Annotated in this window: 49 protein-coding genes, 2 tRNA genes, 2 rRNA genes and 1 riboswitch (2 of these 54 running past the window's edge); of the genes, 26 read left to right on the forward strand and 27 right to left on the reverse strand. The window is 59.4% G+C overall.

What is annotated here, in order from left to right:
- Both gpsA and cysE read left to right on the forward strand, forming a co-directional pair.
- Positions 1-55: the final stretch of an NAD(P)H-dependent glycerol-3-phosphate dehydrogenase gene (gene gpsA, locus J0X03_RS00285; RefSeq protein WP_033645202.1), read on the forward strand. The gene continues 965 nt to the left of window position 1, outside the view; only the last 55 of its 1,020 coding nucleotides appear in the window; its start codon lies off the left edge, out of view; it ends in the stop codon at positions 53-55.
- Positions 56-161: 106 nt separating this feature from the next.
- The gene (gene cysE / locus J0X03_RS00290; RefSeq protein WP_025304676.1) at positions 162-983 is read left to right on the forward strand and encodes a serine O-acetyltransferase; all 822 of its coding nucleotides are present in this window, start codon (positions 162-164) and stop codon (positions 981-983) included.
- 61 nt (positions 984-1,044) lie between these two features.
- On the opposite strand, the gene J0X03_RS00295 is transcribed toward cysE, so the two are convergent.
- From J0X03_RS00295 to cpxR, 5 genes are all read right to left on the reverse strand, one after another.
- A complete protein-coding gene (locus J0X03_RS00295; RefSeq protein ID WP_033645203.1) occupies positions 1,045-1,716 on the reverse strand; it encodes a DUF3313 domain-containing protein in 672 nt (223 codons plus the stop codon).
- A gap of 104 nt (positions 1,717-1,820) precedes the next feature.
- Positions 1,821-2,594 (reverse strand): CHAD domain-containing protein, encoded by a 774-nt coding sequence (locus J0X03_RS00300; protein WP_103101909.1) that lies wholly within the window; start codon positions 2,592-2,594, stop codon positions 1,821-1,823.
- 61 nt (positions 2,595-2,655) lie between these two features.
- Positions 2,656-3,129 carry a tRNA (uridine(34)/cytosine(34)/5-carboxymethylaminomethyluridine(34)-2'-O)-methyltransferase TrmL gene (gene trmL, locus J0X03_RS00305; RefSeq protein ID WP_033645205.1) on the reverse strand — a complete coding sequence of 158 codons (474 nt, stop codon included), beginning with the start codon at positions 3,127-3,129 and terminating at the stop codon, positions 2,656-2,658.
- A gap of 43 nt (positions 3,130-3,172) precedes the next feature.
- On the reverse strand, positions 3,173-4,567 hold the full coding sequence (cpxA, locus tag J0X03_RS00310) for an envelope stress sensor histidine kinase CpxA (protein WP_015379421.1): 1,395 nt from the start codon (positions 4,565-4,567) through the stop codon (positions 3,173-3,175).
- Positions 4,564-5,262, reverse strand: a complete 699-nt coding sequence (gene cpxR, locus J0X03_RS00315; protein WP_004931124.1) for an envelope stress response regulator transcription factor CpxR — start codon at positions 5,260-5,262, stop codon at positions 4,564-4,566. The genes cpxA and cpxR overlap by 4 nt, the downstream gene beginning before the upstream one ends.
- A gap of 148 nt (positions 5,263-5,410) precedes the next feature.
- Here cpxR and cpxP point away from each other — a divergent pair, with 148 nt between their 5' ends.
- The 4 genes from cpxP to J0X03_RS00335 all read left to right on the forward strand — a co-directional run bounded on the left by cpxP (position 5,411) and on the right by J0X03_RS00335 (position 9,291).
- A complete protein-coding gene (gene cpxP, locus J0X03_RS00320) occupies positions 5,411-5,890 on the forward strand; it encodes a cell-envelope stress modulator CpxP (protein ID WP_004931122.1) in 480 nt (159 codons plus the stop codon).
- 131 nt (positions 5,891-6,021) lie between these two features.
- Positions 6,022-6,924, forward strand: a complete 903-nt coding sequence (gene fieF / locus J0X03_RS00325) for a CDF family cation-efflux transporter FieF (protein ID WP_033631333.1) — start codon at positions 6,022-6,024, stop codon at positions 6,922-6,924.
- Positions 6,925-7,155: 231 nt separating this feature from the next.
- A complete protein-coding gene (pfkA, locus tag J0X03_RS00330) occupies positions 7,156-8,118 on the forward strand; it encodes a 6-phosphofructokinase (RefSeq protein ID WP_004931116.1) in 963 nt (320 codons plus the stop codon).
- 183 nt (positions 8,119-8,301) lie between these two features.
- Positions 8,302-9,291, forward strand: coding sequence for a sulfate ABC transporter substrate-binding protein (locus J0X03_RS00335; RefSeq protein ID WP_033645235.1), 990 nt, complete (start codon positions 8,302-8,304; stop codon positions 9,289-9,291).
- 65 nt (positions 9,292-9,356) lie between these two features.
- On the opposite strand, the gene tpiA is transcribed toward J0X03_RS00335, so the two are convergent.
- Together tpiA and J0X03_RS00345 are read right to left on the reverse strand one after the other, a co-directional pair.
- Positions 9,357-10,124 carry a triose-phosphate isomerase gene (gene tpiA, locus J0X03_RS00340; protein WP_033652212.1) on the reverse strand — a complete coding sequence of 256 codons (768 nt, stop codon included), beginning with the start codon at positions 10,122-10,124 and terminating at the stop codon, positions 9,357-9,359.
- 127 nt (positions 10,125-10,251) lie between these two features.
- Positions 10,252-10,836, reverse strand: a complete 585-nt coding sequence (locus tag J0X03_RS00345) for a DUF1454 family protein (protein ID WP_033645207.1) — start codon at positions 10,834-10,836, stop codon at positions 10,252-10,254.
- A 199-nt stretch (positions 10,837-11,035) separates the two neighbouring features.
- On the opposite strand from J0X03_RS00345, the gene J0X03_RS00350 reads away from it, so the two are divergent.
- On the forward strand, positions 11,036-11,455 hold the full coding sequence (locus J0X03_RS00350; protein ID WP_016929710.1) for a DUF805 domain-containing protein: 420 nt from the start codon (positions 11,036-11,038) through the stop codon (positions 11,453-11,455).
- 11 nt (positions 11,456-11,466) lie between these two features.
- Here the strand turns inward: J0X03_RS00350 and fpr are convergent, their stop codons facing one another.
- The gene (gene fpr, locus J0X03_RS00355; protein ID WP_033645208.1) at positions 11,467-12,213 is read right to left on the reverse strand and encodes a ferredoxin--NADP(+) reductase; all 747 of its coding nucleotides are present in this window, start codon (positions 12,211-12,213) and stop codon (positions 11,467-11,469) included.
- Positions 12,214-12,216: 3 nt separating this feature from the next.
- Complete coding sequence (locus J0X03_RS00360; RefSeq protein WP_033631328.1) at positions 12,217-12,828, reverse strand: helix-turn-helix transcriptional regulator; 612 nt, start codon at positions 12,826-12,828, stop codon at positions 12,217-12,219.
- A gap of 298 nt (positions 12,829-13,126) precedes the next feature.
- Between J0X03_RS00360 and emrD the strand changes: the two genes are divergently transcribed.
- Positions 13,127-14,311 carry a multidrug efflux MFS transporter EmrD gene (gene emrD, locus J0X03_RS00365; protein ID WP_096242678.1) on the forward strand — a complete coding sequence of 395 codons (1,185 nt, stop codon included), beginning with the start codon at positions 13,127-13,129 and terminating at the stop codon, positions 14,309-14,311.
- 195 nt (positions 14,312-14,506) lie between these two features.
- On the opposite strand, the gene glpX is transcribed toward emrD, so the two are convergent.
- The 3 genes from glpX to J0X03_RS00380 all read right to left on the reverse strand — a co-directional run bounded on the left by glpX (position 14,507) and on the right by J0X03_RS00380 (position 18,043).
- Positions 14,507-15,517, reverse strand: coding sequence for a class II fructose-bisphosphatase (gene glpX / locus J0X03_RS00370; protein WP_160204685.1), 1,011 nt, complete (start codon positions 15,515-15,517; stop codon positions 14,507-14,509).
- A gap of 129 nt (positions 15,518-15,646) precedes the next feature.
- Positions 15,647-17,155: a glycerol kinase GlpK gene (gene glpK / locus J0X03_RS00375; protein ID WP_103101915.1), complete on the reverse strand. Its 1,509-nt coding sequence runs from the start codon at positions 17,153-17,155 to the stop codon at positions 15,647-15,649.
- A gap of 42 nt (positions 17,156-17,197) precedes the next feature.
- On the reverse strand, positions 17,198-18,043 hold the full coding sequence (locus J0X03_RS00380) for an MIP/aquaporin family protein (protein WP_004931095.1): 846 nt from the start codon (positions 18,041-18,043) through the stop codon (positions 17,198-17,200).
- Positions 18,044-18,567: 524 nt separating this feature from the next.
- On the opposite strand from J0X03_RS00380, the gene zapB reads away from it, so the two are divergent.
- Positions 18,568-18,807, forward strand: coding sequence for a septal ring assembly protein ZapB (zapB, locus tag J0X03_RS00385; RefSeq protein ID WP_004931092.1), 240 nt, complete (start codon positions 18,568-18,570; stop codon positions 18,805-18,807).
- A 60-nt stretch (positions 18,808-18,867) separates the two neighbouring features.
- On the opposite strand, the gene rraA is transcribed toward zapB, so the two are convergent.
- From rraA to priA, 7 genes are all read right to left on the reverse strand, one after another.
- Positions 18,868-19,353: a ribonuclease E activity regulator RraA gene (rraA, locus tag J0X03_RS00390; protein WP_004931090.1), complete on the reverse strand. Its 486-nt coding sequence runs from the start codon at positions 19,351-19,353 to the stop codon at positions 18,868-18,870.
- A gap of 75 nt (positions 19,354-19,428) precedes the next feature.
- Positions 19,429-20,346, reverse strand: a complete 918-nt coding sequence (locus J0X03_RS00395; RefSeq protein WP_033645211.1) for a 1,4-dihydroxy-2-naphthoate polyprenyltransferase — start codon at positions 20,344-20,346, stop codon at positions 19,429-19,431.
- 96 nt (positions 20,347-20,442) lie between these two features.
- Complete coding sequence (gene hslU / locus J0X03_RS00400; RefSeq protein ID WP_033645212.1) at positions 20,443-21,777, reverse strand: HslU--HslV peptidase ATPase subunit; 1,335 nt, start codon at positions 21,775-21,777, stop codon at positions 20,443-20,445.
- 12 nt (positions 21,778-21,789) lie between these two features.
- Positions 21,790-22,320, reverse strand: coding sequence for an ATP-dependent protease subunit HslV (hslV, locus tag J0X03_RS00405; RefSeq protein ID WP_004931085.1), 531 nt, complete (start codon positions 22,318-22,320; stop codon positions 21,790-21,792).
- A 102-nt stretch (positions 22,321-22,422) separates the two neighbouring features.
- Positions 22,423-23,355, reverse strand: coding sequence for a cell division protein FtsN (gene ftsN, locus J0X03_RS00410; RefSeq protein WP_033645213.1), 933 nt, complete (start codon positions 23,353-23,355; stop codon positions 22,423-22,425).
- A 65-nt stretch (positions 23,356-23,420) separates the two neighbouring features.
- Positions 23,421-24,449, reverse strand: coding sequence for a DNA-binding transcriptional regulator CytR (gene cytR, locus J0X03_RS00415; protein WP_025304661.1), 1,029 nt, complete (start codon positions 24,447-24,449; stop codon positions 23,421-23,423).
- A 291-nt stretch (positions 24,450-24,740) separates the two neighbouring features.
- A complete protein-coding gene (gene priA / locus J0X03_RS00420; protein ID WP_160204684.1) occupies positions 24,741-26,936 on the reverse strand; it encodes a primosomal protein N' in 2,196 nt (731 codons plus the stop codon).
- 200 nt (positions 26,937-27,136) lie between these two features.
- On the opposite strand from priA, the gene rpmE reads away from it, so the two are divergent.
- Positions 27,137-27,352: a 50S ribosomal protein L31 gene (gene rpmE, locus J0X03_RS00425; RefSeq protein WP_004931078.1), complete on the forward strand. Its 216-nt coding sequence runs from the start codon at positions 27,137-27,139 to the stop codon at positions 27,350-27,352.
- Between the two features lie 77 nt (positions 27,353-27,429).
- Here rpmE and metJ read toward each other — a convergent pair whose 3' ends face one another.
- Positions 27,430-27,747, reverse strand: coding sequence for a met regulon transcriptional regulator MetJ (gene metJ / locus J0X03_RS00430; protein WP_004931076.1), 318 nt, complete (start codon positions 27,745-27,747; stop codon positions 27,430-27,432).
- Between the two features lie 304 nt (positions 27,748-28,051).
- Here metJ and metB point away from each other — a divergent pair, with 304 nt between their 5' ends.
- The 3 genes from metB to metF all read left to right on the forward strand — a co-directional run bounded on the left by metB (position 28,052) and on the right by metF (position 32,775).
- Complete coding sequence (gene metB, locus J0X03_RS00435; protein ID WP_033645215.1) at positions 28,052-29,212, forward strand: cystathionine gamma-synthase; 1,161 nt, start codon at positions 28,052-28,054, stop codon at positions 29,210-29,212.
- A 2-nt stretch (positions 29,213-29,214) separates the two neighbouring features.
- On the forward strand, positions 29,215-31,650 hold the full coding sequence (locus J0X03_RS00440; RefSeq protein ID WP_033645216.1) for a bifunctional aspartate kinase/homoserine dehydrogenase II: 2,436 nt from the start codon (positions 29,215-29,217) through the stop codon (positions 31,648-31,650).
- Positions 31,651-31,878: 228 nt separating this feature from the next.
- On the forward strand, positions 31,879-32,775 hold the full coding sequence (metF, locus tag J0X03_RS00445; protein ID WP_033645217.1) for a methylenetetrahydrofolate reductase: 897 nt from the start codon (positions 31,879-31,881) through the stop codon (positions 32,773-32,775).
- 106 nt (positions 32,776-32,881) lie between these two features.
- Here the strand turns inward: metF and ppc are convergent, their stop codons facing one another.
- Positions 32,882-35,518: a phosphoenolpyruvate carboxylase gene (gene ppc / locus J0X03_RS00450; protein ID WP_004931070.1), complete on the reverse strand. Its 2,637-nt coding sequence runs from the start codon at positions 35,516-35,518 to the stop codon at positions 32,882-32,884.
- Positions 35,519-35,779: 261 nt separating this feature from the next.
- Positions 35,780-36,925 carry an acetylornithine deacetylase gene (gene argE, locus J0X03_RS00455; RefSeq protein ID WP_015379410.1) on the reverse strand — a complete coding sequence of 382 codons (1,146 nt, stop codon included), beginning with the start codon at positions 36,923-36,925 and terminating at the stop codon, positions 35,780-35,782.
- A gap of 216 nt (positions 36,926-37,141) precedes the next feature.
- Between argE and argC the strand changes: the two genes are divergently transcribed.
- From argC to argH, 4 genes are all read left to right on the forward strand, one after another.
- A complete protein-coding gene (argC, locus tag J0X03_RS00460; protein ID WP_047025846.1) occupies positions 37,142-38,146 on the forward strand; it encodes an N-acetyl-gamma-glutamyl-phosphate reductase in 1,005 nt (334 codons plus the stop codon).
- A 20-nt stretch (positions 38,147-38,166) separates the two neighbouring features.
- Entirely contained in the window at positions 38,167-38,940 is a 774-nt protein-coding gene (argB, locus tag J0X03_RS00465) for an acetylglutamate kinase (protein WP_033645219.1), read from the forward strand.
- A 25-nt stretch (positions 38,941-38,965) separates the two neighbouring features.
- A complete protein-coding gene (locus J0X03_RS00470) occupies positions 38,966-40,186 on the forward strand; it encodes an argininosuccinate synthase (RefSeq protein WP_004931061.1) in 1,221 nt (406 codons plus the stop codon).
- A gap of 69 nt (positions 40,187-40,255) precedes the next feature.
- Positions 40,256-41,629: an argininosuccinate lyase gene (argH, locus tag J0X03_RS00475; RefSeq protein WP_004931059.1), complete on the forward strand. Its 1,374-nt coding sequence runs from the start codon at positions 40,256-40,258 to the stop codon at positions 41,627-41,629.
- 33 nt (positions 41,630-41,662) lie between these two features.
- Here the strand turns inward: argH and J0X03_RS24320 are convergent, their stop codons facing one another.
- From J0X03_RS24320 to J0X03_RS00490, 3 genes are all read right to left on the reverse strand, one after another.
- Positions 41,663-41,731, reverse strand: a complete 69-nt coding sequence (locus tag J0X03_RS24320) for a hypothetical protein (RefSeq protein WP_227711501.1) — start codon at positions 41,729-41,731, stop codon at positions 41,663-41,665.
- Between the two features lie 220 nt (positions 41,732-41,951).
- Positions 41,952-43,400 carry a dihydrolipoyl dehydrogenase gene (locus J0X03_RS00485; protein WP_033645220.1) on the reverse strand — a complete coding sequence of 483 codons (1,449 nt, stop codon included), beginning with the start codon at positions 43,398-43,400 and terminating at the stop codon, positions 41,952-41,954.
- Positions 43,401-43,472: 72 nt separating this feature from the next.
- On the reverse strand, positions 43,473-44,204 hold the full coding sequence (locus J0X03_RS00490) for a glutathione peroxidase (protein ID WP_015379403.1): 732 nt from the start codon (positions 44,202-44,204) through the stop codon (positions 43,473-43,475).
- 151 nt (positions 44,205-44,355) lie between these two features.
- Between J0X03_RS00490 and oxyR the strand changes: the two genes are divergently transcribed.
- Entirely contained in the window at positions 44,356-45,273 is a 918-nt protein-coding gene (gene oxyR / locus J0X03_RS00495; RefSeq protein WP_033652202.1) for a DNA-binding transcriptional regulator OxyR, read from the forward strand.
- Here the strand turns inward: oxyR and sthA are convergent.
- On the reverse strand, positions 45,256-46,653 hold the full coding sequence (sthA, locus tag J0X03_RS00500; protein WP_004931047.1) for a Si-specific NAD(P)(+) transhydrogenase: 1,398 nt from the start codon (positions 46,651-46,653) through the stop codon (positions 45,256-45,258). The genes oxyR and sthA overlap by 18 nt on opposite strands.
- Before the next feature lie 218 nt (positions 46,654-46,871).
- Here sthA and fabR point away from each other — a divergent pair, with 218 nt between their 5' ends.
- Entirely contained in the window at positions 46,872-47,504 is a 633-nt protein-coding gene (gene fabR / locus J0X03_RS00505; RefSeq protein ID WP_004931044.1) for an HTH-type transcriptional repressor FabR, read from the forward strand.
- Positions 47,505-47,519: 15 nt separating this feature from the next.
- On the forward strand, positions 47,520-47,891 hold the full coding sequence (locus J0X03_RS00510) for a YijD family membrane protein (RefSeq protein ID WP_025304650.1): 372 nt from the start codon (positions 47,520-47,522) through the stop codon (positions 47,889-47,891).
- Positions 47,892-47,925: 34 nt separating this feature from the next.
- Here J0X03_RS00510 and trmA read toward each other — a convergent pair whose 3' ends face one another.
- Positions 47,926-49,029 carry a tRNA (uridine(54)-C5)-methyltransferase TrmA gene (gene trmA, locus J0X03_RS00515; protein WP_033645222.1) on the reverse strand — a complete coding sequence of 368 codons (1,104 nt, stop codon included), beginning with the start codon at positions 49,027-49,029 and terminating at the stop codon, positions 47,926-47,928.
- Positions 49,030-49,151: 122 nt separating this feature from the next.
- A riboswitch (cobalamin riboswitch) is annotated at positions 49,152-49,364 on the forward strand.
- Positions 49,365-49,433: 69 nt separating this feature from the next.
- Between trmA and btuB the strand changes: the two genes are divergently transcribed.
- From btuB to J0X03_RS00545, 6 genes are all read left to right on the forward strand, one after another.
- A complete protein-coding gene (gene btuB / locus J0X03_RS00520) occupies positions 49,434-51,305 on the forward strand; it encodes a TonB-dependent vitamin B12 receptor BtuB (RefSeq protein ID WP_089197547.1) in 1,872 nt (623 codons plus the stop codon).
- On the forward strand, positions 51,250-52,113 hold the full coding sequence (gene murI, locus J0X03_RS00525; protein ID WP_025921004.1) for a glutamate racemase: 864 nt from the start codon (positions 51,250-51,252) through the stop codon (positions 52,111-52,113). The genes btuB and murI overlap by 56 nt, the downstream gene beginning before the upstream one ends.
- Positions 52,114-52,486: 373 nt before the next feature.
- Positions 52,487-54,028: ribosomal RNA gene (locus J0X03_RS00530) — 16S ribosomal RNA — on the forward strand.
- Positions 54,029-54,102: 74 nt separating this feature from the next.
- Positions 54,103-54,179 (forward strand) — tRNA-Ile (locus tag J0X03_RS00535).
- A gap of 38 nt (positions 54,180-54,217) precedes the next feature.
- Positions 54,218-54,293: transfer RNA gene (locus tag J0X03_RS00540), tRNA-Ala, on the forward strand.
- Between the two features lie 206 nt (positions 54,294-54,499).
- Positions 54,500-57,216 (forward strand): 23S ribosomal RNA (locus tag J0X03_RS00545); it runs 190 nt beyond the window's last position.
- Together the 16S and 23S rRNA genes with 2 tRNA genes alongside form the textbook arrangement of a ribosomal RNA operon.

The following is a 57,216-nucleotide window of genomic DNA, read 5'->3' on the forward strand; positions in this document are numbered from 1 at the left end:
AGCGGCGCTGAGCCTGCTGGGGCGAGCCCGAAAGGACGAAAAACCCAGCGCGTGACATAAAACGATATGTCGGGGCAGCGGAATGCTGACCCCGCAAATGACCTGGGCCGCTCCGCGCCACCGTGTGAAGCGGCCCGTTTGGCAAGGTAAAGGGGTATGTGATGTCGTCAGAAGAGTTGGAGCAGGTCTGGAACAGCATTAAATCAGAAGCGCGAGCACTGGCTGATTGTGAACCGATGCTGGCCAGCTTTTTCCATGCGACGTTGCTCAAGCATGAGAACCTGGGCAGCGCGCTCAGCTATATGTTGGCCAACAAGCTGGCGACGCCGATCATGCCCGCCATCGCGGTGCGCGAGGTGGTGGAAGAGGCCTACAAGTCCGACAATCAGATGATCGTTTCGGCGGCGCGCGATATTCTCGCGGTGCGGCTGCGCGACCCGGCGGTCGATAAATACTCCACGCCGCTGCTTTACCTGAAAGGGTTCCACGCGCTGCAGGCTTACCGCATCGGCCACTGGCTGTGGCAGCAAGGGCGGCAAGCGCTGGCGATCTACCTGCAAAATCAAATTTCCGTCGCCTTCGGCGTAGACATCCACCCGGCGGCGACCATCGGCTGCGGCATCATGCTCGACCACGCCACCGGCATCGTGATTGGTGAAACGGCGGTGGTGGAAAACAACGTCTCTATTCTGCAGTCGGTCACCCTGGGCGGTACCGGGAAAACCAGCGGTGACCGTCACCCGAAAATTCGCGAAGGGGTGATGATTGGCGCCGGCGCCAAAATTCTCGGCAATATCGAAGTGGGCAAGGGCGCCAAGATCGGCGCGGGCTCGGTGGTCTTGCAGGCGGTGCCGCCGCACACCACCGCCGCCGGCGTACCGGCGCGTATCGTCGGGCGCCCGGAGAGCGATACGCCGTCGATGGATATGGATCAATACTTCAACGGCACCAACCACGGATTCGAGTACGGCGACGGCATCTAAGCCGTGCCTGCGGGTCCATTCAGGGGGAGCTTCGGCTCCCCCTGTGTTTTTCAAGCGGCGGTCAGCCCTGTTTCGGGAACTGGGTGATATCGGTAACGATATCGTCGATCGCCGCCTTGACGTCATCCGCCGTGACCGGCGTGCTGTCGTTGTTGACGGTTTTACCGTAGGCCTTGCGCACCACTTCCATCACCGTTTTACCGGTATCCTGGTCGATCAACTCGCCTTCGATATACAGCGCGGTATTTTGCGTCCGGTGCCCGGTAGCCGCCATGGTGCTGGCAACCACCGCAGCGACCGGCACCACCTCATAGAACTTCATGTCTTCGTTTTCGGCCGAAACGGCGGTGATGGCGAGTTTGGCCACCAGCACGCGCGAGCCCGCCGGGCTTGGCAGAATGGTAAAGCGGTTCTGCAGCGCGGTTTTGATCCGCTGGGTCGCGTAGGCCTTAATCTTGTTCAACGTGTCCTGGCTGACGCGCGCCGTGGGTTTCTCCGCCGGGAAATAGACCACCGGTTGGAAATAGATGCCGCGATAGTTGGATTCCTTGTAGCTCGGATCTACCCAGCGCAGCGTTTTATGACCGCTTGGCGAGGTGGTTTCCTGCAGTTTGCTGTAATCGGACAAGAAGCCCGAATATTGCGACGTTTGGGTGACTTTGGACGAACAGCCCGCCAGCAACAGGCCCGCTGCCAGAACGGCCATGGCAACGCTCAAGCGTTGTTTTTTCATGTGGTTTCCTATGATGAGTGGTGATTACCCTTACAAAACATAGCGCATTATCTGCGGCGTAGCGGGCATTTTCGGGGCCGGGCGTGCCCTGTCGCGGCCTTTTTTCAGGATCGTGATGCGCCGCCGGTTTTTGTCGCCAGCGTCGGTGATAAGGCGGCGAGTGAGGCATCCGCTCTGGCCAGCGTCAGGCGTAGCTCAGCTTGCCACTGTGGCAACAATGGCCAGAGATCCGCCTGATGTTCGGCTTGCAGGCACCAAACCTCCCGGTCGTGCCAATCACCGAGGGCATTTTGCGCCGCTTTCAGGCTCGCCATCGCGGCGGGAGAAAGGGGAAGGCGTTGCGGGTAGGCTTCGGCCGCGTAACGCAGGCGTTTAACCAGCAGCCGCAGACGGTGGCGATCGTAGCCGGTATCAGCCAATGCCCGGCGCAATTGCCGCTGCTGGCGCTGCAGGCGTCGGTTCACACGGTGTTTGGCGGCGCGTTGCGCGGTGCGGCGAAAGCGGTGCGGCCAGGCGTGCAATAGCGAAGGGAAGCTGATGAGCTGCGGGTTGGCGAGCAGTTGGCGGCAGCGGGCCTGAAAATCGCTCTGGCGCACGTTGGCCTGCCAATCCAGATGATGGTGCGCCAGTTCGGCGATCAGCACCTCGAGATCGCGCAGCGGCGTCGTGAGCCTGCCCAACTGGGCGGCGGCCCGATCGAGCCGCGTTGCGCCGGGGCAACCGTGCAACGGGCGCAGCAGGCTGCGGATACGGCGCAGACTGACGCGCAAATCGTGCAGCGCTTCGCTGTCCGGCGCCTGTTGCAGCCGCTGTAGCGCCTCGTTCAGCGCCGACTCGAGCCGGCGAAGCGGGGTGACAATATCCTCGACGAAAGCCATGTGCCGTTCCTGGAGAGAGCATCGCAACGATGCCTCCTTCAGTATGGCGCGTCGTTGTGGATTACGCCTTGATCAGCGCGCCGGCATAGTCCAACTGCCGCCAGGCTTCATAAACCACCACCGCGACGGCATTCGACAGGTTCATGCTGCGGCTTTGCGCCTGCATCGGGATGCGGATTTTTTGCTGCGCGGGCAGCGCATCGAGGATGTCGGCGGGCAACCCGCGCGTTTCCGGGCCGAACAGCAGGTAGTCGCCGGCCTGATAGCTGACGGCGCTGTGCGCCGGCGTGCCTTTGGTCGTGAGAGCAAACAGCCGTTGCGGATCCTCGGCGGCGAGAAAAGCGGCGTAGTCGGCATGACGGTGGACGCGGGTGAACTCATGGTAATCCAGCCCGGCGCGGCGCAGACGCTTGTCGTCCCACGGAAAACCCAGCGGTTCGATCAGATGCAGATTAAAGCCGGTATTGGCGCACAGGCGGATGATATTGCCGGTATTGGGTGGAATTTCGGGTTCAAATAAAACGATGTTCAGCATGTTGCAGGCCCCTCGTGAACGAGGGGCGCAGGATAGCAAACTCTTACTGTTCTGTCTTAGACGATAGGCGTTGATGATGCAGCGGCAGCCACAGCACCAGCCGCAGGCCGCCAAGCGGGCTGTCTTCGGCCTTCACCCAGCCGCGATGCTGATTGACCGCCGCCTCGACGATAGCCAGGCCAAGGCCGGTGCCGCCGGACTCACGGTCGCGCGCCTCATCGGTGCGGTAGAACGGGCGGAAAATCTGCTCGCGATCTTCGGCGCTGACGCCGGGGCCGTCGTCGTCAACCTGGATGGTCACGCCCTGATTGTCGGCGCTGAACGCCACGGCGATGCGGGTGTGCGAATAACGCAGGGCGTTGCGCACGATGTTTTCCAACGCGCTGTCCAGCGCGCTCGCGTTGCCGAACAGCGTCCACGGGCCGGGCGGCGCAGCGATCTCCAGCTGCTTGCCCATCTGTTCCGCTTCGAAACGGGCGTTGTCCAGCACGTCGGCCCACAGTTCGTTGGCCTTCAGCTGCTCGCGCGCCAGCTCGCCCTTCTGCTGCCCGCGCGACAGCGCCAGCAGATCGTTGATCATCGAATCCAGCCGCTGCGCTTCGGTTTCGATGCGCGCCAGTTCGTGGCCTTCGCCGTGGCGGCGGCGCATCAGCGCGGTGGCCAGCTGCAGGCGAGTCAGCGGCGTGCGCAGCTCGTGCGAGATGTCCGAGATCAGCCGCTGCTGCGCGTTCATCATGCGCTCCAGCGCGCTGACCATTTGGTTGAAGCTGGCGCCGGTGGCCAGGAACTCCTGCGGACCGGCCTCCAGCTCCGGATGCTGCTTCAGGTTGCCGCGCGCCACGTCATCGGCGGCGTTCTTCAGCTTGCGCGCCGGCTTCGCCAGGCTCCAGGCCAGCCACAGCAGCAGCGGGGCGCTGATCAGCATGGTGACGATCAGCAGCAGCAGCGGCCGGTCGAACATCAGGTTGATGAAATCGGATTGCGGGCTGTTGGCGGGACGGATCAGGTACAGCTGGTAGTTGTCTTCGCCGTCGCGTACCGCGAACGGCCCGACCAGCTCGACGCGGCCGTATTTTTTCTTCTTCGGATGATCCGAGTTATCGGATTGGCCGATGAAGTTGCGGACGATCTGCATTTCGTTGCGCTGCGCGCCGATCACCCGGCCTTCGCTGGTGACCAGCAGCAGGCGTTGGCCCGGCGGCGCCCATTTATCGATGGCGCGGAACAGGCGGCGCCACCACATCAGATCGTTGGCCGGATCGTTTTGCAGCTCGGCCTCGACGTGCTGTTCCAGCATCAACCCCTGCCGCTGCTCGCTGTCGAGCAGCGAGGTCATTTGGCGGGAGTCGAGCTTGGGCACCATCAGCACCAGCATTAGCACCAGGGCTAACGTGAACCAGAAAATGGCGAAGATGCGTGCCGTCAAACTGTTGATCATGTTGCAGATACCATCAAATAACCACGCCCGCGCAGGGTTTTGAACCACGGATGCCCGTCTTTGCGATCCGGCAGCTTACGCCGCAGGTTGGAGATGTGCATGTCGATAGCGCGATCGAACGGAGTCAGGCGTTTGCCCAGCACTTCCTGGCTCAGCAGTTCGCGCGACACCACCTGGCCGAGATGCTGCGCCAGCAGATACAGCAGGGTGAACTCGGTGCCGGTCAGATCCAGCACCTGGCCGTCGAAGCTGGCCTCCTGGCGGCCGGGGTTCAGCTGCAGGCCATCGACATCCAGCGTCGGGGCGCCGCTGTCGACCTGTTGCTGCTGTTCGCTCCAGTTAGAACGGCGCAGAATGGCGCGAATGCGCGCGACCAGCTCGCGATCGTTGAAGGGTTTCGGCAGGTAATCATCGGCGCCCAGCTCCAGGCCCAGCACGCGGTCCAGCTCGCTGCCGCGCGCGGTCAGCATGATGACCGGCGTTTGGTGATGTTGGCGCAGTTCTTTCAGCGTATCGATGCCGTTTTTCTTCGGCATCATGATGTCGAGCAGCAGCAGATCGACGGAGCTGTCCAGCAGCGACAACGCCTGCTCGCCATCGTGCGCGACGACGATATTAAAACCTTCCATTTCAAGCAGTTCTTTTAACAGCGAGGTCAACTCGCGGTCGTCGTCAACTAACAGAATCTTGTTCATTATGATTTACCTCCAGACGCAAAATACGTCATCAACTGTTGCCATTCCATGACTTTACGTAGTTTTACATGCACTGACGCAGGTTTTCAGGTGTGGCGGTACACTGCTCCTCGTTGATTCGCAAAGTGAGAAAGCTTGAGGAGTTGAAATGCGTAAGGTGACCGCATTAGTTATGGCATCACTGCTGGCAATTGGTTCGACCGCTGCCTTCGCTGCCGACACTATACCGGACACAGCCCAACCTCCCGGCAACGACGCGATGACCCGAATACCCGGCCAGCACCATATGTTCGACGGTGTCAGCCTCAGCGAACAGCAGCGCCAGCAAATGCGCGATTTGATGCGCCAGGCCCGGCACGATTTGCCTGGTGTCAATGTAGCTGAAATGGAAGCCATGCATAAACTGGTGACCGCAGAGAAATTTGACGAAGCCGCCGTGTACGCCCAGGCGGAAAAGATGGCCCAACAGCAGGTCAAGCGCCAGGTCGAAATGGCCCGGGTGCGCAACCAAATGTATAACCTGCTGACGCCAGAGCAAAAAAGTGTTTTAGACCAGAAACATCAGCAGCGCATGCAGCAGATGGAGCAACAAATTTCTGGTTTGCAGCAAGCTTCTGCCCAGAAGTGAAGTACGACTGAGTAGTCCCCTGTTTTTCCTTGCCATAGACACCATCCCTGTCTTCCCCGCCATGATGGCGGGGTTTTTTTTATCCGACATTTCGCTATATTGAGCGCCACACCTTTTGGCCGGGACCCCTTATGGAACAGCGCTATGCACGCCTGGTAAAGTCCGCCGCGTTGGCCGCAACCGCGCTGGCGTCGTCGCTGCTGTTGATTAAAATCGTCGCCTGGTACCACACCGGTTCGGTCAGCCTGTTGGCGGCGCTGGTGGATTCGTTGGTCGATATCGCCGCCTCGCTGACCAACCTTCTGGTGGTGCGCTATTCGCTACAGCCGGCCGATGCCGAGCACACCTTCGGCCACGGCAAAGCGGAATCGCTGGCGGCGCTGGCGCAAAGCATGTTTATTTCCGGCTCCGCCCTGTTTTTGTTCCTCACCGGCTTCCAGCACCTGTATGCGCCGCAAACGCTGCGCGATCCCGGCGTCGGGGTCGTGGTGACGGTGATCGCGTTGGTCAGCACGCTGATTCTGGTCACCTATCAACGCTGGGTGGTCAGAAAAACGCGCAGTCAGGCCGTACGCGCAGATATGCTGCATTATCAGTCAGATGTCATGATGAATGGTGCTATTCTTATCGCTCTTGGGCTAAGCTGGTACGGCTTCCAACGGGCGGATGCGTTGTTCGCGCTGGGCATCGGCGTTTACATCCTCTATAGCGCGTTGCGCATGGGCTATGAAGCGGTGCAGTCGCTGTTGGATCGGGCGTTGCCGGATGACGAACGCCAGGCGATTATCGCCGTGGTTTCCTCCTGGCCCGGCGTGAAAGGCGCACACGATCTGCGCACGCGTCAGTCGGGGCCGACGCGTTTCATCCAGCTGCATCTGGAGATGGAGGACACGCTGCCGCTGCGCGAGGCGCACCGGTTGGCCGATCAGGTGGAACAAGCCCTGCGGCAACGTTTTGCAGGGGCGGACGTCATCATTCACCTGGATCCGTGCTCCGTGGTGCCGCCGGGTAGGCAGGGGCATTGGGAGCTATAATCATATAGAGGCATAGCGCAACGTATTATCATGAATATCTGAGTTAGCTCAGCGTGCCATGCGGTGTTTTAACCGTTATATTGCGTGACTTGAATCAATTCAGCTGGGTGTTTTTGATATAATATCCAGCAATAAGCCGTAAAGCTGGTTTTCTGCAGCCGGAGAGGTTTCAAGACGATCGGCGGAGACAGAATTCTTAAGAAATTGCATCTACACAGTTCAGAGGTAGTCATGATCAAGAAAATCGGTGTACTGACGAGCGGCGGTGATTCGCCGGGTATGAACGCTGCAATCCGCGGCGTTGTGCGTTCTGCGCTTTCAGAAGGTCTGGAAGTTTTTGGTATTTACGATGGCTACCTTGGCTTGTACGAAGATCGCATGGAGCAGCTGGACCGCTATAGCGTGTCCGACATGATCAATCGCGGCGGCACCTTCCTCGGCTCTGCCCGCTTCCCGGAATTCAGGGATGAAAACGTGCGCGCCAAGGCGATTGAAAACCTGAAGAATCGCGGTATCGACGCGCTGGTGGTGATCGGCGGCGACGGTTCCTACATGGGCGCCAAACGCCTGACGGAAGAAGGCTTCCCGTGCATCGGCCTGCCAGGCACCATCGATAACGATGTCGCCGGTACCGACTACACCATCGGTTACTTCACCGCGCTGGAAACCGTGGTGGAAGCGATCGACCGCCTGCGCGATACCTCCTCGTCGCACCAGCGCATCTCTATCGTGGAAGTGATGGGCCGTTACTGCGGCGATCTGACGCTGGCGGCGGCGATTGCCGGCGGCTGCGAATTCATCGTGCTGCCTGAAATCGAATTTAATCGCGAAGATCTGGTGTGCGAAATCAAGGCCGGTATCGCCAAGGGCAAAAAGCACGCCATCGTAGCGATAACCGAGCACATCTGCGACATCGATGAGTTGGCGCGCCACATCGAGCAGGAAACCAAGCGTGAAACCCGCGCTACCGTGCTGGGCCACATTCAACGCGGCGGTTCACCGGTCGCCTATGACCGCATCCTGGCCTCGCGCATGGGCGCCTACGCCATCGAACTGCTGCTGCAGGGTTACGGCGGCCGCTGCGTCGGTATCCAGAACGAAAAGATGGTGCATCACGACATCATCGACGCGATCGAAAACATGAAGCGTCCGTTCAAGGGCGACTGGCTGGAAACGGCGAAAAAGCTGTACTGATTCGCCGCTCACCGCGCGCCGAAAGCCTCCGCTTGCGGGGGCTTTTTTATGCTCGCCGGTGACATATTCCAGAATCATCTAGCCCAAAATTTTTTATTCTTTAATTGCCGGGAAAGTTTCTGGCAGGCTCTGATGCTAAATCAACCGATTGAGGTTGCGTTAATTTTCTGGGAGAGCCTGTCGATGCGTAAATGGGGTGTAGGTCTGACATTGGTGCTGTTGGCGTCCGGCGCCATGGCGAAGGATATTCAGTTGCTGAACGTGTCATACGATCCGACGCGTGAGTTCTATCAGGCTTACAACACGGCATTCAGCAAGCACTACCAGGCGGAAACCGGCGACAAGGTGACGGTGCGTCAGTCGCACGGCGGCTCCGGCAAACAGGCGACTTCGGTGATCAACGGCATCGAGGCCGACGTGGTGACGCTGGCGTTGGCCTATGACGTCGACGCCATCGCCGAACGCGGGCGCATTGAGAAAGACTGGATAAAACGCCTGCCGGACAACTCGGCGCCTTACACGTCGACCATCGTCTTCCTGGTGCGCAAAGGCAACCCGAAACAAATTCATGACTGGCCTGACTTGATCAAGCCGGGCGTGTCGGTGATCACCCCGAATCCGAAAACCTCCGGCGGCGCCCGCTGGAACTACCTCGCCGCCTGGGGCTACGCGTTGCATCACAACAACAACGATAAGGCCAAGGCGCAGGCGTTCGTCAAAGACCTGTACAAGAACGTAGAAGTGCTGGATTCCGGCGCGCGCGGCTCGACCAACACCTTCGTTGAGCGCGGCATCGGCGACGTGCTGATCGCCTGGGAAAACGAAGCGCTGCTGGCGGAGAAAGAGCTGGGCAAAGACAAGTTCGAGATCATCACCCCGAGCGAATCGATTCTGGCCGAACCGACGGTGTCGGTGGTGGATAAGGTGGTCGATAAACGCGGCACCCGCGACGTGGCGACCGCCTACCTGAAGTATCTGTATTCGCCGGAAGGGCAGACTATTGCGGCGCAGCACTATTATCGCCCGCGCGATGCGGCGGTGGCGGCCAAGTTCGCCGGTCAGTTCCCGCAGCTGAAGCTGTTCACCGTGGATGACACCTTCGGCGGTTGGACCGAAGCGCAGAAGGTGCACTTCGCCACCGGCGGCGTCTTCGACGAGATAAGCAAACGCTGATCCCGTTTGAGCGGCAATAAAAAACCCCGGCTTGCCGGGGTTTTTTTATGGCAAGCCTAAGACAATCAGGCTTTTTTCGCTGCGGCAGCGGCTTTGACGATCACGGCGAAAGCGTCGGCTTTCAGCGAGGCGCCGCCCACCAGCGCGCCGTCGATGTCCGGCTGGGAGAACAGCTCTGCGGCGTTCTTGTCGTTCACCGAACCGCCGTACTGGATGATGATTTCAGCGGCGACCGCGGCATCGTGTTTGGCGATGTGATCGCGGATAAATTTGTGCACGGCCTGCGCTTGCGCAGGGGTGGCGGATTTGCCGGTACCGATGGCCCAGACCGGCTCATAGGCGATCACGGTGCCTTTCATCGCCGGTGCGCCCAGCGTTTTCAGTACGGCGTCGATCTGGCGCGCACACACTTCTTCGGTTTTGCCCGCTGCGTTTTCCGCTTCGGTTTCACCGATGCACAGCACCGGGATCAGACCGGCTTCTTTCAGCACGGCGAATTTCTCGGCGATCACTTCGTCGCTTTCTTTGTGGTAGGTGCGACGCTCGGAGTGGCCGATGATGATGTACTGAGCACCGACGTCTTTCAGCATGTTGGCGGAAACTTCACCGGTGAAGGCGCCGGACAGGTTAACGTCCACGTTCTGCGCGCCCAGCGCGATGCGGCTGCCGGCCAGCGCGTGCTTGGCCTGATCCAGATACATCACCGGCGGGGCGATGGCGACGCCACAGCCGTCAACGCTGCTCAGCTCACTGCGCAGACCGGCGATCAGTTCGTTGACCATGTGGGTGCTGCCGTTAAGCTTCCAGTTACCCATAACTAATGGATGACGCATGTTTTTTCCTCCAACTAGGGAACGCGAGAGTCGAAATGACAACTGCCGGACCGGCAGTTTACCTGCCCAACAGTATAGAGATCATTAAGCGCGAAGGCTTTGCTTTTCGTCATTAAATGCCGCGCCGTTACGGCTCGGAAAGCGCCAGCTTAATCGGTTCAACCGCGAAGGTGACCCCTTTATCGCCGTTGTCCGAGACGACATAGCGAATGGCGCCGACCTGCTGTTGGTAAAAACGCGAGCCTTTGCCTTTTTCCAGCAGGCTGTTCACCTTGTTCTGACTCTGTTCCACCGTCAGCGCCGGTTCGAACTGACGCATCAGCGCCGCCATGTAGTTGATGGCGATGGCGCGCGCGGCTTTTTCTTCATTGGCCTGCTGCAGCGGCAGATGTGTGATCTGCAACGTTTTGATTTTACCGGTACCTTTCTCCAGTGCGGTGGAGGCGTACAGGTTTTCGTTGAGTTTACTGGCGGCGCGCGTCAGCAGCGGCGAATCGTCTTCGGCGGCGGGAATGGCGCGGAATTCGCCAATCGGCAGCTTCGGGTTATCGCGGTTGTACTTTTCGCGGAATTTAATCACCGTCAGGTCGAACGTCGGCGCGCCGGCCAGCAGGTAAGGCGCGGTCGGTTTCGCTTCGGCGGCGGGCGGTTCGGCCCAGGCGCTGGCGGCGGCCTGCAGCAGGCAGGCGATGGCGAGGGTTTTTCTCAGCATGGCGTATGGCATCAAGGACAAAGATGGCTCCGATTAAAGCGATAACCCGCAGGCCTTGTCAAAGATCCCACGCCATTATCGGTTCGCTGACGAGAAAGCTGTGCGGCGCGCCGCGTTATGCGAGGCGGAAAACTCGGCCCGGCAGCGCCTATGTTACACTGCGGCGCAGAATATGGGCAGGCTTAGAGCGCAGGAATCGATGACGTTACAACAGTGGTGTTTTTCTTTTAAGGGCCGCATCGGGCGGCGCGACTTCTGGATCTGGATGGGGCTGTGGCTGGTGCTGATGGCGGCGGCGTTTACGCTGGCCAACTATCAACTGATCGCCATCCAATCCATCGCTTTCTTTATCGTGGCGCTGCTGTGGCCGACGGCGGCGGTGCTGGTCAAGCGCCTGCACGATCGCAACAAGGCCGGCTGGTGGGCGCTGCTGCTGATCCTGGCGTGGATGCTGGCGGCGGGGAACTGGCAGATGCTGGCGCCGATCTGGCAATGGGGCGTCGGGCGTTTCATTCCGACGCTGATTATCGTGATGATGATGATCGATTTGGGTGCCTTCGTCGGCACGCCGGGAGACAATCGGTTCGGCCCGGAAGCCGAACCGGTGAAGTTCCGCTGATCCCCGCCGGGTTACCAGTAGTGTTCGCTGGTGATATGGCCCGGCTTGCGGCGCAGGTGCTTGCGCATCTGGCGTTGGTCTTTCAGCGTTTGCTGCGTATCTCGCACCATTTGCGGGTTGCCGCACAGCATCACGTGGCTGGTTTCGGCGTCGATGGTCAAGCCGATCGCCGCTTCCAGTCGGCCGTCCTCGATCAGCGCCGGCACGCGGCCGGTCAGTGAGCCGGGCGTCTCTTCACGGCTGACGACGGTCTGGATGCGCAGCTTGCCGTTGTAGCGTTGCTGCAGTTGCTGCATCAGCGGCAGGTAGCTCAGGTCGCGCGCAAAACGCGCGGCGTGCACCAGCACCAGGTTGTTAAAGCGCTCAAGGCCGGCGCCTTGCTGCAGAATCGATAAATAGGGGCCGATGGCGGTGCCGGTCGCCAGCATCCACAGCGTGTCGCAGTCGGGCACCTCGTCCAGCACGAAGAAGCCGGCGGCTTCTTTGGTCACCATCAGGTCCGATCCCGGCTGCAGCTGATTGAGACGCGGGCTCAGTTTACCTTCCGGTACCGTGACCAGATAGAACTCCAGGTTGGCGTCATCGGGGGCATTGACGTAGGAGTAGGCGCGCTGCACCCGTTCACCGTCGATCTCCAGCGCCAGCTTGGCGAATTGCCCGGCGGTGAAAGGATCGATGGGGGCATTGACCACCAGGCTGAACAGCCCGTCGGTCCATTGTTTTACCTGCGTAACCTTGCCGTTTACCCATTCAGCCATACTCTAAAGCTCCCGTGGTCGAATCAAATAAGCACAATGTCGTGAGCCGGAAATGGCGTGCGCGGTGCGCTCTACCCGGTAGTCGTTGCCGAACAGGCGGTGAAACAGCTGCAGCTCGGAATTGCACAGGCTGCTGCAGTTGGAACCGGCCACGCCGATCGGACAGTGGTTTTCCACCAGCAGCGCACCGTGCGGATGATCGAGCAATTCGGCCATGTAACCGTCGTGTTGCCGCAGGCGAACCAGGCGGGTTAGCCGATCCTGATGGCTGCGCTCGGCGGACAGCTCTTCGGCATAGCGCAGATAAAGCTGCTCTTCGCGCGCGATGAGCAACGGTTCCACGCCGGCGCCGCCAAACAGCTGCAGCGCGGATTCCCGCAGTCGCTCCTGATCGTCGGCCGTGTAGGCGTGCCCCCGCTCGGTCAGCGACCAGTAGCGCGTCGGGCGGCCGACCTTGCTGCGCGCTTCTTCGTAACAAACCAGCTCACGTTTTTCCAGGGATTGCAGATGTTGTCGGATGCCCATCGGCGTGATGTCCAGACGTTCCGCCAGCATTTTGGCGGAGTGCGGGCCGAGAGCCTTTAACTGCAATAAAATCAGCTCAGGTGTTTTCATGAACCAAATCCCTATGGTGTTATTTTATTTCAAGTTGATGAAAATAATTATCGATTAAATGCTAAAGCGCAGCTACTGCAAACGCGCTAATTTTTACCCCCAAAGCGTTAGACGTACAGTTTAATTTACGAGCCTGGTCGGGTTTGCTGCCAGTGTGACCTGGATCAATATTTGTCTGAAACTCGCTAAAAAAATCAGATTTGATTAGCTTATGCCGCCATAGAGGGCTGCTCGCCGTTCTGGCTGCTGCAACGGCCATACCGGGACGCTGTGACGAGTTGAAACGTTAACGAAGATAATGAGAAAACTAGAGAACTTTCACCTGCTGGTGATGCTTATCCTGTTGGTCGCCGTCGGCCAGATGGCGCAAACCATTTATGTTCCCGTTATTGCTGACATCGCTCACGATCTGTCGGTGCGCACCGGCGCCGTGCAGCGGGTGATGGCGGCGTATTTGCTGACCTACGGTTTCTCCCAGCTGATTTACGGGCCGATATCGGATCGTATCGGGCGCCGTCCGGTGATCCTGACCGGCATGATGATCTTCCTGGTGGGGGCGCTGGGCGCGCTGCTGTCCACCAACCTGACGATGCTGGTCGCCGCCAGCGCCATCCAGGGCATGGGCACCGGCGTGGCGGGCGTGATGGCGCGCACCATGCCGCGCGATTTGTATGCCGGCACCGCGCTGCGCTATGCCAACAGCCTGCTGAATATGGGGATTTTGGTCAGCCCGCTGTTGGCGCCGGTGATCGGCGGCGCGCTGGCGATGGTGTTCGGCTGGCGAGCCTGCTATGCCTTCCTGCTGGCGCTGTGCGCCTGCGTCGCCTTCGCGATGTTCCGCTGGCTGCCGGAGACCCGTCCGGTCCAGACGGAAAAACGCCGCATGCTGGCTAGTTTCCGCCAGCTGCTGAGCGACAGCACCTTCAGCTGCTATCTGGTGATGCTGATCGGCGCGCTGGCGGGGATTGCGGTATTTGAAGCCAGCTGCGGCGTGTTGATGGGCGGTGTGTTGGGGCTGAGCGGCCTGACCGTCAGTATCCTGTTCATTCTGCCGATCCCGGCGGCGTTTTTCGGCGCCTGGTACGCCGGGCGCGACGGCAAGACCTTCCACACCCTGATGTGGCATTCGGTGATTAGCTGCCTGCTGGCGGGAGCGATGATGTGGATCCCGGGCTGGTTCGGCGTAATGAACATCTGGACGCTGATCGTGCCGGCCGCATTGTTCTTCTTCGGCGCCGGCATGCTGTTCCCGCTGGCGACCACCGGGGCGATGGAGCCGTTCCCTTACCTGGCCGGCGCGGCGGGCGCATTGGTGGGCGGCATGCAGAACATGGGGTCCGGTCTGGCGACCTGGCTTTCCGCCATGCTGCCGCAAACCGGGCAGTTCAGCCTCGGCTTGCTGATGTTCGCGATGGCGCTGCTGATCCTGCTGTGCTGGTGGCCGCTGTCCAATCGCATGCAGCATCAAGGACATACCGCATAACGACAGGGCGCCATTCGGCGCCCTCATACCGTTGACAAAGGGAAGAAAAAGCGTGGTTTTTCTCCCCCTTTGTGGTTATTAGCCGAAAATCAATAAATTGATTTTCCTTGTTTTTTATTCACTGTTCTCTGCCGACCCGGCAAGGGCATGAGGTTTGCCATCAATCATCAGGGCGCCCTTCGGCGCCCTGTTTCGTTACAGCAGAAACTCGTGCAGCGCCGGGTCCTTGCGATCCAGATAGTGGGTCGAACGGATGCGGCGGATGGTGCGCGACTTGCCGCGGATCAGCAGGGTTTCGGTGGTGGCCATGTTGCCCTGGCGGCTGATGCCCTCCAGCAGATCGCCCTTGGTGATGCCGGTGGCGGAGAAGATCACGTTGTCGTTGCGCGCCATCTGATCCAGACGCAGCGCCTGACCGGCTTCGATCCCCATTTCCCGGCAGCGCGCCAGTTCCTGCTCGCCGATGCGGCGGTTCTCGGCGCTGTCGCCTTTCACCTCATGGCGCGGCAGCAAACGCGCCTGCATGTCGCCGTCCAGCGCGCGGATCACCGCCGCTGAGATCACCCCTTCCGGCGCACCGCCGATGCCGTACATCACATCGACCTCGCTTTCCGGCATGCAGGTGAGAATGGAGGCCGCCACGTCGCCGTCGGGAATGGCGAACACCCGCACGCCCAACTGCTGCATTTGCGCGATGACGCCGTCGTGGCGCGGTTTGGCCAAGACGATCACTGTCAGCTGCGACAGCGGTTTGCCCAGCCGTGCGGCGACGTTCTGCAGGTTCTCCGCCAGCGGCAGATTGAGATCGATGGCGCCGCGCGCCGCCGGGCCGACCACCAGTTTCTCCATGTACATGTCCGGCGCGTGCAGGAAGGTGCCGCGATCGCCCACCGCCAATACCGCCAGCGCGTTGGACTGGCCCATGGCGGTCATGCGGGTGCCTTCGATCGGATCGACCGCGATGTCGACCGCGTCGCCCTGGCCGGTGCCGACCTGTTCGCCGATATACAGCATCGGCGCTTCGTCGATCTCGCCTTCGCCGATCACGATGCGGCCATCGATGTCCACTTTGTTGAGCATGATGCGCATGGCGTGGACCGCCGCGCCGTCGGCGGCGTTCTTGTCGCCGCGTCCCAGCCATTTGTAGCCCGCCAGCGCGGCGGCTTCGGTAACGCGGGAAAATTCGATGGCTAATTCACGTTTCATGGCAAACCTGTCTGTGAGAAAGGGAGGAAAATATCGGCAAAGTCTATCACAGCGCGGCGGCGGCGGGGCGGGGCAAAAAAAAGCGCCGCCCGCAGGCAGCGCAATTTGGGGGTAACGGCAAGGCTGGGTTTAATCGTGATCTTCCCACGCCTGCGCGCGAGCCACCGCTTTTTTCCAGCCGCTGTAGCGGTAGTTGCGTTCGGTGGTTTCGATGCTTGGGCGGAATTCACGCTCAATCACCGCTTTGCTCTTCACTTCATCCAGATCGTTCCAGTAGCCGATGGCCAGGCCCGCCAGGAACGCGGCGCCCAACGCCGTCGATTCACGCACTTCAGGGCGCTCTACGCGGGTGCCGAGGATATCGGACTGGAACTGCATCAGGAAGTTGTTGGCGACCGCGCCGCCGTCCACGCGCAGCGATTGCAGGCGGGTGCTGGCGTCGGCCTGCATGGCGTCCAGCACGTCGCGCGTCTGGAAGGCGATGGATTCCAGCGTGGCGCGGATGATGTGGTTGCTGTTGGCGCCGCGGGTCAGGCCGAAGATGGCGCCGCGGGCATACGGATCCCAGTAGGGCGCGCCCAGGCCGGTGAAGGCCGGCACCACATAGACGCCGTTGCTGTCTTTCACCTTGGTGGCGAAATATTCGGAGTCGGCGGCGTCGCTGATCAGTTTCAGCTCGTCGCGCAGCCACTGGATAGACGCACCGCCGATGAACACCGCGCCTTCCAGCGCATAGTTCACTTCGCCGCGCGGGCCACAGGCGATGGTGGTCAGCAAACCGTTTTTCGAGCGCACCGCTTCTTTGCCGGTGTTCATCAGCAGGAAGCAGCCGGTGCCGTAGGTGTTCTTCGCCATGCCCGGTTGAACGCACAGCTGGCCGTACAATGCCGCTTGCTGGTCGCCGGCGATACCGGCGATAGGAATACGCGTGCCGCCCTTGCCGCCGATGTTGGTCTGGCCGTATACCTCGGAGGAAGGACGGACTTTCGGCAGCATGGCGCGCGGAATGTCCAGCACTTCCAGCATGCGTTCGTCCCAGTCCAGTTCGTGGATGTTGAACATCATGGTGCGTGAGGCGTTGGTGTAATCGGTGACGTGTACGCGCCCCTGGGTCATCTTCCACACCAGCCAGGTATCGACGGTGCCGAACAGCAGTTCGCCGCGCTTGGCGCGCTCGCGGGCGCCTTCGACGTTGTCCAGGATCCATTTCACCTTGGTGCCGGAGAAGTAGGGGTCAACCACCAGGCCGGTGTTGTGACGGATGTACTCTTCCAGGCCGTCGCGCTTGAGCTTCTCGCAGATGTCGGCGGTGCGGCGGCACTGCCAGACGATGGCGTTGTAGACCGGCTTGCCGGTCTCTTTTTCCCAGACGATGGTGGTTTCGCGCTGGTTAGTGATGCCGATGCCGGCGATCTGATCGGAATTGATGTCGGCCTTCGCCAGCACTTCTACCAGCGTCGAGCTTTGCGACGCCCAGATCTCCATCGGGTCGTGCTCAACCCAGCCGGCCTTTGGATAGATCTGCGGGAATTCGCGTTGCGATACCGCAACGATGTTGGCGTCGTGATCGAGTACGACGGCGCGTGAGCTGGTGGTCCCTTGGTCGAGTGCGACAATGTATTTTTTTTCTACAGTCATGGTAATTATCCTGCTGTTGTTAACCGTTTAAAACTGCACCCATCACGCTTTACGCTGCTGGGTCTTGGCGTCGGGCTCTTCTTCCGTCACGCAGACGTCGCACGGCAGGTGGCGGCCAATCAGCGCGCGGTAACCGAAAGCGCCCAGGCCACAGCCGACGATAGGGGCGAAGATCGGCACCAGGAAGTACGGGATGTCGCGCGCGCCGGTGAAGGCGACTTTGCCCCAGCCGGCCAGGTAGGCGAACAGTTTCGGCCCGAAGTCACGCGCCGGGTTCAACGCAAAGCCGGTCAATGGTCCCATGGAGGCGCCGATCACGGCAATCAGAATACCGATCAGCAGCGGCGCCAGCGGGCCGCGCGGAATGCCGTTGCCGTCGTCGGTCAGCGCCAGGATCAGGCACATCAGGATCGCAGCGATCACCATTTCTACCAGGAAGGCCTGGCCGACGGAGATGTGCGCGTTAGGGTAAGTCGAGAAGATGCCGGCCAGTTCAAGGCTTTCGTTGCTGCCGCGCACCATATGGTGAGCCGCTTCGAAGTCGAAGAACAGGTTGTAGTACAGCCCGTAGACCAGGGCGGCGGCGCAGAAGGCGCCGGCGATCTGCGCAATGATGTAAGGCACCACTTTGCGCCCGTCGAAGCAGGCGAACAGCCACAGGGCGAGGGTGACCGCCGGGTTGAGATGCGCGCCGGAAATGGCGGCGGTCAGATAGATGGCCATGGCGACGCCGAGGCCCCAAATGATGCTGATTTCCCACTGGCCGAAGCTGGCGCCCGCCAGTTTCAGTGCGGCAACGCAGCCTACGCCAAAGAAGATCAGCAGCGCCGTGCCGAGGAACTCGGCGATGCACTGGCCTTTTAATGTCGGACTGGTGGTTTGGCTCATAATGTTGGTGTCCTGCAAAACGGCGGTTGTTGGTTTATAGGTTCAGCCAGGTATACATCTGACCTATGGGCACAGTTTTTTTCATCTCGTCCAATTATTGAATGAGGACGTGATGTAAATTTATCGTTAACGAACATAAACGAGAAATAGCGAAATCAAAATGTGTGTGGCGCGTCATAAAATTGAGCGATTTCGCGTCGTTCAGTGTTCTTTCTGAGCCATAAAAGTGTGATCTGACCAGTGGTTTGGCGAGTGGCGTTAACAACTCGCGGCGGCGGCGGCGGGGATTTTCAGTTTTTACTGATGGCGAGGGCAGGAAAATTGCAACAGACTGCGCGATGATCCGGTATGTTGCTAGACAGGCGGAGACTGGCTACTTACAATCGTTTTTAACGAATCGAGACTGGCGCGCCTTCCGTAACGGCGCGCGTCACTGAGCGCGATGCAATATTCGCAGTAGCTGCAGCCGACGTTGCGGCCGCTACTTATAGATGTACGCCTTGCTATCATGAGGGGACTGAAGCATGTCATTTGAAGTATTTGAGAAACTGGAAGCAAAAGTACAGCAGGCGATTGATACCATCACCTTGTTGCAGATGGAAATTGAAGAGCTGAAAGACAAAAACAACTCTCTGTCGCAGGAAGTGCAGGCTGCCTCCGGCAACCACGAAGCGCTGGTGCGCGAAAACCAACAGCTGAAAGAAGAACAGCACGTATGGCAAGATCGCCTGCGCGCGCTGCTGGGCAAAATGGAAGAGGTTTGATTCCTTACGCCATGCAGCAACGAAAAGGGCGCCTGAGGCGCCCTTTTTCATGTCCGAAAATCACTCGATGTCGAGCGGGTCTTCGGAGAGGATGATGCCGGTGTTGTCGGCATACAGGTGGTCGCCGGAGAAGAAGGTGACGCCGCCGAAGTTGACGCGGATATCGCTTTCGCCCACGCCTTCGCTTACGGCACCCGCCGGGATCGCCGCCATCGCCTGAATGCCGATGTCGAGCTCTTCCAGATCGTCCACCTGGCGCACCGCGCCGTACACCACGATGCCTTCCCATTCGTTCTGGGCGGCCAGGCGCGCCAGTTCGGCGTTGATCAGCGCCCGGCGTACCGAACCGCCGCCGTCGACCAACAGCACGCGGCCGCGACCGTTTTCTTCAAGCAGATCGAATAACAGGCCGTTATCCTCAAAGCATTTCACCGTGGTGATCTGCCCGCCAAATGAAGTACGCCCGCCAAAATTGGAGAACAGAGGTTCAACAACGTTCACCTCTTCATGATAGATGTCGCAAAGTTCGGAAGTATCGTATTTCATAGGATTTTACGTCTGTTTGCCGCAGGAATGTTCAGTATATCCCTTTATTCGCCCTGTTGGCAAAATCATCAGTTTTTAACTGAGCGCCACGCCGATGGCGAACAGCAGGTTGGCCAGCAACGCCGCCTTGACCATATGCTCCAGCATCGGCCGCATGCCGACCGGCGTCGGATCGCGCAGCACGCGCAGGCCGTGGCGCACCAGTAGCGGGATCGCCAGCACGAACAGCCAACCCCACAGGCTGTGGAGGTTGAACAGCGTAAACAGCGCGAAACACAGCACCGCGCCGCCGAGCAGCAGGGCGTGGTAAATGCGCGCCTTGTGCGGGCCGAGACGCACCGCCAGCGTATTCTTGCCGTTTTCGCGATCGCTTTCGATATCGCGCAGATTGTTGATGTTGAGTACCGCCGTCGCCAGCAGGCCGCAGGCGGTGGCCGGTAGCATCACGACGCTGTCGAAGGTGTGCGTCTGCAAATAGTAGGTGCCGGCCACGCTCAGCCAGCCGAAGAACACCAGCACCGAGATGTCGCCCAGCCCCAAATACCCGTAGGGTTTGTTGCCGACGGTGTAGGTGATGGCCGCCACGATAGACAGCCCGCCCAGCACCAGGAAGCCCACCACGTCGCTGGGTTGCTCGCAGGCGACGGCGATCAGCGAACAGCCGGCGATGGCGATCAGCACTACCGTCACCACCAGCGCCCGTTTCATCTGCGCCTGGGTGATCATGCCCTTTTGCATGCCGCGCAACGGCCCGATGCGATCTTCTTTGTCGCTGCCTTTGACCGCATCGCCGTAGTCATTCGCCAGGTTGGAGAGGATCTGCAGCAGACCGGCGGTCACCAGCGCCAGCAGCGCCACTTCAGGTTTCAGGCTGCCGTGCCAGGCGGCGATCGCCGAGCCGACCACGATGGAGGCAAAGGCCAACGGCAGGGTGCGGGGGCGTAGACTTTCGAGCCAGGCGGAAATCGGGGTGGTGGAGGTTGATGAGCTCATGTTTCGCTTCTGTCAGTAAGTTGCGGTGTCCGTTAGAAATAATTGTGGGAGGCAATGCCTCCCACACAGATGACTGACAAGACAATGATTGAGCGATTATAGGATAAAACGACTCAAATCTTCATCCGCCACCAGTTCATCCAGATGACTGCGCACGTAATCCGCATCAATTGTAATGGATTGGCCATTAATTTCACTCGCATCGTAGGAAATATCTTCCATCAGACGCTCCAGCACGGTGTGCAGACGACGCGCGCCGATGTTCTCGGTGCTTTCGTTGACCTGCCACGCGGCTTCGGCGATGCGGCGGATGCCGTCGGCGGTGAACTCGATATTGACGCCTTCGGTGCCCATCAGCGCTTTGTACTGTTCGGTCAGCGACGCGCTCGGCTCGGTCAGGATGCGCTCGAAGTCTTCGGTGGTCAGCGCCTGTAGCTCAACGCGGATCGGCAGACGGCCCTGCAGTTCCGGGATCAGATCCGACGGATTGGCGGTCTGGAACGCGCCGGAAGCGATGAACAGAATGTGGTCGGTTTTCACCATGCCGTGCTTGGTGGACACGGTGCACCCTTCCACCAGCGGCAGCAGATCGCGCTGCACGCCTTCGCGGGAAACGTCCGGGCCGGAGCTTTGGCCGCCGCGCTTACAGATTTTGTCGATCTCATCGATAAATACGATGCCGTGCTGCTCAACCGCTTCGATCGCCTGCTCTTTCAGCTCTTCCGGGTTCACCAGCTTGGCGGCTTCTTCTTCCACCAGCAGCTTGAAGGCTTCTTTGATCTTCAGCTTGCGCGGTTTTTGCTTTTGGCCGCCGAGGTTCTGGAACATCGACTGCAGCTGGTTGGTCATCTCCTCCATGCCCGGAGGCGCCATGATTTCCACGCCCATCGGCGCGGCGGCCAGATCGATTTCGATCTCTTTGTCATCCAGCTGGCCTTCGCGCAGCTTCTTGCGGAATGCCTGGCGGGCGGCGGACGGTTCCTGGCCTTCTTCCGGCTGGCCCCAGTTGTTTTTGGCCGGCGGGATCAGCACGTCGAGAATGCGCTCTTCGGCCAACTCTTCGGCACGGGTGCGATTTTTCTCGATCGACTGCATGCGCACCATTTTGATGGCGGCATCGGTCAGATCGCGAATGATGGAGTCCACTTCTTTGCCCACATAGCCCACTTCGGTGAACTTGGTGGCTTCAACCTTGATGAACGGCGCGTTGGCCAGCTTCGCCAGACGGCGGGCGATTTCGGTTTTACCGACGCCGGTCGGGCCGATCATCAGAATGTTTTTCGGGGTCACTTCGTGACGCAGCATCTCGTTGAGCTGCATCCGGCGCCAGCGGTTGCGCAGGGCAATGGCGACAGCGCGTTTGGCCTTGTTTTGGCCAATGATATAGCTGTCCAGTTCGCTGACGATCTCGCGCGGGGTCATTTCAGACATGGTATTCGATCCTTACGCTTTGGAAGGCAATTCTTCAATGGTGTGGAAATGGTTGGTGTAAATACAGATGTCGCCGGCGATGTTGAGGGATTTCTCAACGATGTCGCGGGCGCTCAGCTCGGTATTTTCCAACATGGCGCGGGCGGCGGCCTGGGCGTACGGGCCGCCGGAGCCGATGGCGATCAGATCGTTTTCCGGCTGCACCACATCGCCGTTGCCGGTGATGATCAGCGAGGCGGTTTCATCGGCGACCGCCAGCAGCGCTTCGAGCTTGCGCAGCATGCGGTCGGTGCGCCAGTCTTTCGCCAGCTCGACGGCGGCTTTCACCAGGTGGCCCTGATGCATTTCCAGTTTGCGTTCAAACAGTTCAAACAGCGTGAAGGCGTCAGCGGTGCCACCGGCGAAACCGGCGATCACTTTGTCGTTATACAGGCGACGCACTTTCTTGACGTTACCCTTCATCACCGTATTACCCAGGGTTGCCTGGCCATCACCACCGATGACGACCTGGCCGTTGCGGCGTACGCTTACAATTGTTGTCACGAGCAGACCCTCGTTAAAGACGGAAAGAAGTCCCCGCAGCGCCTGCTTTCGCAGACGCTACGAGGCATATTGAGAGTATAGATGGGGGGGGATTGACGCTTTTCAACCCCCAACGGAGAGGGGAATGCAACTCGACATGCCGACGCCCTTCAGGCGCGAAAGGGTTTTGTCCGCTGCGGCGCGGCTGCTGTAGGGGCCGAGCACCACGCGATTCCAACCGCCACCGGCGGTGATGCGGCTTTCGATGCCCTCGAACGCCAGGCGCGCACGCACGGATTCAGCCTGATCGGTGGCGCGGAACGAACCGCATTGCACCATCCACTTCTGTTTCGATTCCGGTTTGGTGTCCTGCTTGGCCGTTTCCTGTTTCACTTCCGGTTTGGGCTCCGGCTTCGGTTGCGGCTTCGGCTCAGGCTGTTTCACCTGCGCCGGCGGCGGGGTGACTTGCTTCGGCTGCTGGTGCTGCTGCACCGGCGCGGTGGTGGCTCCGTTGTTGAACGGGTTGCGCGGCGCCTGAGTGACCTGCTGCTGTTGCTGTACCGGCTGCTGCTGCATTTGCGGTTGTTGCATCTGCTGCTGGCGGTTGCCGCGCGCGTTGGCCTGGCCCGGATCGTTATACGGCACTTCATTCAGCTGCGTCGGGCGCTGTTGCATGTCGGCCTGCATCTGCTCCAGCAGTTGCCGTTGTTCGGCGGTCAGCTGAGTTTTGGAATTGAGCTCGCCGCCGGCCGTCGGTTCGGTCGGGGTTTGCACGCCGATCTGTCGGTTTTCCAGCTCTTTGATATAGCGCCAGCGCTCTTCCGGCTTCGGCGGCAGGCCGTTGCCTGGGCGAGTGGTGTGCGCAGGCAACAACGGCGCGTCTTCCGGCTTGTTGTGCGTAATGAAATAGAGGCCACCGACAAAGACAACCAGCAACGCGACGGCTAACGCCAGCACGGTTTTGGAAACCTTCGGAGAACTGCGTTTTTTACGGCTGGGGGTTTTGCGCTTAGCTCCTGCTGCGCGCCCACGGCTTACATAGTCTTTTTGTGCCACTATTATTCCGCTGTGTCCTGATGAGAGGATAAGTCCGTCATGTTACTGAACCCTAAAATATTTGACTAGCGTTTCGGAGCAGCGGTGCTGCCTCTGATAATCAATTCACTGTCCAAGAGTCGGGAGCCGCTGGCCACCGTCTGGCCGTTCAACTGCTCCAACAGCAACAACATCGCCTGCTGGCCGATCTGGAAGCGCGGCTGCGCCACCGTGGTCAGCGGCGGATCGCAATACTGCGCCAGCTTGAGGTCGTCAAAGCCGACGATCGACAGATCCTGCGGTACCCGCAGCCCCATTTTCTTCGCCTGGGACAGCACGCCGATCGCCATGACGTCGCTGTGGCAGAACACCGCCGTCGGCGGTTTCGGCTGAGCCATCAACTGGGTCAGCGCTTGCGCGCCGGCTTCGTAGGTAAAATCACCCCGGGTAATATAGCTGCTTTCGACGGTAATGCCATTACGGCGTAGCGCTTGAACATAACCTTGCAGCCGATAATGGCTCAGCGGCATCTGTTCCGGCCCGGCGACGCAGGCGATCTGCCGGTGGCCCAATTGATGCAAATAATGCACGGCTTCAAAGGCGGCGGTCAGGTTGTCGATATGCACCGTCGGCAGTTCCAGCTCGGGCGCGAACTCATTGGCCATCACCATCGGCGGCAGGTTGCGCTGCTCTTCCTTGCTGGCGTCGAACGGTAGATTAGAGCCCAGCAGCAGCATGCCGTCGATCTGTTTGGTGATGATCAGATTGACGAAGGTGCGTTCTTGCTGGTTCTGCTGCGCGCAGTCGCCGATCAGCACCAGATAGCCTTGTTGGGCGGCGGTCTGTTCGATCCCCTGGATCACATCCGCGAAAAACGGATCGCAGATGTCGGGCACGATCACCAGGATGGTGCGAGATTCGTTGCGTTTGATATTGCGTGACAGAGCATGAGGAGAATAACCCACGGCCAGCACGGCCTGTTCCACTTTCTGACGCGTTGGCGTTGACACCTTTTCCGGATTCATCAGCGCACGCGATACGGTAGCCGTTGAAACGCCCGCCATTTCGGCGACGTCTTTCATGGTCGCCATGGATAACTCTTTCTTGTGTTCCAACGCCTTTCTCCTTGCGTCAGCCCCATGCCGACGCCACTACTGCTGTTTGCTCACAATGTCCGGCATGCGGTGGCGGGATTGTTGTCATTGAGCGCCACTCGCGTTCGAGCACTCCGTCGCGCTGCGATGTGGCGACAAAATTTGCCCTCGCAGACATTCTAAACAGAATACGCCCCGCCTTTGTTACCTAATTTGCATAAAAAATGTGACCTGAGAAGGTTTTTTAGCGTTCACTCGCAATTTAAAGGGTAAACGTTTGCATGACGGCAGCTAAATCGGACTTTTCCGGGATCAGCTGTCGATCGGATCGACATCCAGCGTCCATTTCACCTTGCGCGTTTGCGGCAGGGTGCCGATCAGCGGCAGCGAGCTTTTCATCAGCTGTTGCAGGACGCGCCGTGTCGGATGCTGCAGCAGCAGCTGCCAGCGGAAACGGCCGCCGCGTTTGGACTGCAGCGCCGGCACCGGGCCCATCACCCACAGCGAATCGTCCTTAAGCGGACTGGCTTCCAACAGATTGCGCAGCTGCTGCAGGAACAGCGGGGCCTGTTGGTTATCGTGATCTTCGGCGCGCACGATGATGTGGCTGGTGTAGGGCGGTAGAAACACGCTGTTGCGCTCCGCTAGCGTCTGTTTGGCGAAGGCGTCGTAACCTTGTTGCAGCAGCACCTGCAATAACGGGTGCTCCGGGTGGTGGGTTTGCAGCAGCACTTCACCCTGTTTGCCCGCTCGCCCCGCGCGCCCGGAGACCTGGGTATAGAGCTGAGCAAAACGCTCGGCGGAGCGGAAGTCGGCGGAGAACAGCGCGCCGTCCACGTCCAGCAACGCCACCAGCGTGACGTCGGGAAAATGGTGGCCCTTGGCCAGCATTTGCGTGCCGATCAGAATGCGCGCTTCGCCGCGATGAATATCCGCCAGATGCTGCTCCAGCGACCCTTTGCGGCTGGTGGTGTCGCGATCGATGCGGGTGATCGGCGTGTCGGGGAACAGCGGCGCCAGCTCATGTTCCAGCTGTTCGGTGCCGACGCCGACCGATACCAGGTGGGTGGAGCCGCACTGCGGGCATTGGTGCGGCACCGGTCGCTGGCTGTCGCAGTGGTGACAGCGCAGCTGGCGCTGATGCTGGTGGAAGGTGTAATAGTGATCGCAGCGCTGGCACTCGGCGATCCAGCCGCACTCGTGGCACAGCAGCGCCGGGGCGTAACCGCGGCGGTTGAGGAACAGCATCACCTGATTGCCGGCTTTTAAATGGTGCTGCATGCTTTTCAAAAGCGGCTGCGACAGGCCGACCTTCAGCGGCAACCCTTTCAGATCGATCAGATGCTGCGCCGCCGGTTTGGCGTTGCCCGCGCGCTGGGTGAGCTTCAACTGGCGATATTTGCCCAGCTGCACGTTGTGCAGTGTTTCCAGTGCCGGCGTGGCGGAGCCCATCACTATCGGGATATCTTCTTCCCGGGCGCGGAACACCGCCAGATCGCGGGCGTGGTAGCGCCAGCCTTCCTGCTGTTTATAAGAGCTGTCGTGCTCTTCGTCGATGATGATAACGCCCAGTTGCCGGAACGGCGTGAACAGCGCCGAGCGGGTGCCGATGACGATAGCGGCTTCGCCGCTGCGCGCGCGCAGCCAAACCGCCAGCCGTTCGCTGTCGTTCAGCCCGGAGTGCAGCACGTCCACCGGCGCGTTGAAGCGCTCGCGAAAGCGGGCGATGGTTTGCGGCGTCAGGCCGATTTCCGGCACCAGCACCAGCGCCTGCCGGCCTTTGGCCAACACGTTTTCCAGCACGCTGAGATACACCTCGGTCTTGCCGGAGCCGGTGACCCCGGCCAGCAGCCAGGCGGCAAACTGCTCATCTTCGCTTCGGATCGCCCCGACGGCGGTGGCCTGTTCGGTATTCAGCCGCAGCCGCTCGCCGAGCACCGCAAAGTTGGGGCGCCAGTCCTGCGTGGCCGCGACCTGAGCGCGCAGATCGATCAGCCCTTTGGCGCGCAGCGCCTGCAGGGCGCTTTCCGTCAGCTCAAGCTGGCTGACCTGATGGCGATAGACCGGGCGTTGCAACAGCGCCGCCAGCGCCTGCTGCTGTTTCGGCGCGCGTTTCAGGCTTTCGGGCGGCGTGGCGCGCCCCTCTTCGGTGGCGAACCACTGCCACAGCGGCGCGGCCTCGGCCGGTTTGCCTTGGCGCAGCAGGATCGGCAGCGCGTGGAACAGCACTTCGCCGATGGGATAGTGGTAGTAATCGCTGGCCCAGCGCAGGATGCGCCACAGGCTGGGGGAGAACAGCGATTCCGTGTCGATCACGCTGTCGATCGGTTTGAGCTTGTCCAACGGCAGTTCGCTGGTGTCGCTGCAGCCGGTGACGATGCCGATTGCATGCTGCCTGCCCCAGGGCACGCCCACGCGCGCGCCGGCCACCGGCTGCATGCCGGACGGCAGCAGATAGTCGAAGGTGCGGGCGAGGGGGACCGGCAAAGCAACGTGTACGACGGGCATGATCTCATCCAAATTGAAAAAAAGTGGGCATCAGTTTACACGGCGCATCGTCAAATGTACGGTTCCGATTGCGCGCCCCGACTAATGCTGTATAATTTGCCGCCTTTGGTATAATTCGATACCAAAATTCTATTATCAACCACGTGTGGTGTCTGGCGAAACAGGGCTGGATAGCGACACGGCCTTAACTGAGGTTTCCCATGAAACAAGGTATCCACCCAAAATACGAAGAAGTTACTGCTAACTGCTCTTGCGGTAACGTGATGAAGATCCGCTCCACCGTGGGCCACGATCTGAACCTGGACGTTTGTGGCGCATGCCACCCGTTCTACACTGGCAAGCAGCGTGACGTTGCTACCGGTGGCCGCGTTGACCGCTTCAACAAGCGTTTCAGCGTACCAGGCGCTAAGAAATAAGATTTCTTATCGACCGATGAAAAAGGCGCCCTGGGCGCCTTTTTTCTTTTCTGCCGCCGACGTTCGCCGGGCGGTTCTCAATATTCCCAGGTATCGGGATCGACACCCAGTTCGCGCATCAACGCTTTTGCGGCTTCCGGGATTTCATCGCTGCGCTCTTTGCGCAGGTCTTCATCGTTCGGCAGCGGCTGGCCGGTAAAGGCATGCAGAAACGCTTCGCACAGAAGTTCGCTGTTGGTGGCGTGGCGCAGGTTGTTCACCTGGCGACGGGTCCGTTCGTCGGTGAGGATTTTCAGGACCTTCAGCGGAATGGATACCGTGATCTTTTTGACTTGCTCGCTTTTTTTACCGTGTTCAGCGTAAGGGCTGACATACTCGCCGTTCCACTCAGCCATGGGACACCTTAACTTTGTCAGAAAAATTACAAAATTCTAAAAACCGGCCAATTATGCCCGATCTTCACTGTTCTCACTAAATAAATGTCAATTTTACGCGACCAGGGTCACTGAATGCCCCGCTTCGGCCAGGCATTGCCGCTTAACATCTTATCGTCATGTCATATCGGCATAATTTTAGCGGGTATTGTGTCATTGCTCAATCTATACGCAAAGAAGTTTAGATGTCCAGATGTATTGACGTCTATCAATCCTGCGATTACTCTTTAGGCCTCATTCACCGAACCGAGAGCCGAGCGAGCCCATGACGCGTAAACCAGCCACGATTGCCGTACGCAGCGGCCTGAACGACGACGAACAGTACGGCTGCGTTGTCCCGCCGATTCATCTGTCCAGCACCTATAACTTTACCGACTTCAATCAACCTCGAGCTCATGACTACTCGCGCCGCGGCAACCCGACGCGCGACGTGGTGCAGCGCGCGTTGGCGGAGCTGGAAGGCGGCGCCGGCGCGGTGATGACCGGCAGCGGGATGTCGGCGATCCATCTGGTGACCACCGTACTGCTGAAGCCCGGCGATCTGCTGGTGGCGCCGCACGACTGTTACGGCGGCAGCTATCGGTTATTCGACAGCCTGAGCAAGCGCGGCGCTTATCGCGTGCTGTTCGTCGATCAAGGCAATGAGGCCGCCCTGCAACAGGCGCTGGCGCAAAAGCCGAAGCTGGTGTTGATAGAAAGCCCCAGCAATCCGCTGCTGCGGGTGGTGGACATCGCGGCGATCTGCGCTGCCGCGCACGCGGCGGGCGCGTTGACGGTGGTGGACAACACGTTCCTCAGCCCGGCCCTGCAACAGCCGATCGAACTCGGTGCCGATCTGGTGGTCCATTCTTGCACCAAATACCTGAACGGGCATTCGGACGTGGTGGCCGGCGCGGTGATCGCCAAAGATCCTGAGCTGGCGGTCGAGCTGGCCTGGTGGGCGAACAACATCGGCGTGACCGGCGGCGCGTTCGACAGCTATTTGTTGCTGCGCGGCATGCGCACGTTGTCGCCACGCATCAAGGCGGCGCAACAAAACGCTGAAGCGATTGTTGACTATTTACAGCAGCAACCGCTGGTGAAAAAGCTGTATCATCCCTCCCTGCCGGAGAATCCGGGGCATGAGATCGCCCGTCGTCAGCAGCGCGGTTTCGGCGCGATGCTGAGTTTTGAACTGGACGGCGATGAAGCGGTGCTGCGCCGTTTTCTCTCTGCCCTTGAGCTGTTTACTCTGGCAGAATCGTTGGGCGGCGTAGAAAGCCTGATCTCGCATGCAGCGACCATGACTCACGCCGGCATGGCGGCGGAGGCGCGGGCAGCGGCCGGCATCTCCGAGAGCCTGCTGCGCATTTCCGTGGGTATTGAAGACAGTGAAGATTTGATTGCCGATCTGGAACGCGCTTTCCAGGCGGCGGCAACGAGGTAAGCATGAATGCAATTGCTGTAGCAGGGCCGGTGAGCGGGCGTCAACTGCACAAGTTTGGCGGCAGCAGTCTGGCGGATGTGAAGTGTTATCTGCGTGTGGCCGGGATTATGGCGGAATACAGCCAGCCGGGCGACATGATGGTGGTATCGGCCGCCGGCAGTACCACCAACCAGTTGATCAACTGGCTGAAGCTCAGCCAGAGCGATCGCCTGTCTGCGCACCAGGTGCAGCAGACGTTGCGTCGTTATCACAGCGATCTTATCAGCGGCCTGTTGCCGCCGGAAAGTGCCGAGCCGCTGATCGCCGAGTTCATTCAGGATCTGGAACGCCTGGCGGCGCTGCTGGACGGCAATGTCGACGAGGTGTGCTACGCCGAAGTGGTCGGGCACGGCGAGATTTGGTCGGCGCGCCTGATGGCGGCGGTGCTCAACCACCTGGACATGCAGGCGGCCTGGCTGGATGCGCGTGACTTCCTGCGCGCCGAGCGCGCCGCGCAGCCGCAGGTGGATGAAGGCCGTTCTTACCCGCTGTTGCAACAATTGATGGCCCAACACCCGGGTAAACGCCTGGTGGTGACCGGGTTCATTTCGCGCAACGACGCCGGGGAAACCGTGCTGTTGGGGCGTAACGGCAGCGACTACTCCGCCACTCAGGTCGGCGCGCTGGCCGGCGCTGCGCGCGTCACCATCTGGAGCGACGTGGCCGGGGTTTACAGCGCCGATCCGCGCAAGGTGAAAGACGCCTGCCTGCTGCCGCTGCTGCGTCTGGACGAAGCCAGCGAGCTGGCGCGTCTGGCTGCGCCGGTGTTGCACACCCGTACCCTGCAGCCGGTCTCCGGTAGCGATATCGATCTTCAGCTGCGCTGCAGCTATCAGCCGGAGCAGGGCTCGACGCGCATTGAGCGCGTATTGGCTTCCGGCACCGGCGCCAAGATTGTCACCAGCCACGACGATGTGTGCCTGATTGAACTGCACGTTGCCGCTCAGCATGACTTCAAACTGGCGCAGAAAGAGTTGGATCTGGTGCTCAAGCGCGCGCAGATCAAACCGCTGGCGGTGGGTATCCACCCAGACCGCAACCTGGTGCAGCTGTGCTACACCTCCGAGGTGGTCAACAGCGCGCTGGCGACGCTGCAGGCCGCGGTGCTGCCAGGCGAGCTGCGCCTGCGCGAAGGGTTGGCGCTGGTGGCGATGGTCGGCGCCGGGGTGTGCAAGAACCCGCTGCACAGCCACCGTTTCTATCAGCAGCTGAAAGATCAGCCGGTCGAGTTTATCTGGCAGGCGGAAGATGGCATCAGCCTGGTGGCGGTATTGCGCCAGGGGCCGACCGCGCTGCTGATCCAGGGGCTGCACCAAAGCCTGTTCCGCGCCGAGAAGCGCATCGGTCTGGTGCTGTTCGGCAAGGGCAATATCGGGTCGCGCTGGCTGGAGCTGTTCGCCCGTGAGCAGACCAATATCTCCGCGCGCAGCGGCTTCGAATTTATCCTGGCGGGGGTGGTGGACAGCCGCCGCAGCCTGCTGAACTATGACGGGCTGGACGCCAGCCGCGCGCTGGCATTCTTTGAGGACGAAGCGCAGGAGCTGGATGAAGAATCGCTGTTCCTGTGGATGCGCGCGCACCCGTTCGACGATCTGGTGGTGCTCGACGTGACCGCCAGCGAAGAGCTGGCCGGGCAGTATCTGGATTTCGCCAGCTACGGTTTCCACGTGATCAGCGCCAACAAGTTGGCGGGGGCCTCGTGCAGCGACAGCTATCGCCAAATACGCGACGCCTTCGCCAAAACCGGCCGCCACTGGCTGTATAACGCCACCGTCGGCGCCGGCCTGCCGGTCAACCACACGGTGCGCGATCTGCGCGACAGCGGCGACAGCATTCTGGCGATCAGCGGCATCTTCTCCGGCACGCTCTCCTGGCTGTTCCTGCAGTATGACGGCACGGTGCCGTTCACCGAGCTGGTGGATCAGGCCTGGCAGCAGGGGCTGACCGAACCGGATCCGCGGGTCGATCTCTCCGGCCAGGACGTGATGCGCAAGCTGGTGATCCTGGCGCGCGAGGCGGGCTACGACATCGAACCGAACCAGGTGCGGGTCGAGTCGCTGGTGCCGGCGGGGTGCGAGCTGGGCTCCGTCGATCAGTTCTTCGAGAACGGTGAGGCGCTGAATCAGCAGATGCAACAGCGCTTTGAGGCCGCCAGCGAAATGGGCCTGGTGCTGCGCCATGTGGCGCGTTTCGACGCCAACGGCAAGGCGCGGGTCGGCGTAGAGGCGGTGCGCCCTGAGCATCCTCTGGCCTCGCTGCTGCCGTGCGACAACGTGTTCGCCATCGAAAGCCGCTGGTATCGCGATAATCCGCTGGTGATCCGCGGGCCGGGCGCCGGCCGCGATGTGACCGCCGGCGCGATCCAGTCAGACCTTAACCGATTGGCGCAGCTGCTTTAATCCTCTGCGGGCGCGGGCTCACCGCGCCCCTTGGCTTTTCCTGCCATACTTATCTTTGTCGCGATCATGAAATTCCCTCGTTGAGCGGGTGAGGATTAATCATCTTATTCCCCTCATTTTCCTGTTGACTCTTTAGCCAACATGCGGCATTTTCTATCTAGACGTCTAAACGTATAGACGCTCATCAAGATGAAATAAAAACAGTGATCGATAAGAGGTGAGCAGGGTATGAGTTTTTTCCACGCAAACCAGCGGGAAGCGCTGAATCAGAGTCTGGCGGAGTTGAACGGCCAGATTAACGTATCATTCGAGTTCTTCCCGCCACGCACCAGCGAGATGGAAGAGACCCTGTGGCAGTCGATCGATCGTCTGAGCATCCTCAAACCTAAATTCGTTTCCGTCACCTACGGCGCCAACTCCGGCGAGCGCGATCGCACCCACAGCATCATCAAAGGGATCAAGGAACGCACCGGCCTGGAGGCGGCGCCGCACCTGACCTGCATCGACGCCAGCCCGGCGCAGCTGCGCGACATCGCGACCGATTACTGGAACAGCGGCATCCGCCATATCGTGGCGCTGCGCGGCGATCTGCCGCCGGGCGGCGGCAAGCCGGAAATGTACGCGACCGATCTGGTGGCGCTGCTGAAAGACGTGGGTGACTTCGACATTTCCGTCGCCGCCTATCCGGAAGTGCACCCGGAGGCGAAGAGCGCCCAGGCCGATTTGATTAACCTGAAACGCAAGATCGATGCTGGCGCTAGTCGCGCGATTACCCAGTTCTTCTTCGACGTTGAGAGCTACCTGCGCTTTCGCGACCGCTGCGTCGCCGCCGGTATCGACGTGGAAATCGTGCCGGGCATTCTGCCGGTGTCCAACTTCAAGCAGCTGCAGCGCTTCGCCACCATGACCAACGTGCGGGTGCCAAGCTGGATGACCAGCATGTTCGAAGGGCTGGACGACGATGCGGAGACCCGCAAAATGGTCGGCGCCAACATCGCCATGGACATGGTGAAGATCCTGAGCCGCGAAGGGGTGAAAGATTTCCACTTCTATACGCTGAACCGTGCAGAGATGAGCTACGCGATCTGCCACACGCTGGGCGTGCGCCCGGTGGCCGCCGCCTGACGGGCTTGTTCCATTGAAAAGGGCGCCGCTTTACCGCGGCGCCCTTTTTTTGTGGGGGAAAGGCATAAAAAAGCGGCCCCGATAAACGGGGCCGCGATGAGGCTCACTAGCCGGTGTTGCGCATCCCGGCGGCGACGCCGGCGATGGTAACCATCAACGCCTGCTCCACGCGGGCGTCTGGCTGCTCCTGCTGGCGCGAACGGTGCAGCAATTCGGCCTGCAAGACGTTCAACGGGTCAGTATAGACGTTGCGCAGCGCGATGGATTCGGCGATCCACGGCAGGTCTTCCATCAGGTGCGCATCGTTGGCGATGGTCAGCACCACCTTGATGTCGCTTTCCAGCTGATCGCGCAGCTGTTGGCCCAGCGGCCACAGCGATTTATCCACCAGGCGCTGATCGTAGTATTCCGCCAGCCACAGGTCGGCTTTGGCGAACACCATTTCCAGCATGGCGATGCGGGTGGAGAAGAACGGCCAATCGCGACACATCGCCTCCAGCTCCGCCTGTTTGCCGGCTTTCACCGCTTCCTGCAATCCGGCGCCGGCGCCGAGCCAGGCCGGCAGCATCAGGCGGTTCTGCGTCCAGGCGAAGATCCACGGAATGGCGCGCAGGCTCTCTACGCCGCCGTTCGGTTTGCGCTTGGCCGGGCGCGAGCCCAGCGGCAGTTTGCCCAGCTCCAGCTCCGGCGTGGCCGCGCGGAAGTAAGGCACGAAGTCCGGGTTTTCACGCACGTAGCCGCGATACATTCGGCAGGAGGTCTCGGACAGGTCGTCCATCAGCGCCCGCCATTCTTTCTTCGGTTCCGGCGGCGGCAGCAGGTTGGCCTCGAGGATCGCGCCGGCATACAGCGCCAGGCTGCTGATGGTGACTTCCGGCAGGCCGAACTTGAAGCGGATCATCTCGCCCTGTTCGGTGACGCGCAGGCCGCCCTTCAGGCTGCCCGGCGGCTGCGACAGCAGCGCCGCATGCGCCGGAGCGCCGCCGCGGCCGATGGAACCGCCGCGGCCGTGGAACAGCGTCAGCGCCACGCCGGCCTTTTCACAGGTTTTGATCAGCGCGTCCTGCGCGCGGTACTGCGCCCAGGAAGCGGCCATCACGCCGGCGTCTTTCGCCGAGTCGGAATAGCCGATCATCACCATCTGTTTGCCCTGGATGAAGCCGCGATACCAGTCGATGTTCAGCAACTGGGTCATTACGTCGTCGGCGTTGTTCAGGTCGTCGAGGGTTTCGAACAGCGGGGCGACCGGCAGCGCGAACGGGCAGCCGGCCTCTTTCAGCAGCAGGTGCACCGCCAGCACGTCGGAAGGCGTGCGCGCCATAGAAATCACATAGGCGGCGATCGAGCCCTGCGGCGCTTCGGCAATCACCCTGCAGGTTTCCAGCACTTCCTGCGTGTCGGCGCTCGGTTGCCATTTCAGCGGCACCAGCGGGCGTTTGGAGTTCAGTTCGCGGATCAGGAACGCCTGTTTATCGGCTTCCGACCAGCTTTCATAATCGCCCAGCCCCAGATAGCGGGTCAGCTCGGCGATGGCTTCGGTATGGCGGGTGCTCTCCTGACGCACGTCGATGCGCACCAGCGGCACGCCGAAGCAGCGCACGCGGCGCAGGGTATCCAGCAGTTGACCATTGGCGATGATGCCCATGCCGCAGGCCTGCAGCGACTGGTAGCAGGCATACAGCGGCTCCCACAGCTGCTCGTTGTTCACCAGCAGGTCGTGCGGTTTCAGCACGCGCTCGCCCTTCAGGCGACCTTCCAGATAAGCCTGGGAACTCATCAGCTGGCTGCGCAGCTGCTTCATGATTTCGCGGTAAGGCTCCTGCACCTCATCGCCGCCGGCGCGGGCGCGCAGCTCCGGGGTGCACTCGGTCATCGACAGCTCGGAGACCAGCACCTGGATGTCGCGGGTAAACAGGTCGCAGGCTTTCCAGCGGCTGAGCAGCAGCACATGGCGGGTAATTTCGGCGGTGACGTTCGGGTTGCCGTCGCGGTCGCCGCCCATCCAGGAGGTGAAGCGCACCGGCACCGCTTCCACCGGCAGGCTGTAATCGATGGAGTTTTCCAGCTGTTCGTTGAATTCGCGCAGGAACGCCGGCACGCCTTCCCACAGGCTGTTTTCCACGACGGCAAAACCCCATTTGGCTTCGTCGATCGGAGAAGGGCGGTGTTTGCGAATTTCATCGGTGTGCCACGACTGGGCTACCAGCTGACGCAGGCGGCGCATGATCTTGTTGCGCTCGTAGTCGGCCAGATCGTTGTGATCGAGCTGGCTGAGGCAGGTGTTGACCTCCACCAGCTTGTGGATCAGGGTGCGGCGGGTGATCTCCGTCGGGTGCGCCGTCAGCACCAGCTCGATGGAGAGTTGCGACACCGCGTGCTGCAGCTCTTTGTCGCTGAGCTTTTTGTCTTTGAGGCGGCTGAACAGTTGAGCCAGCGCTTCCGGATTGCTGGCGGCTTCGCCGTTGGGCGAAATGCTGTGGTACTGCTCGGCGACGTTGGTCAGGTTGAGGAACTGGCTGAAGGCGCGCGCCACCGGCAGCAGCTCGTCGTTGGACAAGTTCTGCAGGGTAGAAAGCAGCTCCTGGCGATGCGCTTCGTTGCCGGCGCGTGAGGATTTGGAAAGCTTACGGATGGTCTCAACGCGATCGAGAATATGCTCGCCCAGCGCTTCTTTGATGGTATCGCCGAGCAATTTGCCGAGCATACTGACATTACTGCGCATTGCCGAATATTGTTCGTTCATATAACCCCTGACCCAGTTCTGTATGTATGATTTTTATCTTGTAAATAAATTTCACGCGTCAGGCGCAGACCGCCTGCCTGATCCCATCGCGTTCCTGTCCAATCGTCAATTGACACTATTTTTAGCAAAAAAACATCAAAATCGGCGCATTTTCTGAAATTTAATTACGCCGCGTGGGTTATCAGCGTGGCTTATTTCGCTGCTTTCTACTTATTTTGAGTTAGGGGAAGCATAAAGCATTTCCCCTGCTAAATGTCGGGTTTATTGCCGGCAAAAGTGATTGACCAGCTGGCCCAACAGTTTGCGCGTCGGTTCGATAAACGCGGTGTCGATGTATTCGTCCGGCTGGTGGGCCTGATCGATGGAACCGGGGCCGAGCACCAACGTCGGGCATACCTGTTGCACGAACGGCGCTTCGGTGCAGTAGTTGACCACCTGCGTGCGGGTGCCCAGCAGTTCCTCGATCACCGCCACCATGCGGTGGTCGGTCGGGCATTCGTAGCCCGGCACCGACGCGTGCAGCTCTTCGATGGTCAGGCGGCCCGGCCAGCGTTGGCTCACTGGCTCCAGCGCCTGATGCATCAGTTCGTTGATGTTGTCGAGCGTCATGCCGGGCAGCGGGCGGATATCCAGGTGCAGTTCGCAACAGGCGCAGATGCGGTTGGCCGCGTCGCCGCCGCTGATATGGCCGAAGTTCATGGTGGGATAAGGCACGGCGAACGCCGGGTTGTTGTAGCGCTCCTGCAGGGTCTTGCGCAGCTCCATCAGGCGGCCGATGGACTCGTGCATCAGATCGATGGCGTTGACGCCGCGCGCCGGATCGCTGGAGTGGCCGGACTGGCCGACGATGCGAATGGCGTTGGCCATGTGGCCCTTGTGCGCGCGCACCGGCTGCAGCGAGGTCGGCTCGCCGATGATGGCGAAATCCGGACGAATGGCGGTAGAGGCGGCGAAGTAACGCGCGCCGGCCATCGTCGTTTCTTCATCTGCGGTGGCTAAAATGTACAACGGCTTGGTCAGCTTGCTCGCGTCGATATCGCGCACCGCATCCAGAATAAAGGCGAAGAAGCCTTTCATGTCGGCGGTGCCCAGCCCGTAGAGCTTGTTGTCGTGCTCGGTCAGGGTGAAGGGATCGCGCGTCCAGCGGCCTTCGTCGTAAGGCACCGTATCGGTGTGGCCGGCCAGCAGCAGGCCGCCGCTGCCTTCGCCGATGCTGGCCAGCAGGTTGAATTTGTGGCGCGACTCCGGCACCGGCTGTACGTCGACGCGAAAGCCCAGGTCGGCAAACCATCCGGCCAGCAAGTTGATTAACGCCTCATTGCTCTGATCGAGGCCGGCATCGGTGGCGCTGATTGACGGAGTGGCGATCAACGCCCGGTACAGCTCAATAAATGGAGGTAATTTCATCTTCACTGTTGACAGCCTTAGGTTAGGATAGTATCAATATTCATGCATTTATTTTGAATAAAAATACAGTAAGCCGAAGCGTAAGGGAACCCGATGCCCGGATGTTTATAAAAGCATCAACGCCTGGCTCCGTGGGTGAACGGCGCAACAACGCTGGCTAGCCCTGTTACCTGGGTCGCAAGCGACCGCACGTCAGTTTAGAAGGTGAAAGGCCACATGTTGAATACGCTGATCGTTGGTGCCAGCGGTTACGCCGGAGCGGAGCTCACGGCTTACCTGAATCGCCACCCACACATGAACATAACCGCTTTAGCGGTTTCAGCGCAAAGTGCAGATGCAGGAAAGTTGCTTTCCGATCTCCATCCCCAGTTGAAAGGCATCGTCGATCTGCCGCTGCAGCCGTTGACTGACGTCGCCAAGGCGGCGCAGGGCATCGATGTAGTGTTCCTCGCCACCGCCCATGAAGTCAGCCACGATATCGCACCGGCTTTCCTGGCGGCGGGCTGCGTGGTGTTCGATCTGTCCGGCGCCTTCCGCGTGCAGGACGCCGGTTTTTATAGCCAGTACTACGGTTTCGAGCATCAGCATGGCGCTCTGCTGGAGCAGGCGGTGTACGGCCTGGCGGAGTGGCAGAGCGACAAGATCAAACAGGCGCAGCTGATCGCGGTGCCGGGCTGTTACCCGACGGCGGCGCAGCTGGCGCTGAAACCGTTGATCGAAAAACAGCTGCTGAATCTGGATCAGTGGCCGGTGATCAACGCCACCAGCGGCGTTAGCGGCGCCGGGCGCAAGGCCAGCATGACCACCAGCTTCTGCGAAGTGAGCCTGCAGCCGTACGGTATTTTCACTCACCGGCACCAGCCGGAGATCGCCGCGCACCTGGGCGTGCCGGTCATCTTTACGCCGCACCTGGGCAATTTCCCGCGCGGCATCCTTGAAACCATCACCTGCCGTCTGAAAGCCGGCGTGACCGCGCAGGACGTCGCGGCCGCCTATCATGCCGCCTATGACGACAAGCCGCTGGTGCGGCTGTACGACCAGGGCGTGCCGGCGCTGAAATCGGTGGTGGGGCTGCCGTTCTGCGACATCGGTTTTGCGGTGCAGGGCGAGCATCTGATCGCCGTGGCGGTGGAAGACAATCTGCTGAAAGGCGCGGCGGCGCAGGCGGTGCAATGCCTGAATATCCGTTTCGGCTTCCCGGAAACCCAATCACTCCTTTAAACCAGCGTGAGTAAACAGCAATGAACCCGTTAATTATCAAGTTAGGTGGCGTGTTATTAGACAGTGAAGAAGCGCTGGAGCGTCTGTTTACCGCGTTGGACAGCTATCGGCAGCAGCACCAGCGCCCGCTGGTGATCGTGCACGGCGGCGGCTGCGTGGTGGACGAACTGATGAAGCAGCTCGCTTTGCCGGTGGTGAAAAAGAACGGCCTGCGGGTCACGCCGGCCGATCAGATCGACATCATCACCGGGGCGCTGGCCGGCACCGCCAACAAAACGCTGCTGGCGTGGGCGATTAAACATCAAATCAACGCCGTCGGCCTGAGCCTGGCGGACGGCGGCAGCGCGGTCGTGACCCCGCTCGATCCGGCATTGGGCCACGTCGGCAACGCGCAGCCCGGTTCGCCCGCGCTGCTCAATACCCTGCTGGGCGCCGGCTACCTGCCGGTTGTCAGCTCCATCGGCATCACCGCCGAAGGGCAGTTAATGAATGTGAACGCCGATCAGGCGGCGACGGCGCTGGCGGCGACGCTGGGGGCGGACCTTATCCTGCTGTCGGACGTCAGCGGCATCCTCGACGGCAAGGGCCAACGCATTGCGGAAATGACGGCGCAAAAAGCGGAACAACTGATCGCGCAAGGCATCATCACCGATGGTATGGTGGTGAAGGTGAATGCGGCGCTCGACGCTGCCCGCACCCTCGGCCGCCCGGTGGATATCGCCAGCTGGCGCCATGCCGATCAGCTTCCTGCTTTGTTTAACGGCGTGTCGATTGGCACCCGGATCCTCGCTTAATTTTAGAATTAGAAAGGAATAGATCATGCAAAACCAAGGCATCAAAAAAATCGTTCTGGCGTACTCCGGCGGCCTGGATACCTCGGCCATCATTCCATGGCTGAAAGAGAACTACGGCGGCTGTGAAGTGGTGGCGTTCGTGGCGGACATCGGCCAGGAGCGCAGCGATCTGGAAGGCGTGGAGCAAAAAGCCCTGCAGTCCGGTGCCTCTGAATGTCACGTGGTCGATCTGCGTGAAGAATTTATCCGCGATTACGTTTATCCGGTGCTGCAGACCGGCGCCCTGTACGAGGGCAGCTACCTGCTGGGCACCTCGATGGCGCGGCCGATCATCGCCAAGGCGCAGGTCGAGCTGGCGTTGAAAGTGGGCGCAGACGCGCTGTGCCACGGCGCGACCGGCAAAGGCAACGATCAGGTGCGTTTCGAAACCACCTATACCGCGCTGGCGCCGCAGCTGAAAGTGGTAGCGCCGTGGCGCGAGTGGAACCTGCGTTCCCGTGAAGCGCTGCTGGATTACCTGAAAGAGCGCAATATCCCGACCACCGCATCGCTGGAGAAAATCTACAGCCGCGATGAGAACGCCTGGCACATCTCCACCGAAGGCGGCGTGTTGGAAAGCCCGTGGAACGCGCCAAACAAGGATTGCTGGGTATGGACCGTCGATCCGCAGGAAGCGCCGGACCAGCCTGAGCAGGTGACCGTTACCGTCGAGAAAGGCCGCGTCGTGGCGGTTAACGGTAAAGCGCTATCGCCGTACCAGTGCCTGGAAACCCTGAACGCGCTGGGCGCCAAGCACGGCGTCGGCCGTATCGACATCGTGGAAAACCGTCTGGTGGGCATCAAATCCCGCGGCTGCTATGAGACCCCGGGGGGCACCATCATGGTGGCGGCGCTGCGCGCCATCGAGCAGCTGGTGCTGGATCGCGACAGCTTCAAATGGCGCGAGCAGCTGGGCCTGGAGATGTCCTATGTGGTGTACGACGGCCGTTGGTTCGCGCCGCTGCGCCGCTCGCTGCAGGCCTCTGCCGAAGCATTGGCTGAAGAGGTGAACGGTGAAGTGGTGCTGCAGCTGTACAAAGGCCAGGTGACGGCGACCCAGAAAAAATCCGCCAACAGCCTGTACTCCGAAGAGTTCGCCACCTTCGGCGAAGACGAAGTTTACGATCACAGCCACGCGGGCGGCTTTATCCGCCTGTTCTCTCTGTCTTCACGCATCCGCGCGTTGAACGAGAAAAAGAATAAATAACCGATTGGCGTGACTCTGCAAGGGCGCAGCATGCTGCGCCCTTTCGCATAAAAATTCAGGAGTAAAGGTATGGCACTTTGGGGCGGACGGTTCACTCAGGCGGCGGATCAGCGGTTCAAGCAACTCAACGATTCGCTGCGGTTCGATTATCGCCTGGCGGAGCAAGATATCGTGGGCTCGGTGGCTTGGTCGAAGGCGCTGGTGACCGTTAACGTGTTGACGGCAACGGAGCAACAGCAGCTGGAGCAGGCGCTGAATGCCTTGCTGACGGAAGTCCAGGCCGATCCTTTGGCGATCGTCCAAAGCGATGCCGAAGACATCCACAGCTGGGTGGAGCAGAAGCTGATCGAGAAGGTCGGCGATTTGGGCAAGAAGCTGCACACCGGCCGCAGCCGCAACGATCAGGTCGCGACCGATCTGAAGCTGTGGTGCAAACAGCAGATCGGCGATCTGCATCAGGCGATCGTCCAGCTGCAGCAGGCGCTGGTGGAGACCGCCGAAGCCAACCAGGATGCGGTGATGCCGGGGTATACCCACCTGCAACGCGCGCAGCCGGTGACTTTCGCGCACTGGTGCCTGGCCTATGTCGAGATGCTGGCGCGCGATGAAAGCCGCCTGCAGGATACCCTGAAACGGCTGGACGTCAGCCCGCTGGGCAGCGGCGCGCTGGCCGGCACCGCGTATCCTATCGATCGCGAGCAGCTGGCCGGCTGGCTGGGTTTTGCCTCGGCGACCCGCAACAGCCTGGACAGCGTATCCGATCGCGATCACGTGCTGGAGCTGCTGTCCAACGCCGCCATCAGCATGGTGCACCTGTCGCGCTTCGCCGAAGATCTGATCTTCTTCAACAGCGGTGAGGCGGCGTTTGTCGAGCTGTCTGACCGCGTGACCTCCGGCTCTTCGCTGATGCCGCAGAAGAAAAACCCGGACGCGCTGGAGCTGATCCGCGGCAAGTGCGGCCGCGTACAGGGCGCGCTGACCGGCATGATGATGACGCTGAAAGGCCTGCCGTTGGCGTACAACAAAGACATGCAGGAAGACAAAGAAGGGCTGTTCGACGCGCTCGACACCTGGATGGACTGCCTGCAGATGGCGGCGCTGGTGCTGGACGGCATTCAGGTTAAGCGCCCGCGCTGCCGGGAAGCGGCGGAGCAGGGTTATGCGAATGCCACCGAGCTGGCGGACTACCTGGTCGCCAAAGGCGTGCCGTTCCGCGAAGCGCACCATATCGTCGGTGAGGCGGTGGTAGAAGCCATTCGCCAGGGCAAACCGCTGGAAGCGCTGCCGCTGGCGGATTTGCAGCAGTTCAGCGCGACGATCGGCGACGACGTCTATCCGATCCTGGCGTTGCAATCCTGCCTGGACAAACGTGCGGCCAAAGGCGGCGTCGCGCCGCAGCAGGTGGCCGCGGCAATCGCCGCAGCGAAACAGCGTTTGGCTTGACGACGAGGGCGGCCTGGCGCCGCCCTTGAACCTTTACCCCGCCAGGCGTGCGCAGAGATAACGGTTCAGGCTCACGCCTTCTTCCATCGCGCCGATCGCCAGCCGGCGATGCTGTTCTGCCGCTGTTGCAAATCAGCGATGTCATCCCTGATCTCGTTCAGTTGCCTTTGTTTTAGTATCGTTATTGATATCACTTCAATATCGAAGCATAAAAAATGAGCGCAGGAGGGCCGTGAGGCAAGAGGAGGGAGGAAAATCTGGAAAGCGCTGCGCAAAAAAACCGGGCCTGAAGGCCCGGTAGGTGTGAACGGATAAGAAGGCGTTATTCGCCCGGACAGCGCTGACAGCGTTCGATTTCGGCCGTGCCGAGTTTGAGCTTCGCCTGCAGGTCGCGCAGCGCAGTGCGCAAGCCTTCTTCGATCACCGGATGATAGAACGGCATGTCCAGCATCTGATCGACGGTCATCTGCTGTTGGTGCGCCCAGGCTAACAGGTGCGCAATGTGTTCGGCGTCCGGGCCGATCATTTCCGCGCCGAGGAAACGGCCGGTGCCTTGCTCGCCGTAAACGTGCAGAACGCCCTTGTTGCGCAGCATCACCCGCGAGCGGCCCTGATTCTCAAACGAGACCTTGCCCACTTCAAAACATCCGCAGGCGCTGAACTTCTCGCTCAGCTCGCGGAAGGTCGAGCCGACCATGGCGATCTGCGGATCGGAGAACACCACCGAAATCGCGCTGCGGCGCAGACCCGGATTGATCTCCGGGAAGCTGCCGGCATTGGCGCCGGCGATGCGTGCCTGATCGCTGGCCTCATGCAACAGCGGCAGTTGGTTGCTGGCGTCGCCGGCGATAAAGATATGCGGCACGCTGGTTTGCATCGTCAGGCGGTCGGCCAGCGGCACGCCTCGAGCGTCGAGCTGCAGGCCGGTGTTTTCAAGACCCAGCCGATCGACGTTGGGGCGGCGGCCGGTGGCGGCCAGCACGTAGTCCACCAGGATCTCCTGCGACTGGCCCTGCAGATCCTGATAGCGGATAAATACGCGGTCGCCTTCGCGCTGCATCATCTCCACTTTCACGTCGGCGTCGAGGTAGAATTCTTCCCCCAGCGCCTTCGCAGCGTAATCGCGCACGGCGCTGTCGGTCAGCGGCCCGACGGCGCCGCCGATGCCGAAGACCTTGGTGTCGACGCCGAGGCGGTGCAGCGCTTGCCCCAACTCCAGCCCGATCACGCCAGGGCCGAATACCGCCACGGACTGCGGCAAGTCATCCCAGTTGAACAGATCGTCGTTGACGATCAGGCGATCGCCCAGTTCATTCCACGGCGCCGGCCAACTGGGGCGAGAGCCGGTGGCGATCACGATGCGCTGCGCCACGATGCGCGTATGGTCATCGACCTGCAGCGTGTTGTCGTCGATAAAGCGGGCATAGCCCTGAATTTTGTCGGCGGCCGGGATCTCGTCCACGCCTTCCAGCACGAAGCCGACGAAACGATCGCGTTCGCGTTTGACGCGCGCCATCACCTCGCGTCCGTCGATACGCGTTTTGCCGGTTGGGTGCACGCCAAAGCCCGGCGCACGTTCGATTTGATGCACCGCTTCGGCGGCGGCGATCAGTAATTTGGATGGCATGCAGCCAACGCGCGCACAGGTGGTGCCGTAAGGCCCGCCTTCAATCATCACCACGCTGGGGGTAGACAGTTTGGCCGCGCGATAGGCGCCGAGCCCTGCGGTGCCGCCGCCGATGACCGCGACATCAACGTTCAACAGTTTCATATCCGCTCCTGAAAGGTAAAAAAAGGGCGGGCCGTAGCCCGCCAAAGTTCACGTTGGCTTTGTTATTACTTATTAAGCTGACAGGAATGTTTCCAGATCGTCGCTGCCGCCAATGTGACGGCCGCCGATGAAGACCTGCGGCACCGTGGCGCGGCCGCTGACGGCGCGCAGGCTGACGGTGGTAGCGTCTTTGCCCAGCACGATCTCTTCATACTGAATGCCGCGCTCTTGCAGCATCTGCTTGGCTTTGGCGCAGAATGGGCAGCCCGGTTTGGTGAACAGGGAGACCGATTCCTGCACTTTGAATTCCGGCGCCAGGTATTTCAGCATGGTGTCGGCGTCGGACACTTCAAACGGGTCGCCCGGCTTGTTCGGCTCAACAAACATTTTCTCGACCACGCCGTTGCGTACCAGCATCGAGTAGCGCCATGAACGAGGGCCAAAGCCCAGATCCGCTTTCTCGACCAGCATGTTCATGCCTTTGGTGAATTCACCGTTGCCGTCCGGCACGAAGGTGATGTTTTCCGCATGTTGGTCAGCTTTCCAGGCGTTCATGACGAAGGTATCGTTCACGGAGACGCAAAGAATGCTGTCGACGCCGTGCTGCTTGAATACGCTGGACAGTTCGTTGTAGCGCGGCAGGTGGCTCGAAGAACAGGTTGGCGTGAACGCGCCCGGCAGCGAGAAAACAATGACGGTTTTGTTTTTGAACAGGTCATCAGTGGTCACATCAATCCATTGGTCGCCCTGACGGGTGTGGAAAGTAACCTGAGGAACTTTCTTGCCTTCTTGACTGGTAAACATTGATTAACCCCTTAATTAGGAAAAGTAATTTTTAGCATTTAGCGCGATATCGCTTCGTTGGGACACATTATTGTCGCTGGGGCTTGATAGATCTAATCGCTCATTGCTATCTTATCTATCGCCATGAGCTATCATGGAATGGAGGGAAACAATGAATATTCGTGATTTAGAGTATCTGGTCGCCTTGGCCGAGCACCGGCACTTCCGCCGCGCGGCCGATTCATGCCATGTAAGCCAACCCACGCTGAGCGGGCAGATCCGCAAGCTGGAAGACGAGTTGGGCGTCATGCTGCTCGAACGCACCAGCCGCAAGGTGCTGTTCACCCAGGCGGGTCTGTTGCTGGTGGAGCAGGCGCGCACCGTGCTGCGAGAAGTGAAAGTATTGAAGGAGATGGCCAGCCAGCAGGGCGAAGCCATGTCCGGACCGTTGCACATCGGCCTGATCCCGACCGTGGGGCCTTATCTGCTGCCGCAGATCATCCCGACGCTGCACAAAACGTTCCCGAAACTGGAAATGTACCTGCACGAAGCGCAAACCCATCAGCTGCTGGCGCAACTCGACAGCGGCAAACTGGACTGCGCCATTCTGGCATTGGTGAAGGAAACCGAGGCATTTATCGAAGTGCCTCTGTTCGATGAACCGATGAAGCTGGCGGTGTACTCCGATCACCCGTGGGCGCAGCGCGAGCGCGTGCCGATGCCGGATTTGGCGGGTGAGAAACTGCTGATGCTGGAGGATGGCCACTGCCTGCGCGATCAGGCGATGGGCTTCTGCTTCCAGGCGGGCGCGGACGAAGATACCCACTTCCGCGCCACCAGTCTGGAAACGCTGCGCAATATGGTCGCGGCCGGCAGCGGCATTACCCTGCTGCCGTCACTGGCGGTACCGCCGCAGCGCGAACGCGACGGCGTCTGCTATCTGGATTGCTACAAGCCGGAGCCGAAGCGCACCATCGCGCTGGTGTACCGCCCCGGCTCCCCTTTGCGCAGCCGTTATGAGCAACTGGCCGAGGCGATCCGCGAACACATGCAGGGCTACATCGACAGCGCGTTAAAACAGGCGGTTTAAGCCGTTTAGCGCCGCCACCCGGTAGGCTTCGGCCATGGTCGGATAGTTGAAGGTCGTATTAACGAAATACTCGATAGTATTGCCTTCACCTTTCTGTTCCATGATCGCCTGGCCGATGTGGATGATCTCCGCCGCACGCTCGCCGAAGCAGTGGATCCCGAGGATCTGCAGGGTGTCGCGATGGAACAGGATCTTCAGGCTGCCGACGTTCATCCCGGCTATCTGCGCGCGCGCCAGATGCTTGAACTGGGCGCGGCCCACTTCATACGGCACCTTCATCGCGGTCAGTTCCTGCTCGGTTTTGCCGACGGAGCTGATTTCCGGAATGGTGTAGATGCCGGTCGGGATATCTTCGATTAAGTGACCGCTGGCTTCGCCGGAGGCGATCGCCTGCGCGGCGATGCGGCCTTGATCGTAGGCGGCGGAAGCCAGGCTCGGATAGCCGATCACGTCACCGACCGCATAAATGTGCGACAGCGCGGTTTGATACATGCTGTTCACTTTCAGCAGCCCGCGGCTGTCCGACTCCAGGCCGACGTTCTCCAACCCTAACGAATCGGTGTTGCCGGTACGGCCGTTGGCGTACAGCAGGCAGTCCGCTTTCACCTTCTTGCCGGACTTCAGGTGCACGATCACGCCGTCTTCGGTGCCTTCGATCTTCTCGAATTCTTCGTTGTGGCGGATCACCACGCCGTTGTTCCAGAAGTGGTAAGAGAGCGAATCCGACATCTCCTGATCGAGGAACGCCAGCAGACGATCGCGGGTGTTGATCAGATCGACCTTGACGTTCAGGCCGCGGAAGATGGACGCATACTCGCAGCCGATCACCCCGGCGCCGTAAATGATCACGTGGCGCGGCTCATGGCTCAGCTCGAGAATGGAATCGCTGTCGTAGATGCGCGGATGGTTGAAGTCGACGCTGGCCGGATGGTAAGGACGCGAGCCGCAGGCGATCACGATGTGATCGGCGCGGATGGTGTCCTGGGTGCCGTCCATGTAGCTGACGCTGACGGTGTTGGCGTCGATGAAGCGCGCGTCGCCGGCGAACAGTTTGCACTGGTTCCGCTCATAGAACCCTTGGCGCATTCGGGTCTGCTGGCTGATGACGTTATCGGCGTGGCGTAAAATGTCAGGGAAGGTCGCGCTGAGCGTGCGCGAGTTGTTGTAAAGCGGGTTCTGGTTGAATTCGATAATGCGGCTGACGGCGTGGCGGAGGGCTTTGGAGGGGATGGTGCCCCAATGGGTACATCCGCCGCCTACGTTATTGTACCGTTCGATAACGGCCACGCGGGCGCCTTGTTTCACCAGCCCCATGGCGGCACCTTCACCACCAGGGCCCGAGCCAATCACAATGGCATCAAATTGATAGTGCTGTTGCATGTAGGAGAGACCTGTTTTTTTATACAAGATTACAACGGTATCTTAACATCATAGCGCTGCTCACCCAATCACCATTAGGCTTTTTGAGTCAAAGCACAATCGGCTCAGGGCGGAAGTGTGATAGAGCGCGTTAGTATAAATGCTGTTGCAATAAAATTTGCTATATTGCCGAGTCTAGGGCGTTAGACTGAGAAAATGGAACCTATCCGGATATGCATATGGGCGTCAGAGCACAACAAAAAGAACGGACTCGTCGTTCCCTGATCGAAGCCGCTTTCAGCCAGCTGAGCGCCGAACGCAGCTTCGCCAGTCTGAGCCTGCGGGAAGTTTCACGCGAGGCGGGCATCGCGCCCACGTCGTTTTATCGCCATTTCCGCGATGTGGACGAGTTGGGGCTGACCATGGTGGATGAAAGCGGCCTGATGCTGCGTCAGTTGATGCGCCAGGCGCGCCAACGCATCGCCAAGGGCGGCAGCGTGATCCGCACCTCGGTGTCCACCTTTATGGAGTTTATCGGCAACAACCCGAACGCCTTCCGCCTGCTGCTGCGCGAGCGCTCCGGCACGTCGGCGGCATTCCGTGCGGCGGTGGCGCGCGAGATCCAGCATTTCATCGCCGAACTGGCGGACTACCTCGAGTTGGAAAATCACATGCCGCGCAGCTTTACCGAAGCGCAGGCGGAAGCGATGGTCACCATCGTGTTCAGCGCCGGCGCGGAAGCGCTGGATATCGACGTCGAGCAGCGGCAGCAGCTGGAAGAACGGCTGGTGCTGCAACTGCGGATGATCTCCAAAGGGGCGTATTACTGGTATCGTCGCGAACAAGAAAAAGCTTCTGTGTCCCACGTATAAAAAAGGTAAAAAATGATGGAAAAACCAGGCCGTGAAAATGGCACCTTACTGCTGGCGTTGATTGCCGGCCTTTCGATCAACGGTTCCTTTGCCGCGCTGTTCAGCTCGGTGGTGCCGTTTTCGATCTTCCCGCTGATCGCGTTGGTGCTGGCGGTGTACTGCCTGCATCAGCGTTACCTGAACCGCGCCATGCCGGATGGCATGCCGAAGCTGGCGGCGGCCTGTTTCCTGCTGGGGCTGCTGTTGTACAGCGCCATCGTGCGCGCCGAGTATCCGCAGATCGGCTCCAACTTCCTGCCGTCGGTGATCTGCGTGGCGCTGGTGCTGTGGATCGGCATGAAACTGAAGGCGCGCAAGGCGCCGGATGCGCCGACTCAAGAATCGTAATGAAACGGGGCGCCATCATGGCGCCCCTGTCATATCAGCGGTGCTTTTCCAGCAACACGCCGCACTCCATGTGATGGGTATACGGGAACTGATCGAACAGCGCCAGACGGCTGACCCGGTGGGTGGCCTGCAGCGTTTCCAGGTTGGCGCACAGCGTTTCCGGATTGCATGAAATATACAGAATGCGCGGGTAAGCCTGCACCATCTTCACCGTTTCATCGTCCAGCCCGCTGCGCGGCGGATCGACGAAAATCGTCTCGCAGTTGTAGCCGCTCAGATCGATGCCTTTCAACCGGTTGAATTCGCGTACTCCATTCATCGCCTGAGTGAAGTCTTCCGCCGCCATGCGGATGATCTGCACGTTGTCGATATGGTTGGCGGCGATGTTGTACTGCGCCGCCGCCACCGACGGTTTGGCGATCTCGGTCGCCAGCACGCGCTCGAAATTGCGCGCCAGCGCCAGCGAGAAGTTGCCGTTGCCGCAGTACAGCTCCAGCAAATCGCCTTTGGAACCGGCGGTGACCGCCAACGCCCACTCCAGCATCTGCACGTTCATGGCCGCGTTGGGCTGAGTGAAACTGTTTTCCACCTGGCGATAAATCATGTCGCGGCCGGCGACCGGCAGCACTTCGTCAACATAATCCTGGTCGAGCATGATCTTGGTCTTCGACGCTCGGCCGATCAGCTGCAGGTCGAAACCCTGCGCGCGCAGCTCGTCGCGCAACTGCTCGGCGCGCTGTTGCCAAACGTCATCCAGCTTGCGGTGATACAGCAGCGAAGCGATGATTTTGCCGCTTCGCGTCGACAGATAATCTATCTGGAACAGCTTGTGGCGCAGGATCGGCTCCGGTTTCAGCGCGGCGATCAGGGCGGTCATCAGGCGGTTGATCAGCTCGCTGGCCGCCGGGAACTGATCGACGCGAATACGCTGCTTGGTCTGCTGATCGAACATGATGTGATACATGTCGTCTGCGTCGTGCCAGATGCGGAATTCGGCGCGCATGCGGTAGTGGTCGACTGGCGAGCGGAACACTTCCGGCTCGGGCGCCGCGAACGGTGACATCAACGTCTTCAGGCGGGCGACTTTCTCCGCCAGTTGGTCATCGTAACGTTCAATAGGCAAATTCTCGGGCGTCATGTGTTTCTTCTCGTCAGGCAAATTTGATCAGCGGGGATTGTAGGGAATCAGCCCGTGAAGTCCAGTTTTGTCGCGTTTATTATTTGTAACATTAATGGCAGTCTAGACATCTATTTGCATTGATCGTAGCATTGCCGTCCGGCCTCAAGCAGCGAGTGAAAAGGGAATCCGGTGTGAATCCGGAGCTGACGCGCAGCGGTAAGGGGAAGTCACGGCGATAGCGTTTCGACGCAGACACTGTCCACTGCAGGATGGGAAGTCATCGCCCGTTGCCGGTCGCGCCCTGCGGCCCGCAAATCCCAAGCCCGAAGACCTGCCGGTGTTACGTCGCAATGTCCGTGGCCGTCGCGAACTACCGGCCATGATCCTGCGGCATCCGCCAATTAAGTTTGGATGCTTTTCTCATGACAATTACAAAAAATACGCTGCTGGCGGTGGTCTCTTCCGTCACGGCTTTTTCTGGATGGGCGCAAGACAACACCACAGCCACGAATGGCGATAACCTGGTGGTTACCGCCAACCGTTTCCCGCAGCCGGTTTCTTCCGTGCTGGCGCCGACCACCATCGTCACCCGCAACGATATCGATCGCTGGCAGGCCAAGAGCCTGACCGACGTGATGCGCCGTTTGCCGGGCGTGGACGTTGGCCAAAACGGCGGGTTGGGGCAAAAGAGCTCGCTGTTTATTCGCGGCACCAACTCCAGCCACGTGCTGGTGCTAATTGACGGCATTCGCCTTAATCAGGCGGGCGTCAGCGGCTCTTCTGACCTTAGTCAAATCCCGATTTCGTTGGTGCAGAAAGTCGAATACATCCGCGGCCCGCGCTCGGCGGTATACGGTTCCGACGCCATCGGCGGCGTAGTCAACATTATTACCACGCGTGAAAAGAACGGCACCACGCTGGCTGCCGGCGTCGGCTCCAACGGCTATCAATCCTATGACGCGTCGACCCAACAGCAGTTGGGCGACAGCACCGTGGCGACGGTGGCGGGTGACTACACCTACACCAAAGGGTATGACGTGGTGGCCTACGGCAGCACCGGCATGCAAAGCCAACAGGATCGCGATGGCTTTATGAGTAAGTCGCTGTATGGTGCGCTTGAGCACCAGTTCAGCGAATCGGTCAGCGGTTTTGTGCGCGGGTATGGTTACGACAACCGCACGGCGTATGATAGTTATTATTCCTCACCGACCAGCCCTCTGCTGGATACGCGCAAACTGTATAGCCAAACCTGGGATACCGGATTGCGCTATAAAGAAGGCATTTACGCAACACAAGTGATTGGCAGCTACAGCCATAGCAAGGATTACGATTACGATCCTCGCCTCGGCATGCATGACAGCTCGGCCAGCCTGGTGGATTCCGAACAGTACAACCTGCAGTGGGGCAATACGCTGCAGGTTGGACAGGGTACCGTAAGCTCTGGCGTCGACTGGCAGCAACAGAAAATCAAACCGGATTCCACCACCGTGAAGGGTGAAAAAAGCCAACGTGATGCAGGCATCTATCTGACTGCGCAGCAACTGGTTGGCCCGGTAACGTTGGAAGGTGCGGTTCGAGGTGACGATCATTCCGAGTTTGGCTGGCATGGCACCTGGCAAACCAGCGCGGCCTGGGAATTCGTCGAGGGATACCGTTTTATCGCATCGTATGGCACGGCGTTCAAAGCACCGAATATGAGCCAGCTATACGGCAACTTCGGTAACAACACCGATCTGAAACCGGAAGAAAGCAAGCAGTGGGAAGGTGGCTTTGAAGGGCTGACCGGCCCGGTGACCTGGCGCATCTCCGGTTATCGCAACGACATCGACAATTTGATCGATTCCACGGGGGAAACCAACTACGTCTATTACAACGTGGGTAAGGCGACCATCAAAGGGATTGAAGCTACGGCCTCGTTTGATACCGGCCCGTTGACGCATCAGATTGGTTATGACTATGTCGATCCTCGCAACGCCAAGACCAATGAAGTGCTGCTGCGGCGCGCCAAGCAGCAGGTGAAATATGAGCTGGACTGGCAGCTGTATGACTTTGACTGGGCGGTGACTTATCAATATCTGGGTCAACGTTATGACAAGGATTACAGTACCTATCCGGAACAAAGCGTTAAACTTGGCGGCGTGAGCCTGTGGGATCTCGCAGTTTCGTATCCGGTCACATCTCATCTGACAGTTCGTGGTAGAATTGCCAACCTGTTTGATAAAGATTATGAGACGGCCTATGGCTACGCTACTCCAGGAAGAGAATACTACCTCACTGGAAGCTATACCTTCTAACAGCACCGCCACACCTCGCCCGACGGTGCTGGTTTTCGATTCCGGCGTCGGCGGGCTGTCGGTGTATCAGGAGATTCGGCAGTTGCTGCCGGATCTCCACTATATATACGCGTTCGACAACGTGGCGTTCCCCTACGGCGAGAAGTCCGAAGAGTTTATCGTTGAGCGCGTGCTGGAGATTGTCGGCGCGGTGCAGCAACGTCATCCTCTGGCGATTGTCGTCATCGCCTGCAACACCGCCAGCACGGTCTCCTTGCCGGCCCTGCGCGAGCGTTTCAGTTTCCCTGTCGTGGGCGTGGTGCCCGCCATCAAACCGGCGGCCCGTCTTACCGTTAACGGCATTGTCGGCCTGTTGGCGACCCGCGGCACCGTACAGCGCAGCTACACCCACGAACTGATTTCCCGTTTCGCCACCGACTGCAAGATTGAACTGCTGGGCTCTTCAGAACTGGTGGAGCTAGCGGAAGCCAAGCTGCATGGCGAAGCCGTGCCGCTACCGGTGCTGAAGAAGATCCTGCATCCGTGGCTGAGCATGCGCGAGCCGCCGGATACCGTCGTGCTGGGCTGCACCCATTTCCCTCTATTAGCTGAAGAGCTGATGCAAGTGTTGCCGGAAGGCACCCGATTGGTGGATTCCGGCGCGGCGATTGCCCGTCGCACCGCCTGGCTCATCTCTACGCAGGAAAACCTGGTCTCGAGCCAGGAAGAGAATCTGGCGTATTGCATGGCGTTAAATGAAGATACTGACGCTTTATTGCCCGTTTTGCAGGGCTATGGCTTTAAATCGTTGAAAAAACTGCCGCTTTAACGGTGTTTTGGTTAAACATTCAACGGTCAGAAAAAATATTGAAAATAGGGGTTGCGGCCCGCCGAGAACTCCCTATAATGCGCCTCCACTGACCGGGAACAACGACTGACAAGCCGCCGGGTCAGCGAGAAGAAAGCGAAATAAACGCTTGACTCTCCGGGTGAAAAGCGTAATATACGCAGCCCGCGCCGATGAGTTTCTCGGCACTGCTCTTTAACAATTTATCAGACAATCTGTGTGGGCACTCCACAAGACGATATCCAGCATCTTCGGATGCAAAAAAATATCAAGTCTTGAAGAGTGACTAACTGAAGTAAAATTCATGCAGTAAATCTTTGAGCATCGCTTCTCGAGTGGAAGCAAATCAAGCTTTTAATTGAAGAGTTTGATCATGGCTCAGATTGAACGCTGGCGGCAGGCTTAACACATGCAAGTCGAGCGGTAGCACAGGGGAGCTTGCTCCCTGGGTGACGAGCGGCGGACGGGTGAGTAATGTCTGGGAAACTGCCTGATGGAGGGGGATAACTACTGGAAACGGTAGCTAATACCGCATAACGTCGCAAGACCAAAGAGGGGGACCTTCGGGCCTCTTGCCATCAGATGTGCCCAGATGGGATTAGCTAGTAGGTGGGGTAATGGCTCACCTAGGCGACGATCCCTAGCTGGTCTGAGAGGATGACCAGCCACACTGGAACTGAGACACGGTCCAGACTCCTACGGGAGGCAGCAGTGGGGAATATTGCACAATGGGCGCAAGCCTGATGCAGCCATGCCGCGTGTGTGAAGAAGGCCTTCGGGTTGTAAAGCACTTTCAGCGAGGAGGAAGGTGGTGAGCTTAATACGCTCATCAATTGACGTTACTCGCAGAAGAAGCACCGGCTAACTCCGTGCCAGCAGCCGCGGTAATACGGAGGGTGCAAGCGTTAATCGGAATTACTGGGCGTAAAGCGCACGCAGGCGGTTTGTTAAGTCAGATGTGAAATCCCCGGGCTCAACCTGGGAACTGCATTTGAAACTGGCAAGCTAGAGTCTCGTAGAGGGGGGTAGAATTCCAGGTGTAGCGGTGAAATGCGTAGAGATCTGGAGGAATACCGGTGGCGAAGGCGGCCCCCTGGACGAAGACTGACGCTCAGGTGCGAAAGCGTGGGGAGCAAACAGGATTAGATACCCTGGTAGTCCACGCTGTAAACGATGTCGATTTGGAGGTTGTGCCCTTGAGGCGTGGCTTCCGGAGCTAACGCGTTAAATCGACCGCCTGGGGAGTACGGCCGCAAGGTTAAAACTCAAATGAATTGACGGGGGCCCGCACAAGCGGTGGAGCATGTGGTTTAATTCGATGCAACGCGAAGAACCTTACCTACTCTTGACATCCAGAGAACTTTCCAGAGATGGATCGGTGCCTTCGGGAACTCTGAGACAGGTGCTGCATGGCTGTCGTCAGCTCGTGTTGTGAAATGTTGGGTTAAGTCCCGCAACGAGCGCAACCCTTATCCTTTGTTGCCAGCGGTTCGGCCGGGAACTCAAAGGAGACTGCCAGTGATAAACTGGAGGAAGGTGGGGATGACGTCAAGTCATCATGGCCCTTACGAGTAGGGCTACACACGTGCTACAATGGCATATACAAAGAGAAGCGACCTCGCGAGAGCAAGCGGACCTCATAAAGTATGTCGTAGTCCGGATTGGAGTCTGCAACTCGACTCCATGAAGTCGGAATCGCTAGTAATCGTAGATCAGAATGCTACGGTGAATACGTTCCCGGGCCTTGTACACACCGCCCGTCACACCATGGGAGTGGGTTGCAAAAGAAGTAGGTAGCTTAACCTTCGGGAGGGCGCTTACCACTTTGTGATTCATGACTGGGGTGAAGTCGTAACAAGGTAACCGTAGGGGAACCTGCGGTTGGATCACCTCCTTACCTAAAGATATTAGTTCGAGTGGCGTGCTCACACAGATTGTCTGATAGAAAGTAACGAGCAGAAATACCTTTATAGGCTTGTAGCTCAGGTGGTTAGAGCGCACCCCTGATAAGGGTGAGGTCGGTGGTTCAAGTCCACTCAGGCCTACCACTTCTTGTAAGTGGAAAAGGTACTGCACGTGACTGTATGGGGCTATAGCTCAGCTGGGAGAGCGCCTGCCTTGCACGCAGGAGGTCAGCGGTTCGATCCCGCTTAGCTCCACCATATAGTCCGGTATTGAATACTTCAGAGTATATTGGCGACAGTATGCTGCGAAGTATTTTGCTCTTTAACAATCTGGAACAAGCTGAAAATTGAAACATGACGGCTGAAATTTATCCCTCCGTAGATGTACTGGGATGAAGAGTAACCTGTCATAGAGTCTCTCAAATGTTTGCAGCGCGAATGATGGAAACATCTTCGGGTTGTGAGGTTAAGTGACTAAGCGTACACGGTGGATGCCTAGGCAGTCAGAGGCGATGAAGGGCGTGCTAATCTGCGAAAAGCGTCGGTAAGGTGATATGAACCGTTATAACCGGCGATACCCGAATGGGGAAACCCAGTGTGTTTCGACACACTATCATGTCATGAATACATAGTGGCATGAGGCGAACCGGGGGAACTGAAACATCTAAGTACCCCGAGGAAAAGAAATCAACCGAGATTCCCCCAGTAGCGGCGAGCGAACGGGGAGGAGCCCAGAACCTGAATCGGCTTGTGTGTTAGTGGAAGCGTCTGGAAAGTCGCGCAGCAAAGGGTGATAGCCCCGTACACTAAAATGCACAGGTCGTGAGTTCGATGAGTAGGGCGGGACACGTGACATCCTGTCTGAATATGGGGGGACCATCCTCCAAGGCTAAATACTCCTGACTGACCGATAGTGAACCAGTACCGTGAGGGAAAGGCGAAAAGAACCCCGGCGAGGGGAGTGAAATAGAACCTGAAACCGTGTACGTACAAGCAGTGGGAGCACCTTCGTGGTGTGACTGCGTACCTTTTGTATAATGGGTCAGCGACTTATATTTTGTAGCAAGGTTAACCGTATAGGGGAGCCGTAGGGAAACCGAGTCTTAACTGGGCGATTAGTTGCAAGGTATAGACCCGAAACCCGGTGATCTAGCCATGGGCAGGTTGAAGGTTGGGTAACACTAACTGGAGGACCGAACCGACTAATGTTGAAAAATTAGCGGATGACTTGTGGCTGGGGGTGAAAGGCCAATCAAACCGGGAGATAGCTGGTTCTCCCCGAAAGCTATTTAGGTAGCGCCTCGTGAACTCATCTTCGGGGGTAGAGCACTGTTTCGGCTAGGGGGCCATCCCGGCTTACCAAACCGATGCAAACTCCGAATACCGAAGAATGTTATCACGGGAGACACACGGCGGGTGCTAACGTCCGTCGTGAAGAGGGAAACAACCCAGACCGCCAGCTAAGGTCCCAAAGTCATGGTTAAGTGGGAAACGATGTGGGAAGGCATAGACAGCCAGGATGTTGGCTTAGAAGCAGCCATCATTTAAAGAAAGCGTAATAGCTCACTGGTCGAGTCGGCCTGCGCGGAAGATGTAACGGGGCTAAACCATGCACCGAAGCTGCGGCAGCGACGCTTAGCGTTGTTGGGTAGGGGAGCGTTCTGTAAGCCGTTGAAGGTGGCCTGTGAGGGTTGCTGGAGGTATCAGAAGTGCGAATGCTGACATAAGTAACGATAAAGCGGGTGAAAAGCCCGCTCGCCGGAAGACCAAGGGTTCCTGTCCAACGTTAATCGGGGCAGGGTGAGTCGACCCCTAAGGCGAGGCTGAAAAGCGTAGTCGATGGGAAACAGGTTAATATTCCTGTACTTGGTGTTACTGCGAAGGGGGGACGGAGAAGGCTAGGCTAGCCGGGCGACGGTTGTCCCGGTTTAAGCGTGTAGGGGGTGTGACCTGGTAAATCCGGTTGCATACTAACCCTGAGGCGTGATGACGATGCACTACGGTGCAGAAGTAGTTGATGCCCTGCTTCCAGGAAAATCCTCTAAGCTCCAGGTAACATTAAATCGTACCCCAAACCGACACAGGTGGTCAGGTAGAGAATACCAAGGCGCTTGAGAGAACTCGGGTGAAGGAACTAGGCAAAATGGTGCCGTAACTTCGGGAGAAGGCACGCTGGCATGTAGGTGAAGTCCCTTGCGGATGGAGCTGAAGCCAGTCGAAGATACCAGCTGGCTGCAACTGTTTAATAAAAACACAGCACTGTGCAAACACGAAAGTGGACGTATACGGTGTGACGCCTGCCCGGTGCTGGAAGGTTAATTGATGGGGTCAGCCGCAAGGCGAAGCTCTTGATCGAAGCCCCAGTAAACGGCGGCCGTAACTATAACGGTCCTAAGGTAGCGAAATTCCTTGTCGGGTAAGTTCCGACCTGCACGAATGGCGTAATGATGGCCAGGCTGTCTCCACCCGAGACTCAGTGAAATTGAACTCGCTGTGAAGATGCAGTGTACCCGCGGCAAGACGGAAAGACCCCGTGAACCTTTACTATAGCTTGACACTGAACATTGAGCCTTGATGTGTAGGATAGGTGGGAGGCTTTGAAGCGTGGACGCCAGTCTGCGTGGAGCCATCCTTGAAATACCACCCTTTAATGTTTGATGTTCTAACTCGGCCCCGTGATCCGGGGTGAGGACAGTGTCTGGTGGGTAGTTTGACTGGGGCGGTCTCCTCCCAAAGAGTAACGGAGGAGCACGAAGGTTAGCTAATCACGGTCGGACATCGTGAGGTTAGTGCAAAGGCATAAGCTAGCTTGACTGCGAGAGTGACGGCTCGAGCAGGTACGAAAGTAGGTCTTAGTGATCCGGTGGTTCTGAATGGAAGGGCCATCGCTCAACGGATAAAAGGTACTCCGGGGATAACAGGCTGATACCGCCCAAGAGTTCATATCGACGGCGGTGTTTGGCACCTCGATGTCGGCTCATCACATCCTGGGGCTGAAGTAGGTCCCAAGGGTATGGCTGTTCGCCATTTAAAGTGGTACGCGAGCTGGGTTTAGAACGTCGTGAGACAGTTCGGTCCCTATCTGCCGTGGGCGTTGGAAGATTGAGAGGGGTTGCTCCTAGTACGAGAGGACCGGAGTGAACGCACCACTGGTGTTCGGGTTGTCATGCCAATGGCATTG

Source organism: Serratia ureilytica, from assembly GCF_017309605.1.
Taxonomy (GTDB): domain Bacteria; phylum Pseudomonadota; class Gammaproteobacteria; order Enterobacterales; family Enterobacteriaceae; genus Serratia; species Serratia ureilytica.

Excerpts from the sequence above, each read along its gene's own strand:
- argH (WP_004931059.1), top strand. The coding sequence starts at position 40,256 with ATGGCACTTTGGGGCGGACGGTTCACTCAGGCGGCGGATCAGCGGTTC.
- ppc (WP_004931070.1), bottom strand. The coding sequence starts at position 35,518 with ATGAACGAACAATATTCGGCAATGCGCAGTAATGTCAGTATGCTCGGC.
- argC (WP_047025846.1), top strand. The coding sequence starts at position 37,142 with ATGTTGAATACGCTGATCGTTGGTGCCAGCGGTTACGCCGGAGCGGAG.
- J0X03_RS00485 (WP_033645220.1), bottom strand. The coding sequence starts at position 43,400 with ATGAAACTGTTGAACGTTGATGTCGCGGTCATCGGCGGCGGCACCGCA.
- cysE (WP_025304676.1), top strand. The coding sequence starts at position 162 with ATGTCGTCAGAAGAGTTGGAGCAGGTCTGGAACAGCATTAAATCAGAA.
- J0X03_RS00360 (WP_033631328.1), bottom strand. The coding sequence starts at position 12,828 with ATGAAAACACCTGAGCTGATTTTATTGCAGTTAAAGGCTCTCGGCCCG.
- glpX (WP_160204685.1), bottom strand. The coding sequence starts at position 15,517 with ATGAAACGTGAATTAGCCATCGAATTTTCCCGCGTTACCGAAGCCGCC.
- emrD (WP_096242678.1), top strand. The coding sequence starts at position 13,127 with ATGAGAAAACTAGAGAACTTTCACCTGCTGGTGATGCTTATCCTGTTG.
- tpiA (WP_033652212.1), bottom strand. The coding sequence starts at position 10,124 with ATGCGTCATCCATTAGTTATGGGTAACTGGAAGCTTAACGGCAGCACC.
- J0X03_RS00335 (WP_033645235.1), top strand. The coding sequence starts at position 8,302 with ATGCGTAAATGGGGTGTAGGTCTGACATTGGTGCTGTTGGCGTCCGGC.
- oxyR (WP_033652202.1), top strand. The coding sequence starts at position 44,356 with ATGAATATTCGTGATTTAGAGTATCTGGTCGCCTTGGCCGAGCACCGG.
- hslU (WP_033645212.1), bottom strand. The coding sequence starts at position 21,777 with ATGTCTGAAATGACCCCGCGCGAGATCGTCAGCGAACTGGACAGCTAT.
- fabR (WP_004931044.1), top strand. The coding sequence starts at position 46,872 with ATGGGCGTCAGAGCACAACAAAAAGAACGGACTCGTCGTTCCCTGATC.
- J0X03_RS00380 (WP_004931095.1), bottom strand. The coding sequence starts at position 18,043 with ATGAGCCAAACCACCAGTCCGACATTAAAAGGCCAGTGCATCGCCGAG.
- cpxP (WP_004931122.1), top strand. The coding sequence starts at position 5,411 with ATGCGTAAGGTGACCGCATTAGTTATGGCATCACTGCTGGCAATTGGT.
- cpxR (WP_004931124.1), bottom strand. The coding sequence starts at position 5,262 with ATGAACAAGATTCTGTTAGTTGACGACGACCGCGAGTTGACCTCGCTG.
- argE (WP_015379410.1), bottom strand. The coding sequence starts at position 36,925 with ATGAAATTACCTCCATTTATTGAGCTGTACCGGGCGTTGATCGCCACT.
- J0X03_RS00300 (WP_103101909.1), bottom strand. The coding sequence starts at position 2,594 with ATGGCTTTCGTCGAGGATATTGTCACCCCGCTTCGCCGGCTCGAGTCG.
- fieF (WP_033631333.1), top strand. The coding sequence starts at position 6,022 with ATGGAACAGCGCTATGCACGCCTGGTAAAGTCCGCCGCGTTGGCCGCA.
- argB (WP_033645219.1), top strand. The coding sequence starts at position 38,167 with ATGAACCCGTTAATTATCAAGTTAGGTGGCGTGTTATTAGACAGTGAA.
- rpmE (WP_004931078.1), top strand. The coding sequence starts at position 27,137 with ATGAAACAAGGTATCCACCCAAAATACGAAGAAGTTACTGCTAACTGC.
- murI (WP_025921004.1), top strand. The coding sequence starts at position 51,250 with ATGGCTACGCTACTCCAGGAAGAGAATACTACCTCACTGGAAGCTATA.
- pfkA (WP_004931116.1), top strand. The coding sequence starts at position 7,156 with ATGATCAAGAAAATCGGTGTACTGACGAGCGGCGGTGATTCGCCGGGT.
- metJ (WP_004931076.1), bottom strand. The coding sequence starts at position 27,747 with ATGGCTGAGTGGAACGGCGAGTATGTCAGCCCTTACGCTGAACACGGT.
- J0X03_RS00345 (WP_033645207.1), bottom strand. The coding sequence starts at position 10,836 with ATGCTGAGAAAAACCCTCGCCATCGCCTGCCTGCTGCAGGCCGCCGCC.
- cpxA (WP_015379421.1), bottom strand. The coding sequence starts at position 4,567 with ATGATCAACAGTTTGACGGCACGCATCTTCGCCATTTTCTGGTTCACG.
- rraA (WP_004931090.1), bottom strand. The coding sequence starts at position 19,353 with ATGAAATACGATACTTCCGAACTTTGCGACATCTATCATGAAGAGGTG.
- zapB (WP_004931092.1), top strand. The coding sequence starts at position 18,568 with ATGTCATTTGAAGTATTTGAGAAACTGGAAGCAAAAGTACAGCAGGCG.
- fpr (WP_033645208.1), bottom strand. The coding sequence starts at position 12,213 with ATGGCTGAATGGGTAAACGGCAAGGTTACGCAGGTAAAACAATGGACC.
- J0X03_RS00395 (WP_033645211.1), bottom strand. The coding sequence starts at position 20,346 with ATGAGCTCATCAACCTCCACCACCCCGATTTCCGCCTGGCTCGAAAGT.
- priA (WP_160204684.1), bottom strand. The coding sequence starts at position 26,936 with ATGCCCGTCGTACACGTTGCTTTGCCGGTCCCCCTCGCCCGCACCTTC.
- J0X03_RS00470 (WP_004931061.1), top strand. The coding sequence starts at position 38,966 with ATGCAAAACCAAGGCATCAAAAAAATCGTTCTGGCGTACTCCGGCGGC.
- J0X03_RS00490 (WP_015379403.1), bottom strand. The coding sequence starts at position 44,204 with ATGTTTACCAGTCAAGAAGGCAAGAAAGTTCCTCAGGTTACTTTCCAC.
- btuB (WP_089197547.1), top strand. The coding sequence starts at position 49,434 with ATGACAATTACAAAAAATACGCTGCTGGCGGTGGTCTCTTCCGTCACG.
- sthA (WP_004931047.1), bottom strand. The coding sequence starts at position 46,653 with ATGCAACAGCACTATCAATTTGATGCCATTGTGATTGGCTCGGGCCCT.
- metB (WP_033645215.1), top strand. The coding sequence starts at position 28,052 with ATGACGCGTAAACCAGCCACGATTGCCGTACGCAGCGGCCTGAACGAC.
- trmA (WP_033645222.1), bottom strand. The coding sequence starts at position 49,029 with ATGACGCCCGAGAATTTGCCTATTGAACGTTACGATGACCAACTGGCG.
- trmL (WP_033645205.1), bottom strand. The coding sequence starts at position 3,129 with ATGCTGAACATCGTTTTATTTGAACCCGAAATTCCACCCAATACCGGC.
- metF (WP_033645217.1), top strand. The coding sequence starts at position 31,879 with ATGAGTTTTTTCCACGCAAACCAGCGGGAAGCGCTGAATCAGAGTCTG.
- J0X03_RS00350 (WP_016929710.1), top strand. The coding sequence starts at position 11,036 with ATGACGTTACAACAGTGGTGTTTTTCTTTTAAGGGCCGCATCGGGCGG.
- J0X03_RS00295 (WP_033645203.1), bottom strand. The coding sequence starts at position 1,716 with ATGAAAAAACAACGCTTGAGCGTTGCCATGGCCGTTCTGGCAGCGGGC.
- J0X03_RS00440 (WP_033645216.1), top strand. The coding sequence starts at position 29,215 with ATGAATGCAATTGCTGTAGCAGGGCCGGTGAGCGGGCGTCAACTGCAC.
- J0X03_RS00510 (WP_025304650.1), top strand. The coding sequence starts at position 47,520 with ATGGAAAAACCAGGCCGTGAAAATGGCACCTTACTGCTGGCGTTGATT.
- glpK (WP_103101915.1), bottom strand. The coding sequence starts at position 17,155 with ATGACTGTAGAAAAAAAATACATTGTCGCACTCGACCAAGGGACCACC.